This window comes from Leisingera sp. SA32, assembly GCF_056033425.1.
Genome location: NZ_JBVYHB010000012.1, coordinates 1 through 57,097, shown reverse-complemented (window position 1 = coordinate 57,097; position 57,097 = coordinate 1). Strand labels below are relative to the sequence as shown.

At 65.2% G+C, this 57,097-nt stretch carries 50 protein-coding genes and 1 pseudogene (1 of these 51 cut by a window edge); 33 read left to right on the top strand and 18 right to left on the bottom strand.

The genetic code is table 11. The features are described from left to right. Positions 1-4,392, bottom strand: partial view of a type I polyketide synthase gene (locus AC0IPL_RS16115; RefSeq protein WP_474275613.1) — the 5' portion only. It extends 2,088 nt beyond the left edge of the window; only the first 4,392 of its 6,480 coding nucleotides appear in the window; its start codon is at positions 4,390-4,392; its stop codon lies beyond the left edge, outside the window. Between the two features lie 248 nt (positions 4,393-4,640). Beyond that, positions 4,641-6,104 carry a hypothetical protein gene (locus AC0IPL_RS16110; protein WP_474275611.1) on the bottom strand — a complete coding sequence of 488 codons (1,464 nt, stop codon included), beginning with the start codon at positions 6,102-6,104 and terminating at the stop codon, positions 4,641-4,643. A gap of 201 nt (positions 6,105-6,305) precedes the next feature. Between AC0IPL_RS16110 and AC0IPL_RS16105 the strand changes: the two genes are divergently transcribed. Further along, positions 6,306-7,058: a WecB/TagA/CpsF family glycosyltransferase gene (locus tag AC0IPL_RS16105; protein ID WP_474275610.1), complete on the top strand. Its 753-nt coding sequence runs from the start codon at positions 6,306-6,308 to the stop codon at positions 7,056-7,058. A gap of 38 nt (positions 7,059-7,096) precedes the next feature. Here AC0IPL_RS16105 and AC0IPL_RS16100 read toward each other — a convergent pair whose 3' ends face one another. Further along, positions 7,097-8,083, bottom strand: a complete 987-nt coding sequence (locus AC0IPL_RS16100; RefSeq protein WP_474275608.1) for a glycosyltransferase family 2 protein — start codon at positions 8,081-8,083, stop codon at positions 7,097-7,099. Positions 8,084-8,233: 150 nt separating this feature from the next. On the opposite strand from AC0IPL_RS16100, the gene AC0IPL_RS16095 reads away from it, so the two are divergent. After that, positions 8,234-9,247, top strand: a complete 1,014-nt coding sequence (locus tag AC0IPL_RS16095; RefSeq protein ID WP_474275606.1) for a glucokinase — start codon at positions 8,234-8,236, stop codon at positions 9,245-9,247. Positions 9,248-9,271: 24 nt separating this feature from the next. On the opposite strand, the gene AC0IPL_RS16090 is transcribed toward AC0IPL_RS16095, so the two are convergent. Further along, positions 9,272-12,925: a translocation/assembly module TamB domain-containing protein gene (locus tag AC0IPL_RS16090; protein ID WP_474275604.1), complete on the bottom strand. Its 3,654-nt coding sequence runs from the start codon at positions 12,923-12,925 to the stop codon at positions 9,272-9,274. Continuing rightward, the gene (locus AC0IPL_RS16085; protein ID WP_474275602.1) at positions 12,922-14,724 is read right to left on the bottom strand and encodes an autotransporter assembly complex protein TamA; all 1,803 of its coding nucleotides are present in this window, start codon (positions 14,722-14,724) and stop codon (positions 12,922-12,924) included. Before AC0IPL_RS16085 ends, AC0IPL_RS16090 begins: the two co-directional genes overlap by 4 nt. A gap of 476 nt (positions 14,725-15,200) precedes the next feature. Here AC0IPL_RS16085 and AC0IPL_RS16080 point away from each other — a divergent pair, with 476 nt between their 5' ends. Next, on the top strand, positions 15,201-15,503 hold the full coding sequence (locus AC0IPL_RS16080; RefSeq protein ID WP_474275600.1) for a hypothetical protein: 303 nt from the start codon (positions 15,201-15,203) through the stop codon (positions 15,501-15,503). Between the two features lie 232 nt (positions 15,504-15,735). Further along, positions 15,736-16,335, top strand: coding sequence for a hypothetical protein (locus AC0IPL_RS16075; RefSeq protein ID WP_474275598.1), 600 nt, complete (start codon positions 15,736-15,738; stop codon positions 16,333-16,335). Between the two features lie 58 nt (positions 16,336-16,393). On the opposite strand, the gene AC0IPL_RS16070 is transcribed toward AC0IPL_RS16075, so the two are convergent. From AC0IPL_RS16070 to AC0IPL_RS16060, 3 genes are all read right to left on the bottom strand, one after another. Beyond that, complete coding sequence (locus tag AC0IPL_RS16070) at positions 16,394-17,377, bottom strand: type I glyceraldehyde-3-phosphate dehydrogenase (protein WP_474275596.1); 984 nt, start codon at positions 17,375-17,377, stop codon at positions 16,394-16,396. Positions 17,378-17,497: 120 nt separating this feature from the next. Continuing rightward, the gene (locus tag AC0IPL_RS16065; RefSeq protein ID WP_474275594.1) at positions 17,498-17,812 is read right to left on the bottom strand and encodes a hypothetical protein; all 315 of its coding nucleotides are present in this window, start codon (positions 17,810-17,812) and stop codon (positions 17,498-17,500) included. Between the two features lie 116 nt (positions 17,813-17,928). Then, entirely contained in the window at positions 17,929-18,705 is a 777-nt protein-coding gene (locus tag AC0IPL_RS16060; RefSeq protein ID WP_474275591.1) for an IclR family transcriptional regulator, read from the bottom strand. 286 nt (positions 18,706-18,991) lie between these two features. On the opposite strand from AC0IPL_RS16060, the gene AC0IPL_RS16055 reads away from it, so the two are divergent. From AC0IPL_RS16055 to AC0IPL_RS16045, 3 genes are all read left to right on the top strand, one after another. After that, positions 18,992-20,440, top strand: a complete 1,449-nt coding sequence (locus AC0IPL_RS16055; RefSeq protein ID WP_474275589.1) for a glutamine synthetase family protein — start codon at positions 18,992-18,994, stop codon at positions 20,438-20,440. A 197-nt stretch (positions 20,441-20,637) separates the two neighbouring features. After that, a complete protein-coding gene (gene gcvH, locus AC0IPL_RS16050) occupies positions 20,638-20,997 on the top strand; it encodes a glycine cleavage system protein GcvH (RefSeq protein WP_474275587.1) in 360 nt (119 codons plus the stop codon). Positions 20,998-21,144: 147 nt separating this feature from the next. Continuing rightward, positions 21,145-21,861: a flavodoxin family protein gene (locus AC0IPL_RS16045; protein ID WP_474275585.1), complete on the top strand. Its 717-nt coding sequence runs from the start codon at positions 21,145-21,147 to the stop codon at positions 21,859-21,861. A gap of 33 nt (positions 21,862-21,894) precedes the next feature. Here the strand turns inward: AC0IPL_RS16045 and AC0IPL_RS16040 are convergent, their stop codons facing one another. Together AC0IPL_RS16040 and truA are read right to left on the bottom strand one after the other, a co-directional pair. After that, complete coding sequence (locus AC0IPL_RS16040) at positions 21,895-22,629, bottom strand: NYN domain-containing protein (protein WP_474275582.1); 735 nt, start codon at positions 22,627-22,629, stop codon at positions 21,895-21,897. Between the two features lie 109 nt (positions 22,630-22,738). Continuing rightward, complete coding sequence (truA, locus tag AC0IPL_RS16035; RefSeq protein WP_474275580.1) at positions 22,739-23,506, bottom strand: tRNA pseudouridine(38-40) synthase TruA; 768 nt, start codon at positions 23,504-23,506, stop codon at positions 22,739-22,741. Positions 23,507-23,618: 112 nt separating this feature from the next. Between truA and AC0IPL_RS16030 the strand changes: the two genes are divergently transcribed. The 3 genes from AC0IPL_RS16030 to AC0IPL_RS16020 are packed head-to-tail and all read left to right on the top strand — an operon-like array spanning position 23,619 to position 26,478. Continuing rightward, positions 23,619-25,034: a YcjX family GTP-binding protein gene (locus AC0IPL_RS16030; protein ID WP_474275577.1), complete on the top strand. Its 1,416-nt coding sequence runs from the start codon at positions 23,619-23,621 to the stop codon at positions 25,032-25,034. Continuing rightward, entirely contained in the window at positions 25,031-25,486 is a 456-nt protein-coding gene (locus AC0IPL_RS16025) for a GNAT family N-acetyltransferase (RefSeq protein ID WP_474275575.1), read from the top strand. Before AC0IPL_RS16030 ends, AC0IPL_RS16025 begins: the two co-directional genes overlap by 4 nt. Continuing rightward, positions 25,483-26,478 carry a YcjF family protein gene (locus AC0IPL_RS16020; RefSeq protein ID WP_474275573.1) on the top strand — a complete coding sequence of 332 codons (996 nt, stop codon included), beginning with the start codon at positions 25,483-25,485 and terminating at the stop codon, positions 26,476-26,478. Before AC0IPL_RS16025 ends, AC0IPL_RS16020 begins: the two co-directional genes overlap by 4 nt. A gap of 75 nt (positions 26,479-26,553) precedes the next feature. Here the strand turns inward: AC0IPL_RS16020 and AC0IPL_RS16015 are convergent, their stop codons facing one another. Further along, a complete protein-coding gene (locus AC0IPL_RS16015; protein ID WP_474275571.1) occupies positions 26,554-26,976 on the bottom strand; it encodes a group III truncated hemoglobin in 423 nt (140 codons plus the stop codon). Between the two features lie 266 nt (positions 26,977-27,242). On the opposite strand from AC0IPL_RS16015, the gene ileS reads away from it, so the two are divergent. The 4 genes and pseudogenes from ileS (at position 27,243) to AC0IPL_RS15995 (ending at position 33,574) form a co-directional block, all read left to right on the top strand. Continuing rightward, positions 27,243-30,245, top strand: a complete 3,003-nt coding sequence (ileS, locus tag AC0IPL_RS16010; RefSeq protein WP_474275568.1) for an isoleucine--tRNA ligase — start codon at positions 27,243-27,245, stop codon at positions 30,243-30,245. 317 nt (positions 30,246-30,562) lie between these two features. Then, positions 30,563-31,336, top strand: a complete 774-nt coding sequence (locus AC0IPL_RS16005; protein WP_474275566.1) for a hypothetical protein — start codon at positions 30,563-30,565, stop codon at positions 31,334-31,336. A 119-nt stretch (positions 31,337-31,455) separates the two neighbouring features. Beyond that, on the top strand, positions 31,456-32,541 hold the full coding sequence (locus AC0IPL_RS16000; protein WP_474275564.1) for a LysM peptidoglycan-binding domain-containing protein: 1,086 nt from the start codon (positions 31,456-31,458) through the stop codon (positions 32,539-32,541). Then, positions 32,541-33,574 (top strand): annotated as a pseudogene (locus AC0IPL_RS15995) (ABC transporter substrate-binding protein). The gene AC0IPL_RS16000 and the pseudogene AC0IPL_RS15995 overlap by 1 nt, the downstream one beginning before the upstream one ends. 14 nt (positions 33,575-33,588) lie before the next feature. Here AC0IPL_RS15995 and AC0IPL_RS15990 read toward each other — a convergent pair. Continuing rightward, positions 33,589-33,972 carry a hypothetical protein gene (locus tag AC0IPL_RS15990; protein WP_474275562.1) on the bottom strand — a complete coding sequence of 128 codons (384 nt, stop codon included), beginning with the start codon at positions 33,970-33,972 and terminating at the stop codon, positions 33,589-33,591. Positions 33,973-34,105: 133 nt separating this feature from the next. On the opposite strand from AC0IPL_RS15990, the gene AC0IPL_RS15985 reads away from it, so the two are divergent. Beyond that, positions 34,106-34,558, top strand: coding sequence for a methylated-DNA--[protein]-cysteine S-methyltransferase (locus AC0IPL_RS15985; protein ID WP_474275560.1), 453 nt, complete (start codon positions 34,106-34,108; stop codon positions 34,556-34,558). Positions 34,559-34,677: 119 nt separating this feature from the next. Here the strand turns inward: AC0IPL_RS15985 and AC0IPL_RS15980 are convergent, their stop codons facing one another. From AC0IPL_RS15980 to fsa, 5 genes are all read right to left on the bottom strand, one after another. Then, a complete protein-coding gene (locus AC0IPL_RS15980) occupies positions 34,678-35,403 on the bottom strand; it encodes a CDP-alcohol phosphatidyltransferase family protein (RefSeq protein WP_474275558.1) in 726 nt (241 codons plus the stop codon). A gap of 39 nt (positions 35,404-35,442) precedes the next feature. Then, positions 35,443-35,655, bottom strand: coding sequence for a hypothetical protein (locus AC0IPL_RS15975; protein WP_474275556.1), 213 nt, complete (start codon positions 35,653-35,655; stop codon positions 35,443-35,445). Positions 35,656-35,821: 166 nt separating this feature from the next. After that, a complete protein-coding gene (locus AC0IPL_RS15970; RefSeq protein ID WP_474275554.1) occupies positions 35,822-36,742 on the bottom strand; it encodes a tyrosine recombinase XerC in 921 nt (306 codons plus the stop codon). Further along, positions 36,739-37,449, bottom strand: coding sequence for a DUF484 family protein (locus AC0IPL_RS15965; protein WP_474275552.1), 711 nt, complete (start codon positions 37,447-37,449; stop codon positions 36,739-36,741). The genes AC0IPL_RS15970 and AC0IPL_RS15965 overlap by 4 nt, the downstream gene beginning before the upstream one ends. A 276-nt stretch (positions 37,450-37,725) precedes the next feature. Next, a complete protein-coding gene (fsa, locus tag AC0IPL_RS15960; RefSeq protein ID WP_474275551.1) occupies positions 37,726-38,379 on the bottom strand; it encodes a fructose-6-phosphate aldolase in 654 nt (217 codons plus the stop codon). 81 nt (positions 38,380-38,460) lie between these two features. Here fsa and AC0IPL_RS15955 point away from each other — a divergent pair, with 81 nt between their 5' ends. The 4 genes from AC0IPL_RS15955 to AC0IPL_RS15940 all read left to right on the top strand — a co-directional run bounded on the left by AC0IPL_RS15955 (position 38,461) and on the right by AC0IPL_RS15940 (position 43,542). Then, on the top strand, positions 38,461-40,656 hold the full coding sequence (locus tag AC0IPL_RS15955; RefSeq protein WP_474275550.1) for a primosomal protein N': 2,196 nt from the start codon (positions 38,461-38,463) through the stop codon (positions 40,654-40,656). A 238-nt stretch (positions 40,657-40,894) separates the two neighbouring features. After that, positions 40,895-42,130, top strand: coding sequence for an MFS transporter (locus AC0IPL_RS15950; RefSeq protein ID WP_474275549.1), 1,236 nt, complete (start codon positions 40,895-40,897; stop codon positions 42,128-42,130). A 91-nt stretch (positions 42,131-42,221) separates the two neighbouring features. Beyond that, positions 42,222-43,094: a 50S ribosomal protein L11 methyltransferase gene (locus AC0IPL_RS15945; RefSeq protein ID WP_474275548.1), complete on the top strand. Its 873-nt coding sequence runs from the start codon at positions 42,222-42,224 to the stop codon at positions 43,092-43,094. Between the two features lie 103 nt (positions 43,095-43,197). Further along, entirely contained in the window at positions 43,198-43,542 is a 345-nt protein-coding gene (locus AC0IPL_RS15940; RefSeq protein ID WP_474275547.1) for a hypothetical protein, read from the top strand. A 98-nt stretch (positions 43,543-43,640) separates the two neighbouring features. On the opposite strand, the gene AC0IPL_RS15935 is transcribed toward AC0IPL_RS15940, so the two are convergent. Continuing rightward, on the bottom strand, positions 43,641-43,859 hold the full coding sequence (locus AC0IPL_RS15935; RefSeq protein ID WP_474275546.1) for a DUF1127 domain-containing protein: 219 nt from the start codon (positions 43,857-43,859) through the stop codon (positions 43,641-43,643). A 326-nt stretch (positions 43,860-44,185) separates the two neighbouring features. On the opposite strand from AC0IPL_RS15935, the gene ruvC reads away from it, so the two are divergent. The 14 genes from ruvC to ftsH all read left to right on the top strand — a co-directional run bounded on the left by ruvC (position 44,186) and on the right by ftsH (position 56,975). Then, positions 44,186-44,683, top strand: coding sequence for a crossover junction endodeoxyribonuclease RuvC (ruvC, locus tag AC0IPL_RS15930; RefSeq protein WP_474275544.1), 498 nt, complete (start codon positions 44,186-44,188; stop codon positions 44,681-44,683). Positions 44,684-44,696: 13 nt separating this feature from the next. Next, the gene (ruvA, locus tag AC0IPL_RS15925) at positions 44,697-45,386 is read left to right on the top strand and encodes a Holliday junction branch migration protein RuvA (RefSeq protein WP_474275542.1); all 690 of its coding nucleotides are present in this window, start codon (positions 44,697-44,699) and stop codon (positions 45,384-45,386) included. A 147-nt stretch (positions 45,387-45,533) separates the two neighbouring features. After that, positions 45,534-46,565 (top strand): Holliday junction branch migration DNA helicase RuvB, encoded by a 1,032-nt coding sequence (ruvB, locus tag AC0IPL_RS15920; protein WP_474275539.1) that lies wholly within the window; start codon positions 45,534-45,536, stop codon positions 46,563-46,565. 287 nt (positions 46,566-46,852) lie between these two features. Beyond that, positions 46,853-47,518, top strand: a complete 666-nt coding sequence (locus tag AC0IPL_RS15915; RefSeq protein WP_474275537.1) for a hypothetical protein — start codon at positions 46,853-46,855, stop codon at positions 47,516-47,518. Further along, positions 47,518-48,060, top strand: coding sequence for an RNA 2',3'-cyclic phosphodiesterase (gene thpR / locus AC0IPL_RS15910; RefSeq protein WP_474275535.1), 543 nt, complete (start codon positions 47,518-47,520; stop codon positions 48,058-48,060). Before AC0IPL_RS15915 ends, thpR begins: the two co-directional genes overlap by 1 nt. A gap of 61 nt (positions 48,061-48,121) precedes the next feature. After that, positions 48,122-48,505 carry a tol-pal system-associated acyl-CoA thioesterase gene (gene ybgC / locus AC0IPL_RS15905; RefSeq protein WP_474275533.1) on the top strand — a complete coding sequence of 128 codons (384 nt, stop codon included), beginning with the start codon at positions 48,122-48,124 and terminating at the stop codon, positions 48,503-48,505. A 107-nt stretch (positions 48,506-48,612) separates the two neighbouring features. Further along, positions 48,613-49,308 (top strand): protein TolQ, encoded by a 696-nt coding sequence (gene tolQ, locus AC0IPL_RS15900; protein ID WP_474275532.1) that lies wholly within the window; start codon positions 48,613-48,615, stop codon positions 49,306-49,308. A gap of 3 nt (positions 49,309-49,311) precedes the next feature. Further along, on the top strand, positions 49,312-49,803 hold the full coding sequence (gene tolR / locus AC0IPL_RS15895; protein ID WP_474275530.1) for a protein TolR: 492 nt from the start codon (positions 49,312-49,314) through the stop codon (positions 49,801-49,803). Positions 49,804-49,818: 15 nt separating this feature from the next. Beyond that, positions 49,819-50,973: an energy transducer TonB gene (locus tag AC0IPL_RS15890; RefSeq protein WP_474275528.1), complete on the top strand. Its 1,155-nt coding sequence runs from the start codon at positions 49,819-49,821 to the stop codon at positions 50,971-50,973. Continuing rightward, positions 50,970-52,295 carry a Tol-Pal system beta propeller repeat protein TolB gene (gene tolB, locus AC0IPL_RS15885; RefSeq protein WP_474275526.1) on the top strand — a complete coding sequence of 442 codons (1,326 nt, stop codon included), beginning with the start codon at positions 50,970-50,972 and terminating at the stop codon, positions 52,293-52,295. Before AC0IPL_RS15890 ends, tolB begins: the two co-directional genes overlap by 4 nt. An 87-nt stretch (positions 52,296-52,382) precedes the next feature. Further along, positions 52,383-52,895 (top strand): peptidoglycan-associated lipoprotein Pal, encoded by a 513-nt coding sequence (gene pal / locus AC0IPL_RS15880; protein ID WP_474275524.1) that lies wholly within the window; start codon positions 52,383-52,385, stop codon positions 52,893-52,895. 4 nt (positions 52,896-52,899) lie between these two features. After that, positions 52,900-53,733 (top strand): tol-pal system protein YbgF, encoded by an 834-nt coding sequence (ybgF, locus tag AC0IPL_RS15875; RefSeq protein ID WP_474275522.1) that lies wholly within the window; start codon positions 52,900-52,902, stop codon positions 53,731-53,733. A gap of 5 nt (positions 53,734-53,738) precedes the next feature. After that, complete coding sequence (gene tilS / locus AC0IPL_RS15870) at positions 53,739-54,983, top strand: tRNA lysidine(34) synthetase TilS (RefSeq protein ID WP_474275519.1); 1,245 nt, start codon at positions 53,739-53,741, stop codon at positions 54,981-54,983. Positions 54,984-55,061: 78 nt separating this feature from the next. Next, a complete protein-coding gene (gene ftsH / locus AC0IPL_RS15865) occupies positions 55,062-56,975 on the top strand; it encodes an ATP-dependent zinc metalloprotease FtsH (RefSeq protein ID WP_474275517.1) in 1,914 nt (637 codons plus the stop codon). Positions 56,976-57,097: the final 122 nt, after the last annotated feature.

Genomic DNA, 57,097 nt, shown 5'->3' with positions numbered 1-57,097 from the left:
TGGCACCACCAGCGGGCGCAGGAAGTACAGATCGCGGATTTCAAACCCCGTCGTGCAGCCCAGTTCCCGTATGACTTCGGCGGCGATTTCCACGTATCCGGTCCCCGGCAACAGCGCGGTGCCATCCGCCGTGCGGTGTTCGTCCAGCAGCCAGTGGTCGGTGTTGAATGTGGGAAGGAAGATCCGGTTGCCCGCGCCATCAAAGGCCCTGTGTTGCAGCAGCGGCTGTGCGCAGGGTTCGGCAGGGCTGGCGCCCGCAGCCGCCGTGCGAGCCTCGATCGCGCCAGCCGCCATGCCGGTGTCTGCCCAGACCCCCCAATCCACCGCAACGACACGTGTCTGGCCGCCGGCACGGTGGCGCGCCCAGGCATTCAGGTATTCATTGGCGGCAATGTAATCCACTTGCCCTGCGGGCCGTGTCGCAGTGGAGGAAGATGAGAACAACAGCATCACCTCCAGGCTGCCATCAGGGAAGACCGTATCGAGTGCCCGCAGGCCACTGACCTTGGGGGCCAGCACCCGTGAGAGTGCGTCTTCGTCCTTGGCCAGCAGCGGGCCGTCATCAATGACCCCTGCCGCGTGGATGACGCCGGTCAACGGGCCGTTCTCTGCCTCGGCCTGTTGGCGCGCGGCCAGCAGCTGACCGCTGTTGCACACGTCAGCGGCCAGCGGCAGCACCCGACCGCCCTGCGCCGCCTCCAGCGCCATCACGGCACGGATACGCCGGGCGGTCCGGTTGGCCGGGCTATGGCTGGACAGATACCGGTCCCAACTGTCGCGCGGTGGCAGCCCATCGCGTGAGATCAAGGTGACCTTGGCGCCATGCGCCTGCATAAGATGGCCTGCAATGGTCAGCCCGATGCCGCCATAGCCGCCGGTGATCATGTAATGCCCGTTCGATCTGAACGGCGCGGCCTGCGGTTCCGCCAGCGCCTGCGACCGCCATCCCAACTCCAGGCGCTTGCTGCCGCGCCAGGCGGCAATGGTATTGGCAGGCGTTGCCATCAGCTCTTCCAGCAGCCGGTCGGTGGTATCCGAACTGGCTGTTTTGCGAAGGCCCCGCCGGGGCTGTGGCCGCGCCGACAATTCGATGTCCACACAAGCGCAGGTGAGGCCTGGCAGCTCGCGCGGGATCACCCCCACCGGACCCGCGATCATTGCCTTTTCCGGATAGGGCAGAGATTCATCGCGAACCTGTGCGGCCCCGGTGGTGAAAACGCTGATATGTAGCGCGGCGGGCAGCTCGATGTTGCCCAGCTCCTGCGCCAGCGCGGTCAGGGAATGAAACCCCATTTCGAGATTCCGGTCGAAGAAGGAGGACCCGGGGCGGAAGGTCTCTTCGCGCGTCACCAGCCAGAAATGCGCAATGCGGTCAGGCAGTTCGCCTTCGGCCGCCAGATCGGTCAGCAGCGCACCATAGGCGCTGCGGCCCTGTTCCGGTGGCAGCACAAACAGATCCGGTGCCAGCCGGGCATAGGTATCGCCGGCGCGTACGCGGATCACGCTGTGCCCTGCCGCCGCGAGCCGCGCCCCGGCGGAGGCAGCCTGGCCGCAGTCGTCCTCGAAGATCAGCCAGCGATGTGGCTCCTGGTCCAGGTCCTGCGCCACGTCCAGGGCGCAATCTGCCAGCCGCGGCCGCCAGGCCGGGCGATAGCCCCACTCTGTCAGGTCATCGTGCCGCTCGGGGGTCGGCTCCTCAGTTTCGGCTGGCTGGCCTGGTTCGATGAAATAGCGGCTGCGCTGAAAGGCATAGCCGGGCAGCGGCAGCCGGTTGCGCCGGGCCTCGCCCCAGATCTGTTGCCAGTCGGCCTCTACCCCGCAGGCCCAAAGACGGCCGATAACGCCAAAGAAGTAGGCGTCGTCCATCACCTGTTGGTCCGGGTGGCGCAGTGAGCTAAGCACCTGGCCCGGCTTCACATCGGGCGCCATCTGCGCCAAGGCGCTCAACGCCTTGCCGGGGCCGACCTCAAGGAACACCCGACCGGGTGTCTTTGCCAACCGGGTTATGCAATCGCCAAAGCGCACCGTGTTGCGCAGCTGCCCGACCCAGTAGTCGGCGCTGGTGGCCTGTTCGGCCGTCAGCTCCGCGCCGCTGCGATTGGAGATCACCGGCAGCTGCGGTGCCGACAGGCTCAGGCCGCGCAGGAACGCGCCGTATTGATCCAGAATGCCATCCAGCATCCGCGAATGGGCGGCGATGTCGATGGCAATGCGCTGATGCTCCACCTCGCGCGTGGTCAGATCGGCAGCCAGCCGTTCCAGCGCCGCCCGCGGGCCGGACACGGCGGTGAGGGCGGGGCCGTTGACGCTGGCGATGTCCAGATCGTCCCCGATCAGCGCCTCAACCTCTGCCAGCGGCAGCGCGATCGACAGCATGCCGCCGGCGGGCACCGTGTCAAACAACCGCCCACGCAACAGCACCAGGTCGATGCAGTCCTCGAACGACAGCACCCCCGCCAGGCAGGCCGCGGTGTTTTCGCCCATCGAATGGCCGACAAGCGCGGCAGGTTTCACGCCCCAGCTGATCCACAGCTGCGCCAGCGCATACTCCACGATCATGATCAGCGGCAGCTGCACTGAGGGTTGCTGCAAGCGCACATTGGCGGCGTCTTCTTCGCCCGCTTCGGGCAGCCAGATGGTGCGGATGTCATAGTCGAGGCTGTTTTGCAGGTGCGCCAGCCCGCGGTCCATCCATTCGGCAAAGACTGGCTCTGTCTCATAAAGATCGCGCGCCATGCCCGCATGCTGCGCTCCGCCGCCAGGGAACATGAAGACCACCTCGGGCGCATCGCCCAACCGGTCGTGGGTAAAAATCTTGCGGGGATCGTTTTCACGCAGGAGGTGCGCGGCCTCAGCCGGGGTTTCGGCCACCAGCACCCGCCGCTTGGCAAAACCGCGTCGCCCGTGTTTCAGGGTAAAAGCGACGTCGGCCAGGTCCGCCTCGGGGGTGGCCTCCAGATATTGAGCCAGCGCCAGCGCATTCGCCTCCAGCGCGGCCTTGGTCTGGCCGGAGATGCACAGGACTTGAAACGGGAAATCGCTTTCCTCTGAGGGGGCACGGGCGGGGGCCTCCTCCAGGATCACATGGGCGTTGGTGCCGCCGACGCCGAGCGAGTTGACTCCGGCCCGCCGCGGGCCCTTGTGCGGGGGCCAGGGGGTCAGGGCTGCGTTCACCTGAAACGGCGAGGTTTCGAAATCAATTGCCGGGTTCGGTGCCTCATAGCCCAGCGAGGGCGGGATTTCCCCATGACGCAGCGCCAGCGCCGTCTTGGTCAGGCTCGCAACCCCGGCGGCGGTGTCCAGATGGCCGATGTTGGTCTTGACCGAACCGATGCGGCAGTAGCCGCGCGCCTCCGTGCCGGCGCGATGGGCTTCGGTCAGGGCCGAGACTTCGATCGGGTCGCCCAGATAGGTGCCGGTGCCGTGGCATTCGACGTAGCCGATGGTCTCTGCCGGGGTGCCCGCAGCCCGGAGCGCGGCCTGCACCGCCGCCGACTGTCCCCCCACCGAGGGGGCCAGATAGCCTGCCTTGTCCGCGCCGTCGTTGTTGATCGCGGAGCCTTTGATGACGGCCCAGATGTGGTCGCCATCGGCCATGGCATCCTCCAGCCGCCGGAGCGCCACCGCTCCGGCGCCGGACCCGAACACCGTCCCTTGCGCACGGTGGTCGAAGGCGTGGCAATGGCCATCGGGGCTGAGGATTTCATTTTCCTTGTAAAGATAGCCACGGCCCTGCGGCAGCTCGATGGTCACACCACCGGCCAGGGCCATGTCGCAGTCGCCCTCGCGCAGGGCCTTGCAGGCGTAATGCACCGCCACAAGCGACGTAGAGCAGGCTGTCTGCACGTTGACGGATGGCCCCTTGAGGTCGAACACATGGCTGACACGGGTGGCCAGAAAATCCTTGTCGTTGCCGGTGTGGCGCAGCAGGAACATGCCGACATCATCGACCAGACCAGGATTGGAGCAGATGTTGAAATAGAAGTAGCTGCCCATACCGCAGCCTGCGTAAACGCCGATCGGGCCGGGAATGCTCTCGGGCGGGTGAGCCGCGTTCTCCATCGCCGCCCAGGCCACCTCCAGGAACTTGCGGTGCTGGGGGTCCATGATGGCGGCTTCCTTGGGGCTGAAGCCAAAGAACTCGGCGTCGAATTGATCAAACCCAGGCAATTGCGCGGTCGCGGGCACGTAATTGGGGTCGGCCAGCGCCGTGGGGCGTTCCCCATTGGCTAGCAGCGTGTCACGGTCCAGCCGGTCGATTGATTCAATGCCGTCGCGCAGGTTGCGCCAGAACGCTGCGGCACTGTCCGCACCGGGGACGTCCACCGCCAGCCCGACAATTGCAATATCACCGGCCGCTGCACCAGCGGTTGCCGATTTTCCATCCAACATCGTTACTACCCGCCCCCACGGCCCTTAAAATACTGCGCGGCAGCCTACTGCCGCAATTCTGGCAGTTTCCCGTCGCGCGGGTTGTTCGCATGAGCTGACCGCAGTCAGCTGCCGTCTTCGGCGCCGCGCACAAGATCCCCATCTGCCGCGCGGGCCGGTCCCGTTCAATTTTACCGTCATCAATCCATTGGGCCAGCCTATGGAGTCATTGTGTCAATTTCCGCGTGAATAGCGGTAAGAATACGGCATCATATCACGCTGCGATCCCTGGGTTCGGCGGGATTGGCTGCCAATGCCTGAACACCGTTAAATAATGCCGCCTTCTCACGAAACAAGTCAGGGTAGAGCAGTCGCTCCGCATAGCCCAGCACGGCGCCGGCGCACATCCAGGTCATTGGGATCAGCGTCGCATTCAGCAGCATGTCCACCAAGGTTGCCGCCAGGATGAGGGCAATCGGCGCCGCATAGGGCGAGAACGTCTGCGCGGGCGCGCCGCGTGCGGCCACGGCCAGCAACACCAGCGGCGCCGCCAGCAGCCCCATTTCCGCGATGTACCCCCGCCAGCCGAAGGTGCCGAAAACGATGATCCAGCGCCCGTCCGGGATCGAGAGGATTTCGCCTGTTGCCCCGTCAAGGATCAGGTTGCGGCCCCAGCCGCCCCAGCCGAACCAGGGTTTCTCGGCGGCACGGGCCAGCAGCTGTGCCTCATTGTCGAAGCGAAAGCCCAATGAGTGCGCACGATCGACGCTGATGGTCTCGAAATAGGCCACGATGTCATCGGTGGGGATCAGCCCGGCGTTGCGCAGCATCGGATAGATCACTGCGATCACTCCCAGTCCGAGTGCGATCCGCAACTGCCAGCGCAGCGGCGCCAGTGCGATAACCGGGGTGAAGACGAGACCATAGGCCAATGAGGCAAGGCTCTTGCAGCCGAGCAGCAGCAAAAACAGATACCCGCAGGTCGCCACCAGACGCCAGCGCCGGCCAGAAGCGGCCGTGCGTGCCAATGCCGTGGCGGCCATCAGCGCGGCGGCCACGAAAAACGCGAGCCATAGCGCATGTGGCAGGAACACGATCGGACGGTAGCCACCCTGGCGGATCATCTGGCTGAAGTCATGCTGGAAGAAGCCGTAGACCCAGACGTTCGTCTGGGGGCTGAATCTGATTTCAATGAGGGCGGGGATGGAATAGGCCAGCGCCCCCAGGACCAGGGCCAGCAACAGCTCGCGGTGGGCTTGCGGGGTTGACAGATACCGCCGCGCCAGAAGGAACGGCATCAGCACGATCACCTGGTTGATGACGACAGACCCCATGTCGCGCCAGCGCAGCCCCGGCAGCTGGTGGTTCAGGATCAGGATGGGGTCGGAGTTGGCGATCTTGTGGAACAGCATCGGTTCGCTATTGGTCAGCACCGTGGGTATGACGCCAAAGACAAACAGCAGCACCAGCACCCGCGCCGCCGGGTGGCGCGGCATCAGCGGTACCGGGCGGCGCAGCAGAAACGCGCACAGCACAAAAGCCATGACGGACGGAATGGCGAACTTATCCATGTCCGGCACCAGCGGCAGATCAAACTCTGCGTCCGGCGGCAGCAGCAGGTAGCCGCCGATGATGCACCATAAAATGGCCCGCTCCAGCGGCAGGCGCCGGAACAGGACCAGGCTGACCAGCGGCCAGGCCAGCAGCATGATGTAGGCCACAGTATTGGGCACCGGAAGACTGCCCCTTGTGCAATTGTGCGATGTTCGCTTTGGAGGTGAATGTAACCCCTGCGCGCCGCACTGTCGCGAGGATTTATGTCATGCGGTAAACAGTTTGCAGGAATGCAACGGGTGCCGCCGCCGACGGGGCAGAGGTCTGGTCCGGATCGCGCGGCGGCGCTATGACTGAGCCGAGCCATTGGGGGGCATGCCTTGTTTTTCGAATTCGACGGTCGCCGGGTTTCGGTCAACATACCGGACCGCGCGAGCCTTGAGGCGGAGATTCGCGATCGTTTCGCGGCGGGCCATGGCTTTGCGCTGGCCACCATCAATCTCGATCATCTGGTCAAGCTGGCCACGGATCCGCAGTTTTTGGCCGCCTATCAAGCCCAGGACCTGGTTGTTGCCGACGGGCGGCCGATCGTTTGGATGTCACGGTTGGCGCGGCGTCCGGTGGCGCTGATGCCGGGGTCGGACATGGTGCTGCCACTGTGCCGACTGGCGGCTGAATGCGGTGCCAGGGTGGCGCTGGTGGGCAGCACCGATGCCGCCTTGCAGGACGCCGAGGCAGCTCTTCAGACTGCCGTGCCGGGGCTGGAGATCCTGTGGTGTCAGGCTCCATCGGCGCCGTTTGACCCGAATGGGGACGAAGCCGAGCAGATCCTGCATCGGCTGGCCGAGTCCGGGGTGCAGCTGTGCTTCCTGGCACTGGGCGCCCCACGACAAGAGCTGTTGGCCGCGCGCGGGCGCAAGCTGGCGCCGGGGGTCGGCTTTGCGTCAGTCGGGGCCGGGCTGGACTTCCTGGGCGGGCATCAGCGGCGCGCACCGGCCTGGGTGCGGGCGATTGCGATGGAATGGCTGTGGCGGGCGCTGTCCAACCCGGCGCGCCTGCTGCCGCGTTATGGAAAATGCCTGATGATCCTGCCGGGGCATATGCGGCGCGCCTGGGCAATCCGGCGACGATAGACGCGGCGTGTGTAGCCACCATGACACTGGCAGCAGCGCTATTTGTACTCCAGTATGCCGCGCGCCCGACCGAGGCTGCGGTTCAAATGGTATTCCAACACACCCAATGCCTCGGGGAATTTGCCCAGCACGGTGAAGAACGCCCGTTCCGCCCCCATCCGGGACCGCAACCGCAGCACCTGCGCGGGGTAGGCCAGCAGTGTCAGCAGCAATAGCCAGGGACTGACCAGCGCGCCCAGGGCACCGGCAGCCAGAGGCAGAGCCGCGCCCCATATCAGAGCCCGTCTGGTCTCGGCGACCCAGTGGCGTTCTGGGCCCGCGCCGTGCAACGCGGCCCCTTCGGCAAACGCGTGGCCCGCCCGGCGGCTGCGACGCCACCATTGATCAAAGCGCAGCATTTGTGCGTCGTGCAGGGTCATGTCCGCATCCAGACGCCAGATTTGCCAGCCCATCCGGCGAAGACGCAGGCACAGCTCGGGTTCTTCGCCTGCGATCAGATCGTCGCGGTAGCCACCGGCGCCGCGCACCGCCGACAGCCGCATCAGCGCATCGCCGCCACAGGCGGCGGCCTCTCCGACCGGGGTGTCCCACTCGGCGTCACACAGGCGGTTGTAAACGGATGCCTCGGGGAACCGTTCTCGTCGCCGTCCGCAGGCCACCGCCGCCTGTGGATGGCCGCGCATGAAGGTCAGGGCCGTGGTGATCCAGTCCTCTGCGACCTCGCAGTCGCCATCGGTGAGTTGTACAAACGCAACGTCGTCTCCCAGTGCCGCCAGCCCAGCATTGCGCGCCCGCGCCGCGGTGAACGGGCGGGAGAGATCCAGTTCGACCACCTCGGCGCCCAGATCGCGGGCCGCTGCTGCAGAGCCGTCTGTCGAACCGCTGTCCACATAGACGATGCGCCCGACCTGCCCGGTCAGTGATTGCAGGCAGCGGATCAGCCGCGCGCCTTCGTTGCGGCCGATCACCACCGCAGCGGTTGCGGCGGCATTGGCTGCGGTGGAGGAGGGTGTCAGCTGGGGCACGAGGAGCGGTCCATTTGCGGTCGGCAAGATACCGCCCCAAGGTGCCGCCATGTTGGCGGCGCTGCAAGCGGGGCGTGCATGCTCAATTGCATTTGCAGCGTGTTTGCTACAGGCTGCACAAAGGGCTGAGGAACAAAAGGATTACCGCGCATGGGTGCTGAGCTGACGGTTCTGGCAGGCGACGTCGGCGGCAGCCGGACACGGTTGGCCTTGGCGGCGCCCGGCGTTGGGGTCACGGCCTTGCAGAGCTTTTGCAACGACAGTTTTGCCAGCCTTGAGGATGTATTGCGAGCTTATTGCGCGCAACCCGGTCTGCCACCGCTCAGCGGGGCTTGCCTGGCGGTGGCCGGGCCGGTGCGTGACGGTAGCTTTCAGCTCAGCAATCGCAACTGGGCGGGCCGGGCCGAGGATCTGGCGGCGGTTCTTGGTTTGCAGCCGGGTGCCAAAGCGCAAGTCATCAACGATCTGGCGGCGCTGGGTCAGGCGTTGCCTGTACTGATCCCCGGCCAGTTGACCAGCTTGCGCCCGGGGCGGCAGCACGGCCAGCAGGCCTTGGTGGCGGGCATCGGCACCGGGTTCAACGCCGCTGTCGCCTGCGACGGCGCGACGCTGGAGGCGGAGCTGGGCCATGCCGCGTTGCCGCAAACCCTGTATCGGCAACTGGAGCAGCTCTTGAACCGAGCGCCGGAGGAGTTTGTCAGCGTCGAAAGCCTGTTTTCCGGTCATGGGTTGGTGCGGTTCCATCAAGCCATGAGCGGCAGTGCGGCGGGCAGTGCGGCGGAGATCACCGACGCCTATCTGGCGAACCCCGACAGCGCCGAGGCGCGCAGCATCGGGGAATGGGCGCATCTGCTGGGTCTGCTGGCGCGGGAGATGACCGCGCTTTATATGCCGGGTCAGGGGATGTTCTTTGCCGGTAGCGTCGCGCGGGGAATCTTGAACACGCCCGTCTGCAAGACCTTTCTGTCCAGTTATGCGACGTCGGGGGGCAAGCTGGCGCAGGCCCGGACCGAGATCCCGTTGTGGCTGATCACCGATGATGCCGCCGGTGTCAGCGGGGCCGCGCAAGTGGCGCTGCGCGCCGCCGCGGGCATGGGGGAGGCCCGCGCTGCTGGCAAGCCGGACAGCCATGGCCCCGACGCGGCCGGAGAGGCGGGCGCCTAGGTCACCGCCACCCCAGTCCGCCCGTCAGTAGTCGCGTTTGAAGAAGAGGCCAAAGCCGGTTTCGCCCTCGCTGTCCACCGTGCCCTTTGCCGTCAGGCTGTCGGTCACGTCGAGGTTGATGCTCAGCTCGCTGTCGCCGCGGGTATTGACGTCAAAGTCGGTATAGACGTTTTCCGCGACATAGCCGCCCAGCCCCAAACGGCCACTGCCCAGGTTGTCAAAGCCGATGTCCACGTCATCGGCCCCGGTGGATTGACGCAGCTGGTTCTGAGCCAGCCCGCCGCGGCCGCTCAGCGTCAGCGCGGAGGCGGCCAGACGGGCCAGCGCCAGGGGCGAGATGTCTTCGATGTTGTCGCCGAACAGCAACAGCGCCAGTGCTTCCTCGCTTGGGCGCGGCGGATCGGAGGTGACCTTGATTTCCGGCGCATCGACGCGTCCCGAAATTTCCAACGTGGCCGTCCCCTCTTCGGTTGCGGTTGAGGAACTGAATTCCAGATAGGGGCGCAAGTCACCAAGCAGAGTAATGCGGCCCTCATCCAGCTCCAGCCGTCGGCCCAGAATGTCGAAAGAGCCACGGATCAGGCTGATCTGGCCAGCGGGTGCCAGCCTTGCAGTGGTCCCGCGCAAGTGGATCTGGCCGCCAAGCTCGGCCCGCAGGCCGCGACCGCGGGCAAAGATCCGCGACGGCGCGCTGATGATGACGTCCAGATCAGTGCGCCCTGATCCACCGCCGCCGTCGCCGTTTCCATTGGCGGTCAGGCCAGCGCGGGCCAGGGTCCGGCGCACCGCAGCCGGCGTATTGATGTTGCGTATCGGCGGGATCGGTGCCGCCGATACGGCGCCACCCGCGGTGTTGAGATTGATATTGGTCTCACCCACGTCGATACGCCCGCTCAGGCGGTTGCGGCCACTCATCTGCCCGGCAAAGTTCAGCTGACCATTCAGGAGCGTCTCATAGGATACATGATCGGACACCACGACATCATTGATGGCGATTTGCAGCGTGCCGTCAAATGGCGGTTGCAAGCCTATCGGACCGCTGATCCGAACGCTGCCACCGTCACGGGGCCGGGCCGAGAGCTGCACCTGCGCGCGGGAATTGCCCAGGGTGACGGTGGCCTGGATGTCGTCCACCCGCTGCGCCGCTGCGGGGACCGCGAGGGAAGCACCCGGTACCGTAATGGTGCCGCGAAGCGCATGCAGCGCCGGGGCACCTTGCAGGGCCAGATTGAAATTCGCCGGTCCGCGCAGCAGGTTGGGTGATATGAACGGATTTGCGCCTTCCAGCCGCAGGGTCCCCTTTGCAGTTAGGTCGGCGGTGCCCTTGGCCTCGCTCCAGCTGCCCGCGACCTGGCTGTCGATCCCGGCCGGGCCGCTGGCCGTGCCGTCGACAGTCCAGGTGCCGTCGCGCCGTGTTGCGCTGCCCTTGGCCACCAGCCGCCCCGGCAGTTCGGGCACCAGCTGCTGCAGCTGCGCCAGCGCCGCGTCAAAGCGAAGATCGGTGCTGCCGTTGCTTTCGACAAAACGGGCCTCGATCTCGGCGTCCAGTCCGGCGGGGCCGGTGGCGGTGGTGCTGATCTGCCATTCCCCGGCTTGCCGGGAGGCTTTGCCTTCTGCCGCCACTTTGCCCGCCAGCTGCGGCAGCAGGTGTTCCAGTTCACCCAACGCAGCCTCAAAGCTGAAATCGGCAGATCCTGCCAGTGTTACCGACCCGTCCAGACGGGCCGAGGTGCTGAGCGGGCCGGTCAGATCCGCGGTGCCGCTGAAGACGTCACCCCGGCGGGTCAGCCCCGCGGTCAGCGTCAGGGGGCCCGGAGCCTGGGGAACCAGGATTTCCAGCTGTTTCAGGCGCGCCTCGAGCTCCATGCGGCCGCTGTCGCTGGACAGCATGCCGGACGCCGCTGCGTCGAGGGTGCTGCCCTCCAGCGCGAAGCGGTCGATGGTCAAACCCGCAGCGTCCCGCGCCGCCTTGAGCGCTAGCGTGGTGGTGCCTTTCAACAGCTCATCCAGCTGGGCAACACCTGCGGACAGATCCTGACCCGTCAGTTCGACCGCGCCCGCGAAGGCGCCGGACAGGGGGGTGAAGCTGCCTTGCACCGCGCCTTGCACCGCACCGCCGAGAGGGCGGCCCGCCAGTGCGGAAAACCGCCCCAGCTCGGATACTTCAGCGGTCAGGTCGACGCTGAGGTTCAGCCCGCTTTCCAGATCATCCAGATGCAGATCGCCGGTGGCACGGTAGTCGCTGCCGCGCAGGTCCATATCTGTAATCCGCAACGCGCCTGGCCCTTCGGTGCTGAGGGTTCCGTCAAAGCGGATGTCGCGGCCGGTGGCCTCGGCCAGGGCGGGGTCTCGCGGCTGCAGCCCGGACAACACCGCCGAGAGGTCGCCCTCCAACGCGAATTCGCGGCTTTGGTCCAGCGTGCCGCGGCCGTCGATCCTGGCAGTGTCAATCAATGCCCCCGGATGGCTCAGCTGGTTCAGCACCCCTTCCAGGGTCCAGCTGCCGGTTGCGGTCTTGCGCAGATGGAGGTCTGCTGCGGCCAGCGTGGTGCGGCCGCCGGGCATGGGCAGCGTCACCGCGGTTTGCCCCTGCGGCGGGCTGATTGCCGCTCTCAGGTTGGCGGTATCCAGCACACCGCCCGCAGTCAGCGCCGCGGCACCGGTCACCTGCAACGCGCTGGTGCGCAGCGACAGCGTGTTCAGGGCGACGGCGCCGTCCGCCGCCCGCGTACCTTTGAGGTTGAGCCGAACGCCTGGGCCGAAAAAGGGACGATGAACCGGCGCCAGCAACACATCAATGTTGCCGCTGAGATCAGCAGAGAACTGCAAGTCGCGCGGCGTGTCCGGGGCCGCGCCTTCGGGTAGGGCAGCCGCGGCCATCACCACCTCCCCCGCCAACCGCTCGCGCCCGTTGGTGCTAAGCCCGATCGTGGCGGCAAAGTCCGTCACCGGGCCGCTGCCCTGTGCCCGCAATTGGATGGACGGGCGCCCCGGCAGGTCCAGGCTGGCACCGATCAGCCCTCCGGGGGCTTCGTCCACCGTTAGATCCAAAGAGATCTGCCGGGTTTCATTGGCATAGCCCGCGGTGAGCCGCAGCTGATCGCCGGGCTTGTCCAGCCGTTCGGCCATTAGCTGGGTGTCGAGGGTGCCATCGGCCAGTCGCAGTGATCCGCTGACGGACAGGGTTGCCGCAACCCCGGTCAACTCCTCTCCCAGCTCGATCCGGTCGGCGGCGATCTGGTCCAGTTCGATCGCAACCGGCAGCTGTGGCAGAGCAAACGGCGTGGCCTCGGGGGCGGGCAGTTCGGGATCCGGCGGCAGCGGTTCGGGTGCCCGCTCAATCGCGATCCGCGCGGCGCTCAACTCATTGACGGAGAAACGTCCGCGCAACAGCGCCAGTCGGTTCCAGTCCAGTTCGGCGTCCTCAATTGCCAGCCAGATTCCTTTTTCGTCAGCAACGGTGATACGCGCGATCTTCGCCTCGGAGGAAAACGCCCCCTCCAGCCCGCTGACGCTGATGTAGCGGCTGTCGCCGGACAGCGTGTCCTCCAGGAAATCCACCAGCAGGCCACCGCTTTCGGCCGCACTGTCCTGCGCCGCGGCGGGCTGGGTCGCGAGGGGGGATCCCAGTCCCAGGCAAAGACCCAGTCCGAGAGTGAGGCCAAGATGCTGTCTCAAAACGCCTGTCCTATTCCGATGTAGAATTGCACGCCATCGTCAGAGCCGCCGTCAACCGGATAGGCCACGTCCAGCCGGATCGGGCCAATTCCCGCCACATCATAGCGCAGCCCGAGCCCGGCCCCCGCGTGCTGGGCCGAAGCGCCGGAAACAAAACTGTCTTCGCCGACAACCCCGGCGTCGTAGAACCCGACCAGCGAGATCTTATCACTGACCCGGCCACGCACCTCGGCCGACAGCGCCATGAAGCTGCGCCCGCCCGAAATGCCGCCGCCCGCAGGTACGCCCAGGGACTGATACTCATGGCCGCGCACGGTTCCCGCGCCGCCGGAATAGAACAGCAGGGTGGGAGAGATCTCGCTCAGCGATGGACCAATCACCGACCCTAGCTGCAAACGCCCCGCCAGCACGATCCGGTCCTCGGCGCCGAGCCCCAGATACGCACGCCCGTCAGCCTTCATCTGGATGCCCGACTTGCTTCCGTCGAGGCCGAGAAACGGCGTGGCGCTGGCCTTGAGGAAATAGCCCTCCGTGGGGCTTATCCGGCTGTCGCGACCGTCGTAGTTCGCCCGCAGCAGGGCGGCCATGTATTTGAACCGGCGCTTTCCGAACACATCATCGGCCAGGATGGACGTCGCCCCCAGCGCGGCTTCAGCATAGAAATCCTTGGAGTATGTGCGCCGGGCCCCGATGGCGCCCAGCATCGTTGTCGCACTGTAATGTTCCTCGTCCAGATGCTCGGCTTCGGCCAGGTAGAAGATACTGTCATCCGGTCCCAGTTTGGCCGGTCGATCAAGGCGGACTGCCACCCGCCCATCCAGGTCATTGCTGCTGCCGATGCCACGGATAAGGGCCTCGATGCGCAGTTTTTCGGCGCCGCCGAACAGGTTGCGGTGCATCCAGCTTCCCGACAGTTCGATCCCGTCAGAGGAGCTGATTTCAGCGCCGAAGGTCAGGCGGCGCGGTGGCAGATCCTCGACTTCGGCGATGAAATCCAGGCTGCCGTCCGGGTTCGGCTGCTCCGCCTCGCGCAGGACCACGCTGGAGAACGTGCCGGTGCGGCGCAGCCGGGTTGCGGATCTTGCGGCAAGGTCGGGGTGAAACGTCTCTCCCGCCGGAAAGCCCGCGATACGGCGCAGCGCGTCTTCGCGCACGGCGGTCTGTCCGGTCAGCCGCAGTGCGCCAAAGCGCAGTTTCGGCCCCGGTGTCAGCCGCAGGCGGGCATCCAGGCGTGCTTGTGCGTGATTGGCGGTGATCGCCTGCCCGGTGACAGCGGCCTTGGCATGGCCGCTGCGCCGCCAGGCCCGCACCCCGGCGCTTGCCGCATCCCGGATTGCACCGGTGCTGGCGGGGCGGCCGGAGGCAAAGGTCTGCGGGATCTCGACATCACTGCGGCGCGGATAGGGGGCGATTTCGGCGGTACCAAAGCGGAACTGAGGTCCGGCTTGCACCGTAATTTCGATTCTCTGGATGCTGCGCGGCAGGTTCAACGGCTGGATGGCCGCCGCCTCGCGCCCGTCCAGCCGGATGTTCACCACCGGAGAGAAATATCCACCATCGTACAGCACCTGGACCAGTGTGCGATAATCCGACAGCGCCGCCGCCAGCAGTTCTTGCACGCCCATCTGAGGACCGGCCGCGACCGTGGCCGACGCGGCCTGCAGCTGCGCCTCCAGATCGGCCGGGGCGCCGGGGGCCGTCAGTTGCGCCTCCGCAGCCTCTACGGCAGCTGGGACCAGCGGCAGGAGGGCCAAGGCAAGTGCGCGCAGCAAGCCGCGCGGGGGGTAGGAAAATTGCATGTCTGCTCCCGTAAGCGGGATTGAAATCCGGTTCGCCGCCCGGCCTGATTGGCGCGGGGCTGCGCAAGCCTAACACGGGAAAATTCCGGGGGAAAACCGGCAATCGGGCAGCGGCGGCGGCAAATGTCTGTCGCTGATGGCCACCCTGCGACACAAGTATGCCCGTAACAGCAAAATTTCGCCGCACAGGCAATGCGGCAGAAATTCCATTTGATATTGCGGCGGACGTTGCCATATTCAATCCAGCCCCGGCAGCTGTTTCTGCCGGAGCTGCTACTCGCTAACAACGCACTCTGAAATTGGAAATTGCACAGAAATCGCGTAGGTGTCAGGCAAAGCCACCACTCACAAACAGCCATGCCTGGCACTGATGATACCACGCAGGACGTTACTGTCTAGAAAATTTATCGGATTGATAATGTTCGCGTGGTATCATTTAATGCGCGCTTGCTGTTGAAGGTTAAAGGGGGGCTGGTTTGGACAGGCTGCGGTCAATTTTCGAGTTGCGCGACATGCTCTACCAGATGGAGCAGGACATCGGTCTGGAAGATCTCAGCCGGGTGGAGCGTGATGTCCTGTTGGCGGCCCATGCGCTGACCGGCACGCCGGGAGCGGCGGTACAATCCGACCAGATCCGCAGTCATAGATTGGTTCGGGGGCTGACCCAGGCGACCTTTTATCGAACACTGAAATCGCTGCTTGAACTGGGTTTTCTGGAACGCGCAGGGGGCAGCAAGGCGCGCCACTATGTAGTCCGCTTCGCGGCTGATGGCAGCTGATGTCACAGGGTCGGGCGGGCGGTCGGGATCGGCTTTTGGCCGATGCACGCGCAGCCGGATTTGGACCGGCCTGATTTGAACGCGCCCCGTTGGAAGGCAACCGGTGGCCTGACGCGCTTTTGCGGCAGGTGCGGTTCGCCTTGCGCAAGTTGCCCGCAAAAGCGGCGGATCGGGTGAACATTGGCAGAAAGCCGCCATTGCGCCGTCAGGGGCAGCTGGCTAGTGCTGGTGCATGCAACGCTTTATGCAGATCCTCTCCGGCGGTCTGACCCCGGCCATTATCACGGCCGCCTATCTCGTTTGTCATGGGTTGACCGCTTGCATTGTGACACCCGTACAAACCCTGTTTCTGCCGGACATCACGGTCTTTGCCAGCCTGGCTTACCTGCCGCACGGGGTGCGGGTGCTCGCAGTGTGGCTCTTCGGCTGGCGCGCCTGCCTGCCACTGGCGGTGGCGGCCCTGCTTTCGGATGCGATGTTCACCGGTGCCGAGGTGCGCCAGTTGCTGGAGCCGGTCCTGCTGCAATCGGTTGCAGTGGGGGCGCTGTCTGCCCTTATCGCGTTTGAGCTGTTTCGCGTCGCCGGTCGGCGGCTTTATGCCGGGCGGGCCCGCAGATTGTCCTGGGCGGGGCTGCTGGCGGTGGGGGGGCTGGCCTCATTGATCAATTCGCTGGGACAGCTCGTGGTCTACTCCGGGTTTATCTTTCCCGACGATCAGCTGGCGGTGCTGGCCGTCTATGCAGCGGGCGACTTGATCGGCCTGGCCCTGTGCATGCTGGGCTTGATGCTGATCTTTCGCTGGCTGCGGCTGGCGCATCAACGCCGCCCGTAACGTGACCGCAGTCGGCGGCTGCCGACCAGCCTCGCGCCGATGGGCGATCATTTCAGGGTCAGCGTGTCATCAGGCTTGCCACATCCAGCATCCGCGCCGAAAAGCCCCATTCATTGTCGTACCAGCCGAACACGCGCAGCTGACGGTCGCCGGCCATGCGGGTTTCCGGGCCTGCGATCACCAGTGATTCCGGGCGCGCGCGCAGGTCTGATGACACCAATGGCATATCGGTCCAGCCCAGCACCGGCGAGGCCGCGACCGCCGCCTTCAGGGCCGCGGTCAGGTCTGCTTCTGGCATCGGCGCCTTCAGCTGCGCAACCAGGTCCACGGCCGACACGCTGGCGGTCGGAACCCGCACCGCGGCACCGCTGACCCGGCCTTTCAGATGGGGTAGCACCTCGTCGATCAGATGCATGGCAGAGGTCGTCGTCGGCACCATCGACTGCGCCCCCCCGCGTGAACGCGCGAAATCGCCCCGCGGGGCATCCACCATCGGCTGCGAGTTCGTGTAGCAGTGGATCGTCGTCATATGCGCAGTGTCAATGCCCACAAGCCCGTCCAGTAGCTTGACCAACGGTGTCAGCCCGTTGGTCGTACAGGAGGCATTGGAGACGATCCGTGCATCGCCCAGCGTCTCTTCGTTGGCGCCCAGCACCACGGTTTTCTCCGCCGCGGGCGACGGGCCGGAGATCAGCACCTTGGCCGCTCCAGCCTTCAGGCCACGCTCCGCCACGTCCGAGCTGCGGGCAATGCCGGTGCATTCCAGCAACAGGTCGACGCCGCTCAGATCCACGTCAGTAAGATCCGGCGCATGGCTCATCGGGATGGACCGGCCCATCACGTGCAGGGCGCCGTCGCCGTGCTCGACCGGATGGCCAAACGGGCCAAAGGTGCTGTCGTATTGAAACAGATAAGCGCACATGTCCAAGGGCGCGATATCGTTGATCCGCACCACCTCGATGCCGTCTCCGCGCGATGTGGTCAGGATCTGGCGCAGGATGGCGCGGCCAATGCGGCCGAATCCGTTGATTGCAAGTTTCATGCGCAATCTATGGCAGGCGGGTTGGCGCCGCTCAATCCATGGTGGCTGGAAAATGATCACATTTTCCAAGAGGATGTTTCAGCGAAACCCGTCGGATCCGCCGAACCGTCAAAGGCGTGCCTATTTGCGGCAGATGACCTGCGCGTAATAGGTGCCGGAGATCGTGCGAAGCATGCTGTCGAGGTTGACACTGCAGCCTGTCGCGGCGCGGATGGCGCGTACGGCCTGGCGCGCGCTCAGCACCGCGGGCGCACGAAAGGGCCGATGCTCCAGGTTCATCCGGGTTGCGCTGACGCGCTGCGGGCTGTCCGCCACCGGCGCCACCAGCCAGCTGCGGCCCAGTACGGTGACCTGTTTGGCTGCGATCTCGGCGGTTGCCGTAGCGGGCGCGCAGACGGTACAAATAACCGCTGCCAAAGCCATCTGTTTGATCATCGAAATGCTCCTGCGGGAAATCCCTATACCGAGCGTAGCAGCGGCGGGTGGCCTTGCAAAGCCGCAGTCAGCGCCGGGGCGGCAGCGGGCCGCGGGCTACCGGGCGGCGGCCGGGGTTACAAATGCTCCACCGCCTCGGCCTGGCGCAATTCAGCCGCGCACAGTTGCAGCCCGCGCAGCAATCGTTCGGCGTCCGCCTGCGGCTGTTGGCCGCGCGGCGCCGAGCTGCCGACCACGATCGGGGTGCGGCCGGGCCGTGCCACTGGAACGGCATAGCCGGTGATACCGCTTTCAAACTCGCTGTCGGTCAGGCAGTAGCCCTGCGCACGTGCGGTTTCGACCCGGTCCAGGATCTCCTCGGTGGTGGTCAGCGACTGGCTTGTGTGGCTGGGGATCTCGGTGCCTGCCAGGGTGGCTGCGGCGTCCTCGGCTGGCAGGCCTGCCAGCAGCATGCGGCCAAGGCTGGTATGGGCCAGCGGGATATGTGATCCCGCCGTGAACCCATAAGTGATATGGCCATGGTCGACCGTGGACTGAGCCAGCACCAGAACCCGGCCGTGGTCCAGCATCGCAAGCGTCACCTCAACCTGCATCTGCCGGGCGTGGCGGTTCAACACCGGTTGCACCCGTCGACCAAACTGGTTGGCCTGCAAGAAACCGCCCGCCAGCGCCAGCACCCGCGGCGTCAGCGACAGCATCCGACCGTCCTGGCGCAAGTAGCCCGCCTGCACCAACGTCAGCGCCCCGCGCCGTGCCGTGGCCCGGTCCTGCCCGCTGCGTCGGGCGATCTCCGCCAAGGTCAGGCTGGGCGACTGCGCGTCAAACACCGCCAGCACGGCCAGCCCCTTGGCAAAGCTTGATGAAATATTCCTGTCCTGATCCATGAGTGCCATGCGTGTGTCAGCCCGCGCCATTGTTTCGAGTTCTTTTTCTGTGTCGCTGTGGCCGGTTGGCCGTGCGCATGCTGAGCAACATGTGCGTTCCGCGCACGCTGTCAACCGGCAATCGTCGCCGACACCCCGGCGTGCCAGTGCCAAAGTGGCCAATCCCCGCCGCACAACTGGACGCCACGCGCATTTTCGTTACAGTCCTGCGCTGCTCGGGTCCGCGCCGCTGGCGACTTGGGGAGACTGGACCGGGCCGTTTTTGCATTTCTGACGAAAGACCACGAGGCCGCCGATGGCGCATGATTTCACTTCCGGCAAGCTGGCCCGCCTGGGGCTGTTCGACGACGATGCCTGCCGCCAAGCGGCGGAGATCGCGGCGCGGGTGCAGTTTGACGGGATCGAGACCGTGCGGGTGCTGTTCGTCGACCAGCACGGCATTCTGCGCGGCAAGACGGTGATGGCCGATGGTCTCGACAGCATCTTCGAGCGCGGCCTCAACGTGCCGGCGACTCTCTTGCTCAAAGACACCTCGCATCGCGCCGCCTTCGCGGTCTGGGACGCCGACAGCGGCCTCACCGGTCCGATGCAAGGTGCCGGCGACGTGCTGCTGGTGCCGCGCCCACAGACCTTCAGAGCGCTGCCCTGGTCGCCGCATTCTGCCTGGATCTTCTGCAATCCGGTCTATCAGGACGGCAGCCCGATCGCCTTTGCCTCGGGGGCGGTGCTGCAACGGGCGGTGGACCGGCTGGCAGCGCAGGGCATGTCAGCCACCTTTGGGCTGGAGGTGGAATTTCACATTCTGGAGCTCGAGGACCGCGCCACCGGTCATGGCGACGCCGCCCATCCCGGTGCACCGGTACAGACCCGTAACACCACCCAAGGCTACCAGTATCTGACGGAAACCCGCTATGGCGAGGTGGAGCGCAGTCTGGACCTGCTGCGCCGCAATGCCCAGATGCTGGGGCTCCCGGTCCGCTCTGTCGAAATTGAGATGGGGCCGAGCCAGGTGGAGTTCACATTCGCGCCCGACGGGGCGATGGCCCAGGCCGATGCGATGGTGATGCTGCGCACCATGGCCAAGGAGGTCTGCGCCAGAGAAGGTCTGCACGCCAGTTTCATGGCAAAGCCACGGCTGAACAATTCCATGGCCAATGGCTGGCATGTGCATCAGTCGCTGCACGATCTGTCGACTGGTCGCAACTTGTTCATGCCCGAGCAGCCCGGCGTGCTCAGCCCGCAGGCCAGTGGTTGGATGGCGGGGCTGCTGAAATACGCCGCCGAGACCTCGCTTCTCGTGGCCCCCACCGTCAACAGCTACAAGCGCTATCTGCCCTATCAGCTGGCGCCGAACCGGATTAGCTGGGGGGTGGACAACCGCGGTGCCATGCTGCGCGCGCTGATGACGCCGGGAGAACCGGACAGCCGGGTGGAAAACCGTGCCCCCGACAGCTCGGCCAATCCCTATTTTGCGCTCGCGGCGCAAATCATCGCTGGTGCCGCGGGTCTTGCCGAAGGGCTGGAGGCACCGCGGCCCACCCTTTCGCCCTACAGCGAGGAAGGCGAGCGTATGCCGCGGTCCCTGGGGCAGGCGCTGGCCGGGTTCAAACAGTCCAAACTGTGCCGCGACGCGCTGGGCAAGGAAGTCACCGCCTATCTGTTGCAGTTAAAAAAATTCGAGTGGGAGCGCTATCTGGACACTGTGAGCGAGTGGGAGCAGGCGGAATATTTCAATCTGTTCTAACCGTGTCTCCAATGGTCCGACAGGCGGCGCATGCGGATTTCCGCGCTTGATCGCTGGCGCGGGGCGTTGCTAGCGTGTACCAGCGCCCGCATTGGGGCTGGCGATTCCGGCTCTCTGCGCCGTCGGGTGCTTATTGGCCTAACGGTCGGCAGCCGCAAACAGTTGAACCCCCGGCTTTTCCAAGGGAAACCAGAAACATGAAATATACCGAAGAACACGAATGGCTGCTGCCCGAGGACGATCTGGTCACCGTTGGCATCACCGCCCACGCCGCCGAACAGCTGGGCGAGGTGGTCTATGTGGAGCTGCCCGAACCCGGCACGGAGGTGACCAAGGACGACGAGATCGTGGTGATCGAATCGGTCAAGGCCGCCTCTGACATTCTTGCGCCGCTGGACGGCGAAATCGTCGAAGTGAACGAGGCGCTGGCCGACGATCCCGGCAAGGTCAACGATGACCCTGAGGGCGGTGCCTGGTTCTTCAAGATCAAGCCCTCGGATCTGTCGCCGATGGATGATTACATGGATGAGGCCGGCTACAAGAGCTTCATCAGCTGACAGTGCAAACGCCTGCCGCGACCCGCGCGGCAGGCTCCGGCTGCACACAGGGCGTCCTCACGATGACGCCAATCCCCTGTGCGCCGTGGGTTTGAGCGCTAGTATCCGGTCATCACCAAAACGCCCACGCCTTGCGGGAGATGCATCATGACCGGTTTTTCCGGGCTCAAAGCCCTGTTCATCAACACATCGCTGAAAAAGGACGGTAGACAAAGCCACACCCGCCTGTTGATGGAGGCGTCCTCTGCCATCATGGACAAGAACGGTGTCACGGTGGAGCATCTGCACATGCTCGACCATCAGGTGCCGCCGGGCGTCTACCCGGACATGACCGAACAGGGCTGGAACCGCGACGACTGGCCGAAGATCTGGGAAAGGGTCAATGCGGCGCAGATCCTGGTCATCGGCACCCCGCTCTGGCTGGGTGAGGAAAGCTCTGTCTGCCGGGTGTTGATTGAGCGGCTATACGGGATGAGCGGCGAGCTGAACGACAAGGGGCAGTCGATCTTCTATGGCAAGGTGGGCGGCACCGTCATCACCGGCAATGAGGATGGCATCAAACACACCGCGATGACGATCTGCTATGCGCTCAGCCATTTGGGCTACACGATCCCGCCGCAGGCTGACTGCGGCTGGATCGGCGAGGCCGGACCGGGACCCTCTTATGGCGACGACGTGGAGGGGGAACCAGCCGGATTCGGGAACGAATTCACCCAGCGCAACACCACCATCATGACCTGGAATCTGATGCACCTTGCCGCCATGTTGCGCGATGCGGGCGGCTACCCGAACCAGGGCAATGACCGCAATGCCTGGTCGGCGGGGTGCCGGTTTGATTATGAAAACCCCGACTACCGCGCCTGACGCAGACCTCAGCCGCGCAGCCCGCCACTGCGATCAGTCGAGCCGCCGCACCAGGATCTGATTGCCCTCGCCGCGCTTGGTCTCGAACAGTTTCAGCGAGTCGATCAGCTCGCTCAGCTTGCGTTTGCCATAGCTGCGCGTGTCAAAATCCGGTGCCGCGGTGGTGATGAACTGGCCGATCTGGCCCAGCGTGAACCACTCATCGTCCTGATCGATGGCATCCATCGCGCGGATCACCAGCTTGGTTGGATCCGGCAGATCGGCGGGGGGATCGTTGCTGTCATCCTCCTTGCGCGGCTTCGGTTTGGGCTTGCCCGGCTCCTCCAGCAGGTTTTCAACATAGATGAACCGCTTGCAGGCGCGCACAAAGGCGGCGGGGGTCTTGCGCATGCCCATGCCGAACACGTCGAGGCCCTGTTCGCGGATGCGGCTGGCCAGCCGGGTGAAATCGCTGTCCGAGGAAATCAGCACAAAACCGTCAAAACGGCCCGAATGCAGGATGTCCATCGCGTCGATCACCAGCGCAATGTCCGAGGCGTTCTTGCCGGTGGTATTGGCAAACTGCTGGTGCGGCACGATCGCCAGCGCCGCCAGTTTCTCCTTGTTCCAGCCCTGCGGGCTGCCGCCGGCAAAATCGCCATAGATGCGGCGGATGCTGGCCTCGCCAAAGGAGGCGATCTCCTCGAACATCGCCTCGGCATATTTGGCCGAGATATTGTCAGCATCAATCAGGACGGCCAGAAGCGGGGGCTTTTCGGGTTTTGCCATTGCTGCGGGTGCCTCTTTCATAAATGGGATGGGCCGGGGGCTGGTTTTGGCCTCCGGCGCGGTGTTGCGGTTCAGTATGTTCAGTGACCTGCCGGATGCAAGAGAAGCATCAGGCAAACGGGTCCTTGGGGTACCCCACCCGTGCCAGATACAACCCGTGGCCGGGGCAGACCGGCCCGCACGCCGCGCGGTCGCGGGCTTCCAGCGCGGCTTTCACATCCTGCGGGTCCCAGGCACCGGCCCCGACCCGTTCCAGCGTGCCGACAAAGCTGCGCACCTGGTTGTGCAGGAAACTGCGGGCGCGCACGTGGAAATGGATTTCCGGCCCGGAGAACCCCTCAACGCGGTCCACCCGCAGTTCGTCCAGCGTCTTGACCGGGCTGGCCGCCTGGCAGATCGAGGATCGGAAAGTGGTGAAATCATGATTTCCGATCAGGTGGTTGGCGGCTTCCTGCATGGCTTCGACATCCAGGTCATGCCCCAGCTGCCAGACCTGGCCCGCGTCATGGGTGGCTGGTGCGCGGCGGATCAGGATGCGAAACAGATACTGGCGCTCGACGGCCGAGAACCGCGCGTGCCAGTCGTCATCGACCCGCGCACAGTCCACGATCGCCACCGGATCGGGCTTCAGGTGATAGTTCAGCGCCTCCGACAGGCGAAAGGGATCCCAATCGCGGGCCATGTCGCAATGCGCCACCTGTCCCAGCCCATGCACGCCGGTGTCGGTGCGCCCGGCGGCGGCGATCGTATGCTCGCCCGGCTGCAACCGCGCCAGCGCAGCCTCGATCGCGCCCTGCACGGAGGGCTGATCCTTCTGCCTCTGCCAGCCGGCAAAGGGTTTTCCGTGATATTCGACTTTCAGAGCAAAACGCGGCATGGCCGGGCAAGTAGCAATGCCACAGCGGCGGGGCAAGTGTTCTGTGCGCACTGGTAAGCCGTGGCTGCGCCGCCTATCTAGGACATGACAAGAACAGAGCAGGATCAGCGCCTTGGTGATAACCTCCCTTGCAGACGGGGTGATGAGCAGTGTCGAAAGCGTCACCACCGGAGTGTCCGCGGCGCTGTTCGACCGGCCCCTGCGGCTGGGGGTCACCGGTTTGGCGCGCTCTGGCAAGACGGTGTTCATCACCTCGCTGGTGGCCAATCTTCTGGACCGCGACCGGATGCTGCAACTGGCGGCCGCGCGTGAGGGCCGGATCGAGGCGGCTTTTCTGCAACCTCAGCCTGACGACACGGTGCCGCGCTTTGATTATGAAACCCACCTCGCGGCGCTGACCGGGCCGTCACCCCATTGGCCGGACAGCACCAGGGCGGTGTCCGAGCTGCGTCTCAGTCTCAAGGTGCGGCCCGCGGGTCTGCTGGCCGGGCTGCCGGGGCCGCGCACGCTGCATCTGGACATTGTCGACTACCCCGGCGAATGGCTGCTTGACCTTGCGCTGCTGGACAAGACGTTTGCCGAATGGTCTACCGACGTGCTGACGCGCATCGCAGACCGCCCGCAGGCGCAGGCATTCCTCGCCGCACAGGGTGCCGCCGATCCCGCCGCCGCCCATGACGAACCGCAGGCGCAGGCGCTGGCGGCGGCTTTCACCGGCTATCTGAACGCCGCACGCGCCGATGGTTTTTATGACTGCACGCCGGGGCGTTTCCTGCTGCCGGGCGACCTCGAGGGTTCGCCAGTGCTGACCTTTGCGCCGCTGCGGCCCGGCGGCGCGGCCCCACGCGGCAGTCTCTGGCGCGAGCTGGAACGGCGGTTTGAGGCCTACAAGGCCAAGGTGGTCAAACCCTTCTTTCGCGACCATTTCGCCCGAATCGACCGGCAGGTGGTGCTGGTGGACGCGCTGTCGGCGATCAGCTCCGGCCCGCAGGCGGTGGAGGATCTGCGCCACGCAATGGCAGATATCCTCAGCGCCTTCCGTCCCGGCCGCAACCGCATCCTGACCCGGCTGTTGGGCGCCAAGCGGGTGGAGAAAATCCTGTTCGCGGCCACCAAGGCCGACCATCTGCACCACAGCCAGCACGGCCGCATGACCGCGATCATCGAGGCGCTGACCCGCGAAGCCCAGGACCGCGCCCGCTTTGCCGGTGCCGAAACCGCCGCGATGGCGCTGGCCGCGCTGCGCACAACTACCGAGGAAATGCGTCACCACGACGGTGTTGAGTTGCCTTGTGTGCGCGGCACCCTGTTGGACAGCGGCAAGCAGGCCGCTTGCTATCCCGGCGCGCTGCCCGAGGATCCGGCCCAGCTGCTGGCCCCGGCCCGTCAGGGGGCAGCGCGTTGGCTGGAGGGCGATTACCAGGCCATGGGGTTTGCGCCCGCACCGCTGACATTGAAACACGGCAGCGGCCCGCCGCATATTCGGCTGGACCGCGCCGCGGAATTCCTGATCGGAGATGCCCTGTGACCCTGACCTTGCGCGCCGCGACCCCGCTGGACGCCGGGCGCACCGGCTGGATCCTGCACCGGTTCTCGGTGGTGACCCCTTGGATACCAACCCTACATTCCGAAGCCGAGGCAATCTCCTTTTGCGGCGTGATGATCGACCGCGGCTGGATGACGGTGGCGGTGCGAGACAGCACGGTTTTGGGCTTCCTCGCCCGTGACGCGCAGGAGGTCTGCGCGCTCTACGTCGCGCCCGAGGCCTGCGGCCAGGGTATCGGCAAGGCGCTGCTGGATGCGGCCAAGGCGGCGCAGCCCCGGCTGGTGTTGCACAGCTTTGCCGCCAATGACGGCGCCCGGCGGTTCTATCAGCGCGAAGGCTTCGCCGAACGCGCCCGCGGCGACGGGGCCGACAATGAAGAAGGACTGCCCGACATCACCTATGAATGGCGCGCGCAGCAGAGGGTGGCAGCATGAGCAAGAAACCCGTCCTGTTTGACCTCGAAGACGCCGACGACGAACCGCCTCCAGTGGCCGAGGCGCCGCCGATCCCCGAAAGCACCCCGGCTATGGGTCCGTCTCCCGCGGCGATGGAGCAGGCGGCCCGGATCGCGGCCCGCAAGCCCTCCGCCCTGGCGCGCTGGTTCTGGGCGGTGTTGCTGGCGGTGGTCGGGGCCATGGTGTCGGTGGCCGCCTGGGACTTTGCCGTCGGCCTGATTGACCGCCTGCCGGTGCTGGGCTGGGGGATCAGCGCGGGCATGGGCTTGCTGGTTTTGCTGGCGCTAGGGCTGGGCTTGCGCGAATTGGCCGCCCTGTCGCGACTGCGCCGGGTTGACGCGCTGCGTCAGGCGGCGGCGGAGTGCAGGGATCTGGAAGCCGCGCGCCGTTTCACGCTCCGGCTGGAGGGTTTTTATCAGGGGCGCAGTGATCTGGCCTGGCACCGGGCGCGGCTGGAAGAACAGCGCGCTGAGGTGCTGGATCCCGGCGCCTTGCTGCTGCTGGCCGAAGACGACCTGCTGGCACCGCTGGATGCCCTGGCCCTGCGCGAGGTGGAGGCCGCGGCCCGCCAGGTCGCCGCGGTGACGGCGCTGGTGCCGATGGCACTGGCGGATGTGCTGACGGCGCTGGTTGCCTCTCTGCGGATGATCCGCCGGGTGGCGACAATCTATGGGGGGCGCCCGGGGTGGGTCAGCTCCTGGCGGTTAACCCGAACGGTGCTGGCCCATCTGGCTGCCACCGGCGCGGTTGCGGCAGGGGATGATCTGCTGGAGCCGGTGCTGGGCGGCTCAGCTCTGTCAAAGCTGTCACGCCGCTTCGGCGAGGGGCTGGTTAACGGTGCCTTGTCGGCACGGGTGGGGATCGCCGCGATGGAGGTCTGCCGCCCGATGCCGTTCTCACCAACCCACCGGCCCAGCACCCGCAAAGTGGTGCAGCGGGCGCTGACGGGGCTGTTTTCACGGCAACGCTAGACGAGCGCGCCCCAGGCTCATGCGCAGCATGAGCCATGCCCAAGGCGGCCTTGGGAGGACGACCGGCGGTGTGGCTCAGACCAGTTTCGGCGGCAGGTCTTTCGGCTGACGCATGGCGACGACACCGGTGCGGAAGCCTTCGCCGATCCGGTCGGCCAGCACGCCCCATTGCCGTGCCGTCTGCGGCGCCAATTCGGCGTGCAGCACCTCGTGAAACAGCTCCAGCCACAGCGGAAAGTGCTCTGCTTTCACGTTCGGACGGCTGACATGCACCCGCATCGGATTGCCGCTGTAGCTGCGCTCGCGCAGGATTGCATTGCGCCAGAAGTCGGCAATCTTGGCCTCATGCTCCGGCCAGTCGCTGACATGGGCCGCAAACACCGGCTCCAGGACGGCATGCTGGCGCACACGGGCATAAAAGACAGCGACCACGCGGGCGATCTCGCCAGCGGAGATATCAAACCGCGCCAGCGGTGTCTGCGTTCCTGTGTCGTTCATGGGCGCTCCGCGCTGCTGGATCCGGCGGATAGATAGCCCCAAGCGGCCCGATGCGGAAGGGGGCGGGCGTTTGTGCCGCATCTCACCGCTTTACCCGGCCCCCGGCGCGGCCTATAAGGCGCCCCATGTCCCTTTTCGCGGCCATCATTATTCGAATTATATCCCCGGCGCTCTGACACCCTTGAGCCGCCGGGCAAAGGCGCTTGAGCCATCGCGCCGAACCGAATATTCCGAACACCGACCTGATTAGCCAAAGGACGCCCCCGATGTGCGCCGACACGCCCCAGACGCCTGACTACAAAGACACCCTGAACCTGCCAAAAACCAAATTCCCGATGCGCGCGGGCCTGCCCAAGCGTGAACCGGGCTGGCTGGAGCGCTGGGCGCAGATTGGGGTCTACGACAGCCTGCGCGACAAGGCCGCGGCGGCCAAGGGCACGGAGGCTGAACGCAAGCCTTTCACCCTTCATGACGGTCCGCCCTATGCCAACGGCCACCTGCACATCGGCCACGCGCTGAACAAGACCATCAAGGACATGATCGTGCGCGCGCATCAGATGATGGGCTTTGATGCGCGCTATGTGCCGGGCTGGGATTGCCACGGCCTGCCGATCGAATGGAAGATCGAGGAGCAGTACCGCAAGAAGGGCAAGAACAAGGACGCGGTGCCAATGGTGGAATTCCGCCAGGAATGCCGCAAGTTCGCGGAGGGCTGGATCGACGTCCAGCGCGAGGAGTTCAAACGCCTGGGGATCACCGGCAACTGGGCTGACCCCTATATCACCATGGACTATCACGCCGAGGCGGTGATCGCGGATGAGTTCATGAAATTCCTGATGAACGGCACCCTGTACCAAGGTTCCAAGCCGGTGATGTGGTCGCCCGTGGAAAAAACGGCCCTGGCCGAGGCGGAGGTCGAGTACCACGACAAGGAAAGCTTCACCATCTGGGTGAAGTTCAAGGTGGTCGAGGCGGGCGGCTTTGTCCCCGCAGACGGCGAGGATGCCGATTATGCCGGCGCCGATTCCGCGCTGGTGGCACAGGATCTGGAAGGTGCGCACGTGGTGATCTGGACCACCACCCCCTGGACCATCCCGTCGAACAAGGCGGTCGTCTATGGCGCCGACATCGCTTATGGCCTCTATGAGGTGACTGACACGCCGGAGGAGTGCTGGGCCGCACCTGGGGACCGCTTCCTGCTGGCCGACAACCTGGCGGCGGATGTGTTCCGCCGCGCCCGCTTGGGAGAGGATCAGTTCAAACGCCTGCGCGGTGTCTCCGCCGACGAACTCTCCAGCCTGTCGCTGCAACATCCGCTGGCAAGGGCCGAGGGCGCGGGTGGCGAATGGGACGAGATCCGTGATTTCCGCGCCGCACCCTTTGTGACCGACACCGAAGGCACCGGCTTCGTGCACTGCGCGCCCAGCCACGGGATGGAGGAATTCGAACTCTACCGCGATCTGGGCATGCTGGAGCAGGTGATCACCTACAACGTGATGGATGACGGCGGCTTCCGCGCTGATCTGCCGTTCTTTGGCGGCAAGTACATCCTCAACCGCAAGGGCGGCGAAGGCGATGCCAACAAGGCCGTCATCGACAAGCTGGTCGAGGTTGGCGGCCTGCTTGCGCGTGGCAAGATCAAGCACAGCTACCCGCATTCCTGGCGCTCCAAGGCACCGATCATCTACCGCAACACGCCACAGTGGTTTGCCTCTGTCGACCGCAAGCTGGATGACGGCATGGATGAGATGGGCAACAGCATCCGCGAACGCGCCCTGCGCTCGATCGACGAGCTGGTGAAATGGTGGCCGCAGACTGGCCGCAACCGCCTGCATTCGATGATCGAAAGCCGCCCCGACTGGGTGCTGTCACGCCAGCGTGCATGGGGTGTGCCGCTGACCTGCTTCACCAAGAAGGGCGCCCTGCCCACCGATGCGGACTTCCTGCTGCGCGACGCGGAGGTCAACACGCGTATCGTTGCCGAGTTCGAGGAGCACGGTGCAGACGTGTGGTACCAGGACGGCTTCAAGGAGCGCGTGCTGAAGGGCATCGTCGATCCAGACGCCTATGAGCAGGTCTTTGACGTGCTGGATGTGTGGTTCGACAGTGGCTCGACCCATGCCTTTGTGCTGCGCGACCGCGAAGATGGCACTGAAGACGGCATCGCCGACGTCTATATGGAAGGTACCGACCAGCACCGCGGGTGGTTCCACTCCTCGCTCTTGCAGGCCTGTGGCACCAAGGGGCGGGCACCGTATCGCAACGTGGTGACCCACGGCTTCACGCTGGATTCCAAGGGCATGAAAATGTCCAAATCGCTTGGCAACACGATCGTGCCGGAGGAGGTCGTCAAACAATATGGCGCCGACATCCTGCGTCTTTGGGTGGCCCAGACCGATTACACCGCCGACCAGCGGATCGGGCCTGAGATCCTCAAAGGCACCGCCGACAGCTATCGACGCCTGCGCAACACCATGCGGTTCATGCTCGGCTCCCTGGGCGATTTCACCGAGGATCAGCGGGTGGCGCCTGCCGACATGCCAGAGTTGGAGCAGTGGGTGCTGCACCGCCTGGCGGAGCTGGATCACAAGGTGCGCACCGGCTACCAGTCCTTTGACTTCCAGGGCGTTTTCTCGGCTGTGTTCAACTTTGCCACCGTGGATCTGTCGGCCTTCTACTTCGACATTCGCAAGGACGCGCTGTATTGCGATGGCGACACCCTGAACGCCCGCGCAGCACGCACCGTTCTGGACATCCTGTTCCATCGTCTGACCACCTGGCTGGCGCCGATCCTGGTCTTCACGATGGAAGAGGTCTGGCTGGAGAAATATCCGGGCGAAGGCAGTTCCGTGCACTTGCAGGACATCCCGGAAACCCCCGCCGAGTGGCTGAACGAACCGCTGGCGGCCAAATGGTCCAAGATCCGTCAGGCCCGCCGGGTGGTGACGGCGGCGCTGGAGGTGCAGCGCACCGACAAGGTGATCGGCGCCTCGCTGGAGGCCGCCCCGGTGGTCCACGTTCGCGACGCAGAGGCGCGCGCGGCGCTGGCTTCGGTCAATTTCGCCGACATCTGCATCACGTCGGACATATCGCTGACCGGCGATCCGGCCCCGGCCGAAGCCTTCCGGATGCCCGAGGTCGACGGTGTTTCCGTGGTGTTCGAACGTGCCGAGGGCGACAAGTGTCAGCGGTGCTGGAAGATCCTGCCGGACGTCGGCGCACACAGCCACCCGGGCGTCTGCGGACGCTGCAACAGCGCACTGGGCTGAGCCGACGCCAGTCACTCTCATGTGGCATGCAGCACCCGGCCGTCACGGCCGGGTGCTTTGCGTTGAACCGCCTGTGACGTTCTTCGCAACCTTTCCGAGAGTTTCACTCTGTTGCATATATTTGCGCTGACCGCATATTGACCGGATTTCCTCAACTGGTTAACAAATCGTTAACTTCACGTGAAGGTTTCGGGCAACACGGAACGCGACGTGGGGCGGGGGTGCAGGGCATGTTGAAAAGGTCTTCTGAAATACATCTGTCGGGCAGGGCCGTCGCTGGCCCTCGCCCGCGCGGAACCGCCGTCCGGATCAATGGGGTGAGCGCATCCCGCAATATCCTGATTGATCTTGTTGCCAACCAAGCAGGCACTGCCGCTTGCGTGAGACCCGCGCCCGCACCGACACGTATTGGCGGCGCGCCGGTTGCCGCGAACGCCGCAGGCCCCACAGCCACTGAAGACGGCCGCGTCACCACCTCTGCTCTGGCTGCGGGCCTTGCAGTGGCTGGCCTGTTGTGCCGGGCGGCAGGTGCACGTCTCTTGTACCTGTGGCGATTGGTCCGTCGTGCAGTCTTGGCCCTGTGCGCCCTGGTGCAGCGCACCGGCAGCCTGTCCCGCCTGTCCGCGGCAGCGGCCGCGCTGAGCGTCGCCATGGTGATGCTGCTGCAATCGCAGTTCGGTGCCACCCCGCCGCCGCCAGCGGCGAAGCCGACGCTGCCGCAACAAAGCCGGGCTGCCGCGCCCGCCGCCGTCGGTGCCGGAGTGGCCGCCGCAAAACCCACCAAAGTCGGCTTGCACGCAAATCAGGACGCGCTGGTGGCCAGGATGACAGCAGGCACGCTGGCTGCATTGCGCAACAGGCCGCCGCAGATGAATCAGCCACCGCAGCCCGTCGCCAGCGCCGCAGGTGAGGGCAGCGCGCTGTTTCGCATGGTGCGCAACGCCGCGGCGCAGGGTCAGTCAGAGGCATATATCGACAAGCTGGTGAACGCCGCATACCGGCGGCAGGACGTCAGCGTTCCGGCCAGTCTGATCCGGGCGGACGGGCAGGTCGACACCGCCACGATTCTGGCGCTCCTTGTCGGCAACTAGGGCGGGTCATGCAGTCGGTCCTGGCACGCAGACGGGTGCGCAAGGACGTTCGGCGCGAAAATCATCAACCAGACGCCGCAGGCCGTTCAGGGGCGGGCTCTACATTCTTTGGGGGGATCATGAGGAGATTTGTTACCGCCGCAGGGCTTGCGTTGCTGGCGCTCATCGCCCGTCCACATAGCGCCACCGCGGACACCTGCGGCGGGGTCTACACGGTGAAGCCGGGGGACACCCTATCGACAATTGCGGACCGCCTGTATCAGGACGCGGGCAAATGGAGCGCCATCCACAACCGCAACATCGCCACCATCGGCCCGAAACCAGAGGCGATCCGGGTGGGCATGAAACTGTCGCTGGCCTGTCATGAGGGGCTGCCGTTGGGCCTGCCCGGCGGCAAGGACCTCTCTGCCGCGGTTCCCGCCGCCGCGGTGCCGGTGCGGGTGCAGCCCGGAACGGCCGCAGTGCGCAGAAAGATCAATTTGCTGACGGGCGATGACTACGCGCCCTTTACCTCCAAGGCGGCCCACAACGGCGGGCTGATCACCGACGTGGTGAACGCGGCCATGATGCAGGCCGCGCCGCCCGAAGGCTACGCGATCCACTGGGTGAACGACTGGTCCTCGCATTTCGACCCCCTGTTGTCGAATACGCTGCTGGACCTCGGCTTTCCCTGGTACAAGCCGGACTGCGAGACGATGCCCGACAGCTATCGCTGTCGGAACTTCCACTTCTCCGCACCGATGTTCGAAACGCTGATGCTGCTGTTTGCCGACAAGAACCGCCCGTTCCAATTCCAGCAGGACAGCGACATCGAGGGCAAGACCCTGTGTCGGCCCGCGGGGTTTCTGACCTTCGACCTGGATCAACGCGGCCGCCGCTGGGTGGCCGACAACAAGATCACGCTGGTGCAGCCCGATAAGGTCAAGGATTGCTTTGACATGGTTGCCGCAGGCGCGGCGGATGCGGTGGCGATCAACGAATTCACCGGCCGCAGCGTCCTCAGGGAACACGGCCTCGAAGAGCGCTTCACCGTGCTGCCACAGCCGCTGGCGGTGCTGGGGATCTACGTGGTGGTCCACAAGAGCCACCCCCGTGCACAGACGTTGCTGGAGATGGTCAACACCGGCCTGCGCGAAATCCAGGCGAATGGCCGCCATCAGGCCATCGTCGAGGATCACATGGCCCGGATCTGGGCCGGTTTCTGATGGGACGCTTTCTGACACGGACACTCCGCCGCCTGCTTTGCGCCGTTGCACTGTTCAGCCTTGCGCCTGCCGCGGCCTGGGCGATTTGCGATGTCGACTATGTGGCGCAGCCCGGTGATACGCTGTTCTCGATCGCCGAAACCCATTACGGCGACCGCGACCGCTGGATGCTGGTCTACGACCGCAACCAGTCCCTTCTGGCCGGGGCCACGGTGCTGCCGGGTCGCAAGCTGTTCATCCCCTGCGTCAGTGACGCCACCTCCCCAGATGCCACGCCGCTGCAACAGCACGAGGCAGAGCTGACGCTGCTGACCGGGGGCGGCTATGCGCCCTTTACGGGCCGTGACCTCCGGGACAGGGCATGGTGACGGAACTCGTCAATGCGGCCCTGGAGCTGGCGCCCGCGCCTGTCAGCTACGCCATCCACTGGGAGGACGATTGGTCCCGGCATCTGTTCCCGCTGCTGGATTCCAAGGACTTCGACATGGGCTTCCCCTGGCTGAAGCCCGACTGTAGCGCCGACCCAAGCGATAAGCGCTGCGCCAGTTTTCATTTCTCGGACCCGGTGATGACCTTGCCGATCATGCTGTTCGCCCGCTCCGGTGGTGACATGCGCTATGACAGCGATGCGGATGTCGCAGGCAGGACCCTGTGCCGCCCCGCGGGCTACTTTACCCATGACCTCAACCGTGCCGACCGCCGCTGGCTGGATCAGGGCACTATCACCTTGGTGCAGCCGCAAACGCCGGCGGACTGCTTTCGCATGGTGGCGGCAGGGCAGGTGGACGCGGTCGCGGTGAACCTGTTTCTGGGCGCCAGCACCCTGGTGCGCCAGGGCCTGCGGGAGCAGGTGGTTCCGCTGGAAAAGCCCCTGTCAGAAGAGGGTCTGCATGTGGTGATTTCCAAACGACACTGGCGCGGCACGACCCATCTCTACCGGATCAACGCAGGCCTGCAAAAGCTGCGCAGCAGCGGTCGGTTCGAGAGTATCATGTCGCGCCATCTGGACCTGTTCTGGGCCCAGCTGCAATAAATGGCAGTCGCGGCTCAGATCATCTTGCGCGCTTCCAGGTAGCGCGCTTCCGCGGCCTGGGCGCTGGCGGTCTTGGGGCCGGCCTGCATGCCGCTCATCAGATCCTGGTAGTAGCTGCTGAGGTCGAGACCGTTCAGCTGCTTCAGCCCCAGCGCCTCGGCACGGGCGGCCTCACGCGCCGGGCCAACGTGCTGCGGCGTCAATGCCTGCGGACGCTCGGCGCTCAGCGCCTGTTCCCGTGCCACGCTGCGCGCCAGTCCCTGGCTCGCGCCCTGGGTGCGCGGCGCATCGGCCGACTGGCTGGCCGAAACCGCGATTTCCAGCTGCTGGCGGCGTGCCGCCTGCAGCTGTTTCAGACCGGGGTAAATGCTGGAGGCGTTGGCGATTGCAGGAAGCATGTGAAGACCTATTAATAACATTCGTTGCTGTGTTGAGATTCACTTTAGGATAATTTGAGCTAATGTGGAGCGCTTCCGTTAGGAATGGTTAACGGGGTGTTAACGCGCGCCGCGCGCGGCAGGAGAGCACAAGATGATTGCAGCTAGTCTGAAGACGCCTGTTGGGCCGCTGAGCGTCACGGAACAGGACGGCGCCATCACCGGGCTGAGCTGGTCGTCCCACGGCAGCGGTCAGTCAGCGTTGCTGACCCGCGCACTGTCGCAGCTGCGCGCCTATTTCGCGGGCGAGCTGGATGACTTTGATCTGCCGTTGCGGATTGAGGGCTCCGATTTCCAGCGATCGGTCTGCGCGGCTATGCTGGCGATCCCGCGCGGGGAAACCCGCACCTATGGTGACATCGCCTGCGATCTGGGTGTTCCGCCGCAGCCGGTCGGCTCTGCGTGTGGCAGCAACCCGATCCCGGTGATCATCCCTTGCCACCGGGTGCTGGGCGCCACGGGTCTGGGTGGGTTTTCCGGCGCGGGCGGTGTGGAGACCAAGGTGGCGTTGTTGAAACACGAAGGCGCCGCCAGCCTGCTGATCTGAACACGGGCCGGGCGGGCCTAGCCTGCCGACGCCCCGCGCAGACCTTGGTGTTTCTTTCTGGTGAGGAAATACTCCGGGGTGAATGCGCCCTTCCAAGGGCGCAGAGGGGCAGTGCCCCGTTAGCCCTCAGCGTCCTGCAAGGCGGCCTTGCTGCGGGCCGGTTCAGGCACGATCTGCTGAACAATGCCGACAAACAGCAGGTAGACAGAGGTCACCACCAGTCCCCAATGGGCCCAACTGGCCGGGTGGAAATCGACCCAAGCGGCCCAGCCCGCAAAAAACGTCCAGGCCAGCGCCATCGGCAGCGACAGGTTGCGCCAGCGGACCGTGCGCACCGGGTGGATGAACTTCAGCGGCAGGAACATGGCAATCGCCAGCACCGTCACCAGCACCAGGCTAGTCCAGTGGCTTGGCTCCAAGGCGAAGATCACCAGCACCAGCATGTTCCAGCAGCCGGGAAAGCCGGAAAAGGAATTGTCCTTGGTCTTCATCCGCGTGTCGGCAAAATACATCGCGCTGCCGAATGTGATGACGATAATCGCCACCCAGCCGGTCCAGCCCGCCATCAACCCTGACTGGAACAGCGCAAAGGCCGGGATGAACACATACGTCAGATAGTCTATGATGAGATCCAGAAGCACACCGTCGAATTCCGGTGCGTAGCGTTTGACATTATAGTGCCGCGCCAACGGTCCATCGACCCCGTCCACGGCAAAGGCGACCACCAGCCAGACGAACATAAGGCTCCATTTGCCTTCGGCCGCTGCCAGCATGGCCAGCATGGCAAAAACGGCTCCGGTGGCGGTCAGCAGGTGAACGGTCAGGGCGCGGATCTGGGGTCTCATGTCCCCGTGATGGCGAATTTGACCCCGCGCCGCAAGCGTTCAGTGCAGCAGGGGCCGGGATTCCGTGCCTCGGGCGAAGTGAATGCGGGCCATGCGGCGGCCCTGCGGGGCCGGGTCGGCGATGCCGGGGGCGGATGCGGGCAGGCCGTCGGGTCTGTCATTGATGCGGGAGAATGGGTGGCTGCCGGGCGCAGGCGTCGGGGCCGCAGGGGCGCCATCGGAAAACAGGGGGGCAAAGCCGGACAGGGTCATGGTGGAATCCTTTCTGGATTGATTTGCCCCCTTTTCGCCTGCGCGGCCTTAACAGGAGCTTTCCACCCGTCGCCAATTTCCGTCGCATTTTAGGCAAAGCCCAACCGGAAGCCCTGCACCACCTGCTGCCCGACACCGGCCGGCACGCTCACAGCAGCTGCGCGCCTCAGGCCTTGGGGTGGGTGCGCCTGTAGACCTCCAGCAGGTGGCTGGTATCCACCGCCGTGTAGGCCTGCGTGGTCGACAACGAGGCATGACCCAAAAGCTCCTGGATTGCGCGCAGATCGCCGCCCGCCTCCAGCAAGTGGGTGGCAAAGCTGTGCCGCAGCGCGTGCGGCGTTGCGCTTGCCGGCAGGCCCAGTTGGGCGCGGGTGCGGGCCATCACCGCTTGGATCTGGCGCGCGTTCAGCGCCCCGCCGCGCACGCCGCGAAACAGCGGCGCCGCGGTCTCCTGCGGATGCGGGCACAGGGCCAGATAACGCTCCACCGCATCACGCGCCGCAGGCAGAACCGGCACCACGCGTTCCTTGTTGCCCTTGCCCAGGATGCGCAGCACCGGCGGTAAGGGCGCGTCCGCGCCGGTCAGCCCCAACGCCTCGGAGATCCGCAGCCCGCAGCCGTAGAGCAGCGTCACCACCGCCACGTCCCGCGCCGCCACCCAGTCCTGCGGTGATTGCAACTCGACCGTCTCCAGCACCGCCTTCGCGGCCTCTGGTGCCAAGGGGCGCGGCAGTTTTTTCTGAAACTTCGGCGCGCGGGCGGACAGCACGGCGGCGGGCTCGAAACCTTCGCGTTGTGCGAGCCAGCGGTAAAAGCTTTTAACCGCTGACAGCTTGCGCGCCAACGACCGCGCGCCGGTGCCGCTGCCGCGCTCCGATGCCATCCAGGCCCGCATGTCGGCCGTGGTGATCCGGGCCAACGCCCCCAGCCCCTGCGGCCCGCCGGCATGGGCTGTCATAAAGCTCAGAAAGCCGGTGACGTCGCCGCGATAGGCCGTGCAGGTATTGGCGGACGCCCCTTCCAGACCGCCCAGCCGCTCCAGCCACTGTTGCAGCGCGTCGCGGCAGGCAGGGGACATCATCGTCATGCCAGCCAGTAGCGCATCGAGCGTTCGAACACGCCGCCGAAAAATGTCAGCAGGTCGCTGGCCTGCATCGGCGAAAACTGGTGCGGATCCTCTGAGCCCAGCGCCAGCATGCCGGGCAGGCGGCCATCGCCCAGATCGAGCATCAGGCAGGCCTCTGAGGCGATTCTCTCGGCCCGTGTCCCGTACACCCGCGGGCTACCGCCTCGGGTCTGGCGCAGGGTCACCGGGCGTTCGCCGCCGCGCTGACCGGCATAGCTTTCGGTAAAGCCGGGACCCGCCATTTTCAGCACGCCGGATTTGCGCTCCACCTCTGCCCCGTTTCCGGGGCGGGAGGTCTCCAGCACCAGCGACAGCGCGTCGACGCGCAGGATTTGCGGCATGTCCTCTTCCAGGCAGGTGAGAAAGCCGGTGAAATCCTGCGGTTCCATCAGCCGCAGCACCGCGCGGTGGATCAGGTTGGTGCCGGCCAGGTTGTCATAGGCGGCGGCAATCACTGACCTATGCGTGTCTTCCAGTCGGTCCAACCGCGCCGCCATCCGCTCCATCGCGATGCCGCGCAGGTCGACGACATTGGAGCCCATGGCACGTTCATTGGCGGCGACAAGGGCATTCATCAGGTGCTGGTCCTCCAGCAGCGCGTCGGGCTGGGCGAGGATCGCCTCGCGCAGCTGATCTTCCAAATTGGCTGAGTGGCTCGAACTGCTCATGGGGAAACTCTTGCGGCTCCGGACCTCTGACGGGTTTGGCCCCGTGTATAACACGGGATTTGCACAATGCTGCGGAAAAATTCGGACAGTGGGCATTTGCCGCGCGGGGAGGCTCCCGCCCGTCGCCGGGGCATTGAAATGCCCCACTCCCGTTGGGCCGGGCGCCGGGCGGATGCCCGGCGCGGCGGCGCACCCGCGCCGCATCAGCACCTCCGCGAAAAGGGAAAGGCGCCCGGTTCGGGGCGCCTTACGGGATCATTCGTCTGCGTGAAGAGATCAGAGGATCTTGATGTCAGCCGCCTTGATGTCCGCCAGGAAGGCGTCCAGGCCCTTGTCGGTCAGCGGGTGGTTCACCATGGTCTTGATGACCGCGGGCGGTGCGGTGATCACATCGGCGCCGATGCGGGCAGAATCCAGCACGTGGTTCACGCTGCGGATCGAAGCCGCCAGGATCTGGGTCTCGAAGCCGTAGTTGTCGTAGATGGTGCGGATGTCCTCGATCAGGTCCATGCCGTCGAGATTGATGTCGTCCAGGCGGCCGATGAAAGGCGAGATGAAGGTGGCACCGGCCTTGGCCGCCAGCAGCGCCTGATTGGCGGAGAAACACAGGGTGACGTTGACCATGTGACCATCGTCGGACAGGGTCTTGCAGGCCTTGAGGCCGTCCCAGGTCAGCGGCACCTTGACGGCGATATTCTCGGCGATCTCAACCAGCTTGCGGCCCTCGGCGATCATGGTGTCGGCGTCGGTTGCGGTGACTTCCGCGGAGACCGGCCCGTCGACCAGGTTGCAGATTTCCTTGGTGACTTCGATGATGTCACGGCCGGATTTCTTGATCAGCGACGGGTTGGTGGTCACACCGTCCACCATGCCCAGATCGTTCAACTCGGCAATTGCATCAATCTCGGCGGTATCTACGAAGAATTTCATGGGGCAGTCCTTTGGATGGGTTGGCCTCGGTCGCCCCAGCCTTTACCTCATGGATAAACGGGCGGCAACATGGGCAGCGGCATGAGCGGGCAGGAGTTCTTTCAGGCAGGTGAGCGGGTTGGGGTTCTGACCACCCAACCCCTTGACCGGCCGCTGGATTATCGTGCGCCGGAAGGCGGCTGCTTTCTCGGTGCCTTTGTCGAGGTGCCGCTGGGCCCACGCAAGGTGCTGGGTGTGGTCTGGGGGCCGGGCGCCGGGGATTTCGATTCGGCCAAGCTGCGCAGCATCATCCGGGTGCTCGATGTGGCCCCGATGCGGGCCGAGATGCGCCAATTCCTGACCAAGGCCGCCGATTACACCCTGACTCCGATACCCGCGATGCTGCGGCTGGCGAGCCGCGCGCCGGGGCTCGGCGACCCGCCCTCCATGCGCAAGATCCTGCGCCGCGGCGAGGGCGTACCGGATCGGATGACCGACGCCCGCACACGGGTGCTGGAGGTGCTGGACGACTACGGCAACCTGGCCTTCACCCCGCGCGAGCTGGCCGATATGGCGGATGTGACGCCCTCGGTGGTGAAGGGGTTGGTGAAACAGGGGGCCTTGCGCGAAGAAGAGGCGCCCCGCGATCTGCCGTATCCGCGGCTGGACCCGGAGCGGCCCGGCAAGGCCTTGACCGAAGATCAGGCCGCCGCCGCCGCCGCGCTGGCCGAAGGCGTGCAAAGCGGCCGCTATGGCACAACGCTGCTGAAGGGGGTCACCGGTTCCGGCAAGACAGAGGTTTATCTGGAGGCCGTCGCTGCCACCTTACGCGCCGGTCGGCAGGCGCTGGTGCTGCTGCCGGAGATCGCCCTGACGGCGGAATTCCTGACCCGGGTCGAGGCCCGGTTCGGTGCCAAACCGGCCGAGTGGCATTCGGGCGCCACCATGACCGAACGCCGCCGGGTGTGGAAAATGGTCGGGCAGGGGGCGGCGCAGCTGGTGATTGGCGCGCGCTCGGCGCTGTTCCTGCCATACCGCGATCTGGGCCTCATCATCGTGGATGAGGAACACGACACCTCCTATAAGCAGGAAGATGGCGTGCTGTACAACGCCCGCGACATGGCGGTGCTGCGCGCGGCCATGTGTTCGGCGCAGGTTGTGCTGGCCTCTGCCACGCCCAGCCTGGAAAGCTGGGCCAATGCCGAGGCAGGCAAGTACAAACGTCTGGACCTCACCTCACGCTTTGGCGCCTCGGTGCTGCCGGACATGCGCGCGGTGGACATGCGCGCGGAAGACCTGCTGCCGGCCACCTGGATTTCGCCGACCCTGAAACAGGCGATGAAGCTGCGGCTGGAGCGCGGCGAGCAGTCGCTTTTGTTCCTGAACCGCCGTGGCTTTGCCCCCGTCACCATCTGCCGGGCTTGCGGCGCGCAGGTGGCTTGTGATCATTGCGACGCGCGCATGGTCGAGCACCGTTTCATGAAGCGGCTGATGTGCCACCAGTGCGGCGAGACCAAGCCGGTGCCCGAGGTCTGCCCCTCCTGCGAAGTGGAGGGCAAGATGGCCCCCGTCGGCCCCGGCATCGAACGGCTGGCCGAGGAAGCCACCGCCCTGTTCCCGGAAGCGCGGATTGCGGTTCTCAGCTCTGACCTCTTCGGTTCCGCCCGTGCGCTGAAGCAACGGATCGAAGACATCGCCAAGGGCGAGGCCGACATAATCCTTGGCACCCAGCTGGTCGCCAAGGGGCACAACTTTCCAATGCTGACGCTGGTGGGGGTGATTGACGCCGATCTTGGACTGCAAGGGTCGGACCTGCGCGCGGCTGAGCGCACCTTTCAGCTGATGCGCCAGGTGGCGGGTCGGGCGGGGCGCGCCGAGCGACCGGGCGAGGCCTTGATGCAGACATTCCAGCCCGAACACCCGGTGATCCGGGCGATTCTGTCGGGGGATGAGGAGAACTTCTGGAAAGCCGAAGCCGCTGAGCGTCAGGCGGCGGGCGTGCCGCCTTATGGCCGCATGGCGGGGATCATCCTGTCGGGACCGGATCTGGCGGCGGTGTTTGATCTGGGCAACGCCATGGCGCGCAACGACGGGCCGCTACGCCAGATCGGGGCCCAGTTGTTCGGCCCCGCCCCGGCGCCGATCGCCCGCGTCCGGGGGCGCCACCGGGTGCGGCTGCTGGTCAAGGCCGCCAAGGGCGCACCGCTGCAAGACGCCATTGCCCGCTGGACCGCGCCGTTGCGCCTGAAAGGGGATCTGCGGCTGAGCATCGACATTGATCCACAAAGCTTTTTCTGACGCCGCCAGCGCTGCCGGGGGCTTTGCCCCCGCCGCCCTGACGGCCGGCTCCCCCAGGGTATTGCAAACCAGAAAGAGCCGGTTTTTCTTTTGTTCGACATACCCCGGCGCGCGAGGCAGAGACACGCATCTTCCGCCACCGCTGCACGCGCGCGGCTCTGCGCGCTGATGCGGAGCAGGATGTGCAGGTGTGCTTTCCCTCTCGCCAGACGGAGCGAAGCGGCGTAAACCCGAGCGCATGTTCAGACCCATGCCTCTTTCCGACGCCCAAGGCCTGCCGTTCTGGCGCCGTCCGGTGACGCTGTTGTTCCTGATGGCGCTGGCGATGCCCATTGCCTTCAACGCCTGGAGCGCGCTGCTCAACAACTTCGTGATCGAGGCCGCGCAGTTCGATGGGTCGGACATTGGCCTGCTGCACACGGTGCGCGAGATTCCCGGCTTTCTGGCGGTGGGGGTGATCGCTGTCATCCTGTTTGTGCGCGAGCAGGTTCTGGGGCTGATCTCCTTGGTGCTTCTGGGCGTGGCCACGGGGGTCACCGCGTGGTTTCCTTCGCTGGGCGGTATCCTGATGGTGACGCTGCTCAGCTCGATCGGGTTTCATTATTATGAAACGGTGAACCAGTCGCTGCAGCTACAGTGGCTTCCCAAGGACCGTGCACCGCAGACGCTGGGCTGGCTGGTGGCGGCGGGCTCGGCGGCGACGCTGGTGGTCTACGGCCTCATCGTGCTGACCTGGGATCGGTTTGATCTGGGCTACAACACCGTGTTCCTGGCCGCGGGCGGCGCTACCGCGCTGATCGCCTTGGTGGCCCTGTTTGCCTATCCGCAGTTTGATGCGCCACACCCGCAGATCAAGAAGCTGATCCTGCGCAAACGCTACTGGCTGTACTATGCGCTGCAATTCATGGCCGGCGCGCGGCGGCAGATCTTCGTGGTTTTTGCCGGGTTCATGATGGTCGAGAAGTTCGGGTTTGAAGTGCACGAACTCACCGGCCTCTACCTCATCAACCTTGTCATCAACATGACCGTGGCGCCGATGCTGGGCAAGGCCGTGGCCCTGTTCGGCGAGCGCCGTACGCTGATCGTTGAGTATGCAGGGTTGGCCATCGTCTTTGCCGCCTATGGCGGGATCTACTGGTTCGGCTGGGGCGTGGTGATTGCGGCCGTGCTCTATGTCATTGACCATGTGCTTTTTGCGCTGGCGCTGGCGCTGAAGACCTATTTCCAGAAAATCGCAGACCCCGGTGACATTGCGCCCACGGCGGCGGTGGCCTTTACCATCAACCACATCGCGGCGGTGTTCCTTCCGGTGCTGCTGGGATTGCTTTGGGTCTACTCTCCGGGGCTGGTGTTTGTGCTGGCGGCGGGCATGGCTCTGATCTCGCTGGGGCTGTCGCTGCTGATCCCGCGTCATCCGGAGCCGGGCAATGAGACCATCTTCAGCAAATACGCCCAGCCTGCTCCGGCGGAGTGAACCTGCGCGTCCCCCGCGGCCGCGGGGGCTAACGCTTGACGTGGGCGGCGTTGCGGCCTAGGCGCTGCACAACAGTTTCAGGAGCGCCGCCATGACCACCTTCACCGCCCTCACCACCCTGACCGCAAAAGCCCAGGCCGAGGCGCTGGGCGAGGCGATGGAGCGACTGAACCCGGAACCCACCGGCATTGGCGTGTTCGAGATGGAAGACGGCTCCGGCCTGTGGGAGGTTGGCGGCTATTTCACCGAAGCACCGGATGAGGCGGGCCTCGCGCTTCTGGCGGCCATGCATGAGGCCAAGCCCTTTGTGGTGTCCGAAATTCCCGAAACCGATTGGGTTGCCCACGTGCGGCGCGAACTGGCGCCGGTCGAGGCGGGACGTTTCTTTGTCTATGGCAGCCATGACGCCGACAAGCTGCCAGAAGGGCGCATCCCGCTGCTGATCGAGGCGGCGATGGCGTTCGGCACCGGCCACCACGGCACCACGCTGGGCTGTCTGCTGGCGCTGGATCACCTGCTGGATCAGGGGTTTGAGGGCGCCAAGGTTGCCGACATCGGCTGCGGCACCGCGGTGCTGGCCATGGCGGCGGCACGGGTCTGGGACGGAGCCATCCTCGCCAGCGACATTGATGAGGTAGCGGTAGAGGTCGCTGAGGCAAACCTCAAGGCCAATGGCATGGCTGGTCAGGTCACCTGCCTGGAGGCCGCGGGCTTTGACAATCCCGCCCTTCAGGCGCAGGCGCCTTTCGATCTGATCTTCGCCAATATTCTCAAAGGACCGCTGGTGGCGCTGTCGCCGGATCTGGCTGCCAATCTGCGCCCTGGGGGCTATGCGATTCTGTCGGGTATCCTCAATGAGCAGGCGGATGATGTCATTGCAGTTTATGCACAGAATGGCATCAATCTGACCCGCCGCGAAGAGATTGGTGAATGGACGACGCTGCTGTTGAAGAAGGCAGGCTAGGTCTTAGGGCTTTTAAGCGAATTTTAGGTATTCGCCGCATTTTTGCCTCATTTCGATCCAATGATCGGCCATCCGAAGGTGGTGGCCGTTTTGGAGGTTGGAAATGGGCGAACATCGCAATCAGTTTCAATCGCGTCTGAAGCAGATCAGTCGCAAGCACGCGGCCCTGTCTGCGGGCTACTCGGCGCGGATGCAGCCGGACGGCCTGCTGGTGGCCAGGCCACTGCGGACCCCGTCGCACAGTATCCGGCGCAAGGTCGTTTATATCCTGGCCGCATTTGTGATCTGCAAGGCGGCTCTGATCGCAGCGCTTGGGACCGGCAGCTATGACGCGCGTGTGCTGAAACTGTCGCAGGGCGATCAAGTTGAGCAGATCGGGGCGCTGGTGATGCAGCGCGATCCGCTCAGCATGTTTCTGGCTCAGACGGTTGCGCCGCTCTGGGGCTGACGTCCCGGTTTTAATGCGAAAACGCCGCGGGCTGTGAGGCGCCGCGGCGTTACGTTTTTATCCTGAGGGATCTCAGAGACGGGCTGTGATCGCAGGTCTCAGAAGATCGGCCTGCCGTCGGCGACGTCGTCGATGTCGCCGCGGCACAGGCCGATATCGGACAGCTCGCGGTCGGACAGCGCCGACAGTGCATTGCGTGTTGCGCGCGCGTCGTTCCAGGCGACAAGGGCGCCGGTCGCGGTGGCAATCAGGCCGCCGATACGGCCAAAAAGGCCGGTGGACCCATAAACGGTGCGGGTGGTGTCAAATGCGGCCATGTCCTTGTCCTCTGGTCTGCTGTTGTCAACTGTCGCCGAATTGCGATGGCCGGCATTTAGAGTGGAACTTGGCCTCCGGCAAGAGGTGGATTTGCATGCGTCCCATGCAAATTTCGCATGGCTTTGCGCTATAAAAACAAGGGCTATACGCCCGGTTGCCGAAACCGGAAAAAATGTCGTTTTGCCTATCTGAATGGGTCGGTTTCAGACCATTCCCGACGCCATCATACAACCTGAGGTTATGGCAAAGAAATTGGACATGTTCGCGTTTTGTGCTATTCAGGGGGAAAATATCTTACAACAAGCGGGCAGGCAGCGGGCACAACATGCGGATTTTGGGAATCGATCCGGGGCTGCGCACCCTTGGATGGGGGGTCATCGAATCGAATGGCTCCCGGCTTTCACATGTCGCCAACGGGCTGTGCCAGTCCGACGGCGATGACCTCGGAGAGCGGCTGTTGTCGCTGCATAACCAGGTGAGCGAGGTCATCGCGGCCTATGCGCCGGATCAGGCGGCGATTGAACAGACCTTCGTGAACAAGGATGGCGCCGGCACGCTGAAGCTCGGCCAGGCGCGCGGCGTGGCTTTGCTGACCCTGGCCAAGGCAGGCTTGCCCGTGGGGGAATACGCGCCCAACCGGGTCAAGAAGACCGTGGTCGGCGTCGGCCATGCGGCGAAGGAGCAGGTCATCCACATGGTCAAGCTGCAACTGCCCGGCTGCACGCCCAAGGGCGCGGACGCGGCGGATGCGCTGGCGATTGCCATCTGCCACGCGTATTACGGTGCCACAGGTCAGCGCCAGCTGAAGGAGAAACGCGCATGAACGGCAGGCACGCATGATAGGAAAACTGACAGGACGGCTGGACTATCGGACGCAGGACCACGTGCTGATCGACGTCCGCGGCGTGGGCTACATCGTCTATTGCTCCGACCGTACCCTGGCGGCATTGCCTGCGCCGGGCGATCCGGTGGCGCTTTATACCGACATGGTGGTGCGCGAGGATCTGATGCAGCTCTACGGCTTCACCTCGCTGGTCGAAAAGGAGTGGCACCGGCTGCTGACATCCGTTCAGGGGGTTGGCGCCAAAGTCTCTTTGGCAATCCTCGGTGCGCTGGGTCCGGATGGGGTCAGCCGGGCTATCGCCTTGGGGGATTGGGCTGCGGTCAAGGCGGCCAAGGGCGTCGGCCCCAAGACCGCACAGCGGATCGTGCTGGATCTCAAGGACAAGGCGCCCGGCGTGATGGCGATGGGCGGCACCGTGATGGATGCAATGGACGGGCCGGGCCCGGAGGTGTTCGAGGACGCCGAGGCGGCTGCAACTGCGAAACCGGTCCGCAAATCCGCCCCGAAGAAACCCAGCGGCGCGGCGGCGGCCTCCGCCGGGGCGCTGTCGGCGCTGGGGAATCTGGGATATGGTCCCTCGGATGCCGCCGCCGCGGTGGCGGAAGCCGCAGCAGCCAGCCCGGAAGCGGATGAGCCAGAATTGATCCGCGCCGCCTTGCGCCTGCTCGCACCAAAGGGATGAGAGAATTGGGCACACGCCGCCAGACCCCCGTCAGGCCGATAGGCCGGGCAGCACCCGATCGCCCCAAGAGCGGGCACTTCGTGCCGACCCACGGTCGGCCGCTGCCCGGCGCAAACCTATGCACGAACGCCATAGCAGGGTCTTACAATGATTGACGCCGACCCCGCCCTGCGCCCGGATCCGCTGCCCGAAGACAGCGCGGCGGAGAACGACCGCGCTCTGCGCCCGCAGGGGCTGGGCGAATTCATCGGCCAGGCCGAAGCCCGCGCCAACCTGCGCGTCTTTATCGAAAGTGCGCGCCGCCGGGGCGAGGCGATGGACCACACGCTGTTCCACGGCCCGCCCGGCCTCGGCAAGACCACGCTGGCCCAGATTGTGGCGCGCGAGCTGGGGGTCAACTTCCGCATGACCTCTGGCCCGGTGCTGGCCAAGGCCGGGGATCTGGCGGCGATCCTGACCAATCTCGAATCCCGCGACGTTCTGTTCATCGACGAGATCCACAGGCTGAATCCGGCGGTTGAGGAAGTGCTCTATCCGGCGATGGAGGATTTCGAGCTGGATCTGGTGATCGGCGAAGGCCCGGCGGCGCGCACGGTGCGGATCGAGTTGCAGCCGTTCACGCTGGTGGGGGCCACCACCCGCATGGGGCTGCTGACAACGCCGCTGCGCGACCGCTTTGGCATTCCGACCCGACTGCAGTTTTATACAACTGAGGAATTGTTCGAAATCGTCAGCCGCAACGCCCGCAAGCTGGGCGCGCCCGCGGAGGATGACGGCGCCCTTGAGATCGCCCGGCGCGCCCGTGGCACTCCCAGGATTGCAGGGCGGCTGTTGCGCCGCGTGGTGGACTTCGCCGTGGTCGAGGGCGATGGACGTATCACCCGCGCGCTGGCCGACGGTGCCTTGACCCGTCTGGGCGTGGACAAACTGGGGCTTGATGGCGCGGATCGGCGGTATCTCAAGCTGATTGCGGAGAACTACGGTGGTGGCCCGGTGGGGATCGAGACCCTCTCAGCCGCCCTGTCAGAGAGCCGGGACGCGCTGGAAGAGGTGATCGAACCCTACCTTTTGCAGCAGGGGTTGATCCAGCGCACGCCGCGCGGGCGGATGCTGGCACAGAAGGCCTGGACCCACATGGGGCTGACCCCGCCGCGCAACCAGACCGATTTGTTCGGCTGAAGGGCGGGCCTTATACTATAAGTTGTGTCAGCCCTGCTGCCCAATTGTTTCGCGTGCGAAACAATGCGTCAGTCTTGCTGTCCTATTGGCCGGGTAGCCCGTTTCAACGGCTGCACCTGTCGCCAAGTCGCGCTCCCGCCCGGCGCGGGCGCATCCTGGATGCGCATGCGCCCGTTGGGCCGGGCGCCACGCTAGCGCGTGGCGCGGCCTCCCGCGGGAGGCTTACGCGCACCCTTGCCCGACAACAGCGCAGGCGGCATAGACGGGACAAGAGTAAGGAGACGCCCATGACCGCCCAGCTGCCAAACCTGACGCCCGACCAGATCGAAGCCCTGTTCACCCGCCACGACGGCACCTATGCCTTCGCCCGCTGGGGGCGGCCGGTGGCGCCGATCGTGTTTGGGGTTGAGGACGAGACGCTGAAGATCATCAAGGGCGCCGTAGAGGCCGTGATGACGCTGGCGGGGCACCAGATGGCCGAAACAGACCCCGAACTGGGTTCGAACCTGATGTTCTTTTTCTTCCGCGATTGGGACGAATTGCTTGCGGTGCCGGATCTCGACCGAATGATCCCGGATCTGGCACCGCTGGTCGCGCGGCTGAAGCACGGTGATGCCAGCCAGTACCGTGCGTTCCGCTTTGACGACCAGGGCGGCATCCGGGCGGCCTTTGTCTTTCTGCGGATGGCAGGGGCGATGGCTCAGCTGCCGGCCGAGACGCTGGCGCTTACCCAGGCGGTGCAGGTGGCGCTGCTGTGGGGCGACCAGGCCTTTGCCGAGACGTCGCCGCTGGCGGTCCTGCCGGAAACCGGCGCCACCATTCTGCGGCCCGAGATCGCGGGTGTCATTGCCGCCGGCTATGATCGCATGATGCCGGTGGCCGCACAGGACAAATCCCACGCGCTGCGGTTGTTTGCGCGGCTACAGGCGCCGACGGAACCGCAGCAAAGCTGATGCGGGCTTTTGTCGGCCTGCCACTGCCCGATGCAGCCCTTGACGTCTTGGAGCGCGTTCAGGAGGGGCTGACGGTGGGGCGGCATGTGGCAGCTGACAACATGCATCTGACGCTGGCGTTTCTGGACGATCAGCCGGAGCAGCACCTGCAAGCGCTGCATCAGGAGCTGGCGGAAATCACCGCGCCGCCAATACAGCTGACCTTTCGCGGGCTGGAGTTGTTTGGCGGCAAGCTGCCGCGGGTGCTGGCAGCCGAGGTTGAGAAAACGCCGCAGCTCAACCACCTGTGCAAGCGGGTGCGCAGCGCCTGCCATCTGGCGGAGATCGCGCTGCCCCGCGCCCGCTTCCGTCCGCATGTGACCCTGGCGCGGTTTCGCCGCCAGATGCAGCCGGGACAGGTGGAGAAGATCGCGCGGTTCCTGACTGACGCTTCTGGCTTTGCGCTGACGGCGCAGATCGAGAGCTTTGCATTGTATCAGTCAACGCTGGCCCCGGATGGCGCGCGCTACGACGTTCTGGCGCAGTATCCGCTGACCGGCTGAGGCGCTTGTGGGCCACGGGCGCTGGTCCTAATGTGCGCCGCATCAGCCAGGAGAGCAGAGCATGCGCCATGAATTTCCCGTTCGGGTCTATTACGAGGACACCGATATGGGCGGGATCGTCTATCACGCCAATTATCTGCGCTTCATCGAACGCGCCCGCAGCGACTGGGTGCGCGGCATCGGTGTCGATCAGAACGCCATGCGCGAGGCCGGGCTGATCTATGTGGTGCGCCGGATTGAGGCGGACTATCTGGCGCCGGCGAAATTCGACGAGGAGCTGTTGGTCACCACCTCCCTGCATGCGGTGACACCTGCGCGCATGGCCCTGATCCAGGAGGTCACTCGCGATGGTCAGCCCCTGTTCCGCGCCGAGGTCACCATCGTCTGCATCACCACCGGTGGCAGGCCCGCACGGCTGCCGGCAGAGATTCGCGCATTGCGGTAACAATCGGCGCTGTCACGCCTGTTTCATTGGCCTTTCGGTTTGTTCTGAGCTAGCGTTGCTGCCAATAAAGGCCGGATAAACGGCCGTGACATCATAGAGCAGGCGAAATGGAAGCAGAAACTCTGGCGCTGGCGCAGGAGATTGATTTCTCCATGTGGGGTCTATTCGCGCGGGCCACCGTAACCGTGAAACTGGTGATGCTGATGCTGGTTGCAGCCTCTGTCTGGTCCTGGGGCATCATCATTCAGAAGATGATAAATTACCGTCAGGCGCGGCGCGAGGCAGAGGCGTTCGATCAGGCCTTCTGGTCCGGCAATCCGCTGGATGGGCTGTTTGACCAGGTCGGGGCCGAGCCGCCTGGGTCGGCGGCGCGGATCTTTGCCGCAGGTATGACCGAGTGGCGGCGCAGCCATCGCAGTGATGGTGCGTTGATCCCGGGTGCGCAGGCGCGCATCGACCGGTCGATGGATGTGGCCATCGCAAAGGAAACCGAAAGCCTGCAAAGTGGTCTGCCGGTGCTGGCGACCGTCGGTTCCACCGCGCCCTTTGTCGGCCTGTTCGGCACCGTCTGGGGCATCATGACCGCCTTCATCGAGATCGCGGAGCAGCAGAACACCAACCTGGCTGTGGTGGCGCCGGGCATCGCCGAAGCCTTGATGGCCACGGGGCTGGGGCTGCTTGCAGCAATCCCGGCGGTGATCTTCTATAACAAGCTGAGCGCGGACAGCGACCGGATCATCGGCGGCTACGAAGCCTTTGCCGATGAGTTCGCAACCATCCTCAGCCGCCAGCTGGATTCCTGAGCCATGGGTGCCGCAGTCCAGCAACCCCAAGGTGGCGGCAACCGCCGTCGTGGGCGGGGCCGTCGCCGGGGGCGGCCGATGTCGGAAATCAACGTCACGCCCTTTGTGGACGTGATGCTGGTGCTGCTGATCATCTTCATGGTGGCCGCGCCCCTGATGACCGTCGGCGTGCCGGTGGAGCTGCCCAAGACCGCCGCCGGCGCCTTGCCCGGCGACGAGGAAGAGCCGCTGACTGTGACCATGACTGCCGAAGGCGGGGTGGAAATCCAGACCACGCCGGTGGCACGGGATCAGCTGGTGCCGAAACTGCGGGCGATTGCAGCGGAACGCGCCTCGGACCGGGTGTTCCTGCGGGCCGATGGGCGCATCGCCTATGCAGATGTGATGCAGGTGATGGGCGCGCTTAATGCGGGCGGGTTCTCGAACGTGGGGCTGGTGACGGACACCGGCGGCCCGCCACTGGATGGCCAGCCGTCCGGGGGCGACGGGCAATAGGCGGGGACGCACAGGGTGCAGACCGGGACCAAAATCTCACTTGCGGGGCATGGGCTCTTGATGGGCTGGGTCGTCTTTGGCGCCTGGTTCCCGTCTGAACCCTTGCCGTTCGAGGTGCAGCAGGTGGCGCTGATCTCGTCCGAACAGTTCGAGAAGCTGAGCCAACGGCGCCAGGCGCCTGAGCTGTCGCCGGAGCTGGCGCCACTGACGGAGCCGGCGGCGGTGCAACCCGCGCCGGAGCCGACACCGCAGCCTGATCGCGAACCGGAGATCACCCAGCCAGAGCCGGTGGTGCCGCCGACGCCCGATCCCGAGGTGGAAAGCCGCCCCGAGCCACGGCCCGAGCCGGAGCTGGCGCAGCAGATCGCACCGCCGGAGTCGGAGCCGGAAATCACCGAGATCCAGCCGCAGCCGCGCCCCGAGGCAGAGCTGCGCCCGGTGGACCGGGTTGCGCCAGTTCCGGTGGCGCCGCCGGAGCCGGACGTGGCGGTGGATGAGGTCGAACAGCCCGAGGTCGCGCCCGAGGAGGGCGCAGAGGCACCGCAGGAGGTGCAGGAGGCCACCGCGCCCGAAGCCGCCAGTGACCGCATCGTGACCGAGGAAAACGAAGGCGACGAGATCGCCGCCTCTGCCGCACCGACGACCTCGGTGCGGCCGCGCGCGCGACCCGACCGCCCCGACCCGGCGCCCGCACCGGCGGTCACCGAAACCGCCCAATCTGCGGAGCCGGAGCGGCCGGAACAGCCAGAGGAACGTGCACAGGCTGATACGTCATCGGCGGTTGAGGATGCGCTGGCCGAAGCCCTGGCCGGTGGCGCCGAGGTGGAAGCACCCGAGCCGTCCGGCCCGCCGCTGACGCTCGGCGAAAAAGATGCGTTGCGGGTGGCTGTGTCACAGTGCTGGAATGTCGGCTCTTTGTCGACGGAGGCACTGAACACAACCGTGGTGGTTGGCGTTACCCTGCAAGAGTCCGGCAAGCCGGATACGGGCTCCATCCGGATGCTCTCCAGCAGCGGGGGATCGGCTGCGGCGGCCAAACAGGCCTATGAGGCGGCGCGCCGGGCAATTATTCGCTGTGGCAGCAGGGGGTTTAATCTACCTGCTGAAAAATACGACCATTGGCGCGACATCGAGATGACATTCAATCCTGAAAGGATGCGGATCAAATGAGGAATTTCCTGGCAGCACTTCTGATCGGAGCCTCGGCACTGACCGGGGCGGATGCGGCCTTGGCGCAGAACGGGCCGCTCCGCATTGAAATCGACCAGGGTGTGATCGAGCCCTTGCCCTATGCGGTGCCGGATTTCGTGCCGGAAACGCCGGCCGCGGCGGAATATGCCAGCCAGATCGCCCGGGTGATTGCCGCGGATCTCAGCGGCACGGGCCTGTTCCGCGAAGTGCCCGCCAGCGCGCATATCTCGACCGTGACCGGCTTTGACGACCCGGTGAATTACGCCGACTGGAAAGCGGTGAACGCGCAGGCGCTGATTACTGGAGCGGTTGGCATCAACGGCAATCGGCTGACGGTGCGCTTTCGCGGCTATGACGTGTTCGCCGAGAGCGAGCTGGGCAGCGGCTTGCAGTTCACCGGCACCACCGACGGCTGGCGGCGGATGGCGCACAAGGTGGCTGACGCGATCTACAGCCGGATCACCGGCGAGAGCGGTTATTTCGACAGTCGGGTGGTCTATGTCTCCGAAAGCGGCCCCAAGAACGACCGCCGCAAGCGGCTTGCCATCATGGATTATGACGGCGCCAATGTGCAGTTCCTGACCAACAGCGCGTCATTGGTGCTGGCACCGCGTTTCTCACCCACCGGCGACCGGGTGCTGTATACCAGCTACGAGAGCGGTTTCCCGCAAATCCACGTGCTGGATGTGGGGCAGGTGCAGCGCAAGGTTCTGTCCAGCGGTGATGGCACGATGAGCTTTGCGCCGCGGTTTGCGCCGGACGGGCGTACCGTGGTCTATTCTCAGACCCAGGGCGGCAATACGGATCTGTACACCATGGACATCAGCACCGGGGCCAAGACCCGGCTGACCTCCGCGCCCTCAATCGAGACGGCGCCCTCCTTCTCGCCCGACGGCAGCCAGATCGTGTTCGAGAGCGACCGCTCCGGCAGCCAGCAGCTGTATGTGATGCCAGCAGGCGGCGGCGAGGCGCGGCGGATCAGCTTCGGCAAGGGGCGCTATGGCACCCCGGTGTGGTCGCCGCGCGGGGACATGATTGCCTTTACCAAGCAGAACAAGGGCCGGTTCCACATTGGCGTGATGCGCACCGACGGCAGCGAGGAGCGCCTGCTGACGGCCTCTTTCCTAGATGAGGGGCCGACCTGGGCCCCCAATGGGCGCGTCATCATGTTCACCCGCGAAAGTCAGGGCAGCACCGGGCGGGCCCTGTTGTATTCGGTGGACATTACCGGCCGCAACCTGAAGCCGGTGAAGACGCCCGACGGGGCCTCTGACCCGGCCTGGTCACCACTGCAACACTAACGGCAAGAGGCGGCGACAGCCGCATGGAACCCGGATCGCGGTTGTGTTAGCGTCGGGTCAAGAAACGCAAAGGGATAGGCGGACATCATGAGCGGTTTCAAATTGGCAATTGCGGCAGTGGCCGTACTGGGGCTGACAGCCTGTGGAAACACCCCCTGGAGCGATGACGTGAACGGCAGCGTTGGCGCTGGTGACGGCGGTGCGGGCCTTGGCGCCGCGGCGTTGGACCCGGCCAGCCCGGCCTACTTCCGGCAGACCGTTGGCGACCGGGTGCTGTTTGCCAACGACCAGTCCAGCCTGTCGCCCGCGGCGCAGGCTACCCTGCAGGGGCAGGCGCGCTGGCTGGCCCAGAACCCCGATTACGTGGTCACCATCGAGGGGCACGCGGACGAGAAGGGTACCCGTGAATACAACCTTGGCCTCGGCGCCAAGCGCGCCAATGCGGCGCGCGAGTACCTGATTTCGCAGGGAATAGCCGGCAGCCGCATCAAAGTCGTCAGCTTTGGCAAGGAACGCCCGCTTGAAATCTGCTCGGAAGAAAGCTGCTATGCCAAGAACCGGCGCGCCGTCACCGTGCTGGCCGGCGGTCTGGTGGGGTAACGCGATGAAACGCCTTCGCACCGTGCTATTGGCCACCGTGATGGCGCTGCCGTTGCCGTTGGCGGCGCAGGACCAGCAGACGCTGGCGGACATCCGCCAAGAGCTGACGGTGTTGCATGTGGAAGTCCAGCGGCTGAAGCGGGAGTTGTCGACAACCGGCTCGCCTTTGGCCGACGCCTCTGGCAGCACCGTTCTGGACCGGGTCGGCGCGATCGAGAGCGAATTGCAGCGGCTGACATTGCAGACCGAGACCCTGGAGAACCGGATCAACCGCATCGTCACGGATGGCACCAACCGGATCGGTGACCTGGAATTCCGTCTGGTCGAGCTGGAGGGCGGCGACGTCGGCGCCCTGGGTGAGACCTCTACCCTCGGCGGTGGGGAGCTGCCGGGGGCACCGGGCCTGGACACTCCGGTTGCAGGTCCAGAGACGGGCAACGCTGGCGGCGAATTGGCGGTGGGCGAGCAGGCGGATTTTGACGCTGCCGAGGCGCTTCTGGCCGAGGGGCAGTATCAGGACGCCGCCGAGAAATTCGCGGCATTCAACCAGGCCTATCCCGGCAGCCCGCTGGCGCCCGCAGCGGAATTCAGCCGCGGCAAGGCGCTGGACGGCCTGGGCGATACCCGCGAGGCGGCGCGCGCCTATCTGGCGGCATTCAGCGCCAATTCCGCCGGGCCGGTGGCGCCAGAGGCGCTGTTTGAACTGGGCGCGGCGCTGGGGCGGCTGGGCCAGACCGATCAGGCCTGCGTGACGCTGGCAGAGGTCGGCGTCCGCTTTCCGGGCGCGGCGCCGGTGGCCCAAGCGCAGGCCGAGATGGACACGCTGGGCTGTTCTTGACGGGGGTGCGGCGGGATATCCTGGGCCTCTTGCGCAGTCAGTTTCCGCCCGAGCCTCCCGCCAGATTGGGCATTGCCGTCTCGGGCGGGAGTGATTCGATGGCGCTGCTGCATCTGATGCAGGCTTGTTTCGCAGATGACCCGGTTACGCTGTTCGCCGCCACCATCGACCACCGTCTGCGACCTGAGGCTGCCGAAGAGGCGGCCTTTGTCGGCCGCACCGCGGAAAAATTAGGCATCCAGCACGAAACCATCGAATGGCGCGAGGGGCCGGGCGCAGGCAATCTGCAAAGCCAGGCTCGCGAGGCGCGATACGCGCTGCTGACCAACTGGGCCAGACGCAAGGACATCCCTGTCCTGTGTGTGGCACACACGGCCGATGACCAGGCCGAGACCTTGCTGATGCGGATGGCGCGCGCGGCAGGGGTGTCGGGGCTGTCGGGCATGCCGCCGAGCCGGGTTCACAACGGGGTCACCCTGATGCGACCGTTGCTGGAAATCACCCGCAGCGAGCTGCGCCAGTATCTGGCCGAAGGCGGTCACGACTGGTGCGAGGATCCCAGCAACAGCGACCTGCGCTACGAACGGGTGCGCGCCCGGCGCGCGCTGGCAGAGCTGGCGCCTTTGGGCCTGACGCCAACGGTGCTGTCCAAGGTGGCGCAGCATATGGCCAAGGCCCGCGAGGCGCTGGACTGGTATGTTTTCCTGGCCGCGCGTGACATGGCGCATGTGCAGGCGGGCGCTGTGGTGCTGTGCCAGCGCAAGTTTCGCACCCTGCCCAGCGAGACCGGATACCGGTTGCTGGTCAAGGCCATCCAGTGGGTGTCCGCCAGCCCCTATCCGCCGCGGCGGGTGCCGATGGACATCGCCGTCTTGGCGGCGCGCAACGGGGGGGCGGCGACGGTGTCGGGCTGCCATTTGCTGACCACCTCCAAGCAAATCTGGATCTGCCGGGAGCATAATGCGCTGCGCGACGAGGTCGCACTGCCGGGCCAGTTGTGGGACAGGCGCTGGACGGTTTTTGGCGGGGATGCCAAGGATTGCGAGGTGCGCGCGCTTGGTCGCAAGGGGCTGGCGGGCAGCGCGACCTGGCGTCCCGCCGGGGTGCCGCTGCCGGTGTTGGAAGCGACCCCCGCGTTGTGGCGCGGCGCTGCGCTGATCGCCGCGCCCGCGGCCGGATTTGGCAATGGTTGGGTCGCGGAACACGTCGGAAACGAAGAAGAGTTCTTCGCATCCCTTTTATCGCATTGAACCTGCCCGAATGATCCTTATTTTAAGGGCAACGCAGGCGGCCGGTCAGGCGCGCCTAAATGATAGGGAGAACTTTCCTTGGGCAACGCTCGCAATATCGCCTTTTGGGTTGTTCTGTTTCTGCTGATCCTGGCGCTGTTCAATTTGTTCAGCGGTTCCGGCAGCACGATGCAGAGCCGTGAACGCACTTTCTCTGACTTTGTCAGCTCGGTCGAGACCGGCAAGGTCAGCACCGTCACCCTCGACGGAGAACAGGTGCGCTACACCACCACCGACGGGCAGAACTATGTCACCATCAAACCGGGCGACGCCGAAGTCACCGCGCTGCTGATCGAGAACGATATCCCCGTGCGCGCTGAAAAGCAGCAGCAGTCGGGCTTTCAGTCGTTCCTGATCACGCTGCTGCCGTTTGTGCTGCTGATCGGTGTCTGGATCTATTTCATGAACCGGATGCAGGGCGGCGGCAAAGGCGGCGCCATGGGGTTTGGCAAATCGAAGGCCAAGATGCTGACGGAAAAACACGGCCGCGTCACTTTTGACGATGTTGCCGGTATCGACGAGGCCAAGGAAGAGCTGGAAGAGATCGTCGAATTCTTGCGCAACCCGCAGAAGTTCTCGCGCCTGGGGGGCAAGATCCCCAAGGGCGCGCTGCTGGTCGGCCCTCCGGGCACCGGTAAGACGCTGCTGGCGCGTGCCATCGCAGGCGAGGCCGGGGTGCCGTTCTTCACCATCTCCGGTTCGGATTTTGTGGAAATGTTCGTCGGCGTTGGGGCCTCCCGTGTGCGCGACATGTTTGAACAGGCCAAGAAGAACGCGCCGTGCATCGTGTTCATCGATGAAATCGACGCGGTGGGGCGTCACCGTGGCGCCGGTTACGGCGGCGGCAATGATGAGCGCGAGCAGACCCTGAACCAGCTGCTGGTGGAAATGGACGGTTTTGAGGCCAACGAGGGTGTCATCATCCTGGCCGCCACCAACCGCAAGGACGTGCTGGACCCGGCGCTGCTGCGTCCCGGCCGCTTTGACCGCAATGTCACCGTCGGCAACCCCGACATCAAGGGCCGCGAGAAGATCCTGGGCGTGCATGCGCGCAAGACGCCGCTGGGTCCGGATGTCGACCTGCGCATCATCGCGCGCGGTACGCCGGGGTTCTCTGGTGCGGATCTGGCCAACCTGGTCAACGAGGCCGCGCTGATGGCAGCTCGCGTTGGCCGCCGCTTTGTCACCATGGAAGATTTCGAATCGGCCAAGGACAAGGTGATGATGGGGGCCGAACGGCGGTCCATGGTGCTGACCCAGGACCAGAAGGAAAAGACCGCTTATCATGAAGCAGGCCATGCGGTTGTCGGCCTGATGCTGCCGGAATGCGACCCGGTCTACAAGGCGACGATCATCCCACGGGGTGGGGCGCTGGGGATGGTGGTGTCCCTGCCTGAGATGGACCGGCTGAACTGGCACCGCGATGAATGTCAGCAAAAACTGGCGATGACCATGGCCGGCAAGGCGGCGGAAATCATCAAATACGGCGAGGATCACGTCTCTAATGGTCCGGCCGGGGATATTCAGCAGGCCAGCCAGCTGGCGCGTGCCATGGTGCTGCGCTGGGGCATGTCGGACAAGGTCGGCAATATCGACTATGCCGAAGCGCATGAGGGCTATTCCGGCAATACCGCGGGTTTCTCGGTCTCGGCAAACACCAAGGAGCTGATCGAGGAAGAAGTGAAGCGCTTCATCCAGGACGGGTATGAGCGCGCCTTTCAGATCCTGTCTGACCACAAGGAAGAGTGGGAGCGTCTGGCGCAGGGACTGCTGGAGTATGAGACCCTGACCGGCGATGAGATCAAACGGGTGATGAAGGGCGAACCGCCGCAGGCGGGCGACGACGGGGATGGCGGCGAGGATGAAGGCACTGCCTCTGTCACCGCGATCCCGAAGGCGAAGCCCAAGAAATCGCCGCCCGAAGGCGATCTGGAGCCGGAGCCCACGGCCTGATCACCGCCTGAGACCTTGATGCTGCGCCCCGCAATCCGTTCTGGTTTGCGGGGCGTTTGCGTTGCGCACTTTGTTGGCAGGTGGGGTGGCGGGGCCGCGGCGGGCAGCCATGCTGCCCGCCG

Excerpts from the sequence above, each read along its gene's own strand:
- AC0IPL_RS16065 (WP_474275594.1), bottom strand. The coding sequence starts at position 17,812 with ATGATCAAACAGATGGCTTTGGCAGCGGTTATTTGTACCGTCTGCGCG.
- AC0IPL_RS15985 (WP_474275560.1), top strand. The coding sequence starts at position 34,106 with ATGATTGCAGCTAGTCTGAAGACGCCTGTTGGGCCGCTGAGCGTCACG.
- AC0IPL_RS16000 (WP_474275564.1), top strand. The coding sequence starts at position 31,456 with ATGAGGAGATTTGTTACCGCCGCAGGGCTTGCGTTGCTGGCGCTCATC.
- AC0IPL_RS15990 (WP_474275562.1), bottom strand. The coding sequence starts at position 33,972 with ATGCTTCCTGCAATCGCCAACGCCTCCAGCATTTACCCCGGTCTGAAA.
- fsa (WP_474275551.1), bottom strand. The coding sequence starts at position 38,379 with ATGAAATTCTTCGTAGATACCGCCGAGATTGATGCAATTGCCGAGTTG.
- AC0IPL_RS16020 (WP_474275573.1), top strand. The coding sequence starts at position 25,483 with ATGAGCAAGAAACCCGTCCTGTTTGACCTCGAAGACGCCGACGACGAA.
- ruvA (WP_474275542.1), top strand. The coding sequence starts at position 44,697 with ATGATAGGAAAACTGACAGGACGGCTGGACTATCGGACGCAGGACCAC.
- AC0IPL_RS15965 (WP_474275552.1), bottom strand. The coding sequence starts at position 37,449 with ATGAGCAGTTCGAGCCACTCAGCCAATTTGGAAGATCAGCTGCGCGAG.
- pal (WP_474275524.1), top strand. The coding sequence starts at position 52,383 with ATGAGCGGTTTCAAATTGGCAATTGCGGCAGTGGCCGTACTGGGGCTG.
- thpR (WP_474275535.1), top strand. The coding sequence starts at position 47,518 with ATGCGGGCTTTTGTCGGCCTGCCACTGCCCGATGCAGCCCTTGACGTC.
- AC0IPL_RS15955 (WP_474275550.1), top strand. The coding sequence starts at position 38,461 with ATGAGCGGGCAGGAGTTCTTTCAGGCAGGTGAGCGGGTTGGGGTTCTG.
- AC0IPL_RS15935 (WP_474275546.1), bottom strand. The coding sequence starts at position 43,859 with ATGGCCGCATTTGACACCACCCGCACCGTTTATGGGTCCACCGGCCTT.
- AC0IPL_RS16040 (WP_474275582.1), bottom strand. The coding sequence starts at position 22,629 with ATGGCAAAACCCGAAAAGCCCCCGCTTCTGGCCGTCCTGATTGATGCT.
- AC0IPL_RS16095 (WP_474275606.1), top strand. The coding sequence starts at position 8,234 with ATGGGTGCTGAGCTGACGGTTCTGGCAGGCGACGTCGGCGGCAGCCGG.
- AC0IPL_RS15975 (WP_474275556.1), bottom strand. The coding sequence starts at position 35,655 with ATGACCCTGTCCGGCTTTGCCCCCCTGTTTTCCGATGGCGCCCCTGCG.
- tolQ (WP_474275532.1), top strand. The coding sequence starts at position 48,613 with ATGGAAGCAGAAACTCTGGCGCTGGCGCAGGAGATTGATTTCTCCATG.
- ybgF (WP_474275522.1), top strand. The coding sequence starts at position 52,900 with ATGAAACGCCTTCGCACCGTGCTATTGGCCACCGTGATGGCGCTGCCG.
- AC0IPL_RS15980 (WP_474275558.1), bottom strand. The coding sequence starts at position 35,403 with ATGAGACCCCAGATCCGCGCCCTGACCGTTCACCTGCTGACCGCCACC.
- gcvH (WP_474275587.1), top strand. The coding sequence starts at position 20,638 with ATGAAATATACCGAAGAACACGAATGGCTGCTGCCCGAGGACGATCTG.
- AC0IPL_RS16070 (WP_474275596.1), bottom strand. The coding sequence starts at position 17,377 with ATGAAACTTGCAATCAACGGATTCGGCCGCATTGGCCGCGCCATCCTG.
- AC0IPL_RS16045 (WP_474275585.1), top strand. The coding sequence starts at position 21,145 with ATGACCGGTTTTTCCGGGCTCAAAGCCCTGTTCATCAACACATCGCTG.
- truA (WP_474275580.1), bottom strand. The coding sequence starts at position 23,506 with ATGCCGCGTTTTGCTCTGAAAGTCGAATATCACGGAAAACCCTTTGCC.
- AC0IPL_RS15940 (WP_474275547.1), top strand. The coding sequence starts at position 43,198 with ATGGGCGAACATCGCAATCAGTTTCAATCGCGTCTGAAGCAGATCAGT.
- AC0IPL_RS16055 (WP_474275589.1), top strand. The coding sequence starts at position 18,992 with ATGGCGCATGATTTCACTTCCGGCAAGCTGGCCCGCCTGGGGCTGTTC.
- ruvC (WP_474275544.1), top strand. The coding sequence starts at position 44,186 with ATGCGGATTTTGGGAATCGATCCGGGGCTGCGCACCCTTGGATGGGGG.
- ybgC (WP_474275533.1), top strand. The coding sequence starts at position 48,122 with ATGCGCCATGAATTTCCCGTTCGGGTCTATTACGAGGACACCGATATG.
- AC0IPL_RS15970 (WP_474275554.1), bottom strand. The coding sequence starts at position 36,742 with ATGACGATGATGTCCCCTGCCTGCCGCGACGCGCTGCAACAGTGGCTG.
- ruvB (WP_474275539.1), top strand. The coding sequence starts at position 45,534 with ATGATTGACGCCGACCCCGCCCTGCGCCCGGATCCGCTGCCCGAAGAC.
- AC0IPL_RS16075 (WP_474275598.1), top strand. The coding sequence starts at position 15,736 with ATGCAACGCTTTATGCAGATCCTCTCCGGCGGTCTGACCCCGGCCATT.
- AC0IPL_RS15915 (WP_474275537.1), top strand. The coding sequence starts at position 46,853 with ATGACCGCCCAGCTGCCAAACCTGACGCCCGACCAGATCGAAGCCCTG.
- AC0IPL_RS16085 (WP_474275602.1), bottom strand. The coding sequence starts at position 14,724 with ATGCAATTTTCCTACCCCCCGCGCGGCTTGCTGCGCGCACTTGCCTTG.
- AC0IPL_RS16060 (WP_474275591.1), bottom strand. The coding sequence starts at position 18,705 with ATGGCACTCATGGATCAGGACAGGAATATTTCATCAAGCTTTGCCAAG.
- ileS (WP_474275568.1), top strand. The coding sequence starts at position 27,243 with ATGTGCGCCGACACGCCCCAGACGCCTGACTACAAAGACACCCTGAAC.
- AC0IPL_RS16015 (WP_474275571.1), bottom strand. The coding sequence starts at position 26,976 with ATGAACGACACAGGAACGCAGACACCGCTGGCGCGGTTTGATATCTCC.
- tolR (WP_474275530.1), top strand. The coding sequence starts at position 49,312 with ATGGGTGCCGCAGTCCAGCAACCCCAAGGTGGCGGCAACCGCCGTCGT.
- AC0IPL_RS15950 (WP_474275549.1), top strand. The coding sequence starts at position 40,895 with ATGTTCAGACCCATGCCTCTTTCCGACGCCCAAGGCCTGCCGTTCTGG.
- AC0IPL_RS15945 (WP_474275548.1), top strand. The coding sequence starts at position 42,222 with ATGACCACCTTCACCGCCCTCACCACCCTGACCGCAAAAGCCCAGGCC.
- tolB (WP_474275526.1), top strand. The coding sequence starts at position 50,970 with ATGAGGAATTTCCTGGCAGCACTTCTGATCGGAGCCTCGGCACTGACC.